A 57,671-nucleotide genomic window follows, 5' to 3' on the forward strand; every position below is an offset into this window, starting at 1 on the left:
ACGCTCCACCACCGACAACGCAACCAGTGCCAATCCCGGCCTCCTGCCCTCGGGGCGCCCGTGGAACGCCGCCAAACAGGATGTCCGAACACGGCCGGTGTAAAGCATCAGCCGAGACACGGCTGTCAAGCATCACCCGAGACAGGGCAGAGTCTGATGTGCTCGAGCAGTTAGATCCTCCACTAAACCTTCAAGGCCGACCGCGCACGCCGATACGCGTGCGCCTCACTGATCTCCGCCGCCAAAATGGCTAGCGCAGGGGCGCGGACCGCCTCCGGGACGGACAACTCCCTCCGTAAGCCACTCGCGCCAGTTCGGGATAGGAAACGGGCCCCCTCAAGCAAGCTGTGGCGGTTTGAGCTGTTCAGCAGGGGCATGGATCAGTTCGAGGTCGGCTGCCTGGGGCAGTTCCGGGAGGGGCTCAAGCCTGAGCGGGCGGAGACTGGTGCGGAATGCCTCGCGGTGGCCAGGACCGATCAGCCAGGTGAACCGCGGGGCGACCGCCCACAAGCGCCACGCCAATTGACGCTGTTCGTCACCGCGACGTTTGGTGGCATAAGTAGGTGGCGCGTCGCCGAAACGTTCAACTGCACCACGAGCCAACGTGGCAAGGGCCGGTGTCGATCTCTTGGCTTCACCCAGAACCACGACTCGCCTGGCGTCGTCAAGGATCGCTAGGTCAAGCTGCAACGAAATGGCAGGCAGCTCGAACAAGACACGCTTCGGCGAGTAGCCCAGGTCGAGGATCGCCTCCACGTAGGCAGCGAGCTGCGGCAAGTATTCAGCGTTGAACCAGCCACCCTCCTTGGACCTCGACAGCAGGCCCCAGCGCCCATCGGCAGTTGGTCGGTCTTGGGTATTGAAGCGCCCGCCAGGGCGTAGGTCGATGAGCCCCTCCTCGACACCGCGAAAGAACAGTTTTACATCGCCCGCATCCACGGTGTTCGGCGTCGTCAACAACTCTGGCGAGGACATGACGTCCGGGTTTGCGGAGAACAGCTCCCGTGACGATTCTTGCAGGAGGCGCTCGAACGTGGGTGTGCCGAACATGACAGGAATGTAGACGCACCCGAGCGGCTAACACAGTGCCGCCCGCCCCTCTCAACAAAGAATCCGCCAAGGCGGCCGAAGAGTTGGCGGCGCCGCGCCAGCAGAGTTCGACCGTGCGCGGGGGCCAGTAGCGGCACGACGACGCCGTCACCCTCCCGCAGCTGACGGGGAGGTCCGAGCCCGGCCACGCGATCCGGTGCGACAGCCGACGACACCATCCACGGTCGGCGCCAGTTCAACTTTCTTCGTTGTGTTCCTCGTCGTCGCGGCGCCGACGGAGGGCACGTTCGGCCATCCCACTGGAGAACTTTTCCGTCACCAGCCTGGCCCGACCCAGTGTCTCGTTACCCACTCGTCTAGCGGCATCGACGCCCTCAGCGCCCGTCTCGAACGCCTTGTCCTTCGCCTCCGTTGCTGCGTCTACCCACCGTCTCGCGTCCAATGACTGGCGATCATCCTCGATGCCCAGCAGCCTGTGGAAGCCGACGACGGTCGTCACCACGTCGTTGCTGGACTGGACGACAAGCTTGGACGCCGCCGGGTGAAGCGGGACCTTGGCATTGGCCTTTACCGCAGCCCCCTCCATGCGGGCCATCAGACGCTCGGTGCGTTGCGCGATTAGTTGCCGCCGGTTGTGTCGGGCAGCTCGAAGCCCCAGGCGGTGCCGATCCAGTTCGTCCGGCGACGCGTCCAGCACGCGATCCAGCTCGAGCACGGCGATGGCGTCCTGCAGTTGGAAGCAACGGGCCAAAACTGCAAGCCACTCGTGAACCTTGGACTCTGCCTCCTTGGACGTCTTGGCGAGATCGCTGACTGCTGTCCCGCGCTCTACTTTCTCCGCGAGAGCGTCGAGTTGAAGCAGCGCGTATGCCTGGGTCCGCGCAATCGTCACGGACGTGGCCTGCACCTTCGACCACGTGACTTCCGACACCAATCCCACCAGCTGCCGGATGGTCATGGCTTCCTCGATCACAAAGTCCACGCCGATCATGTCCCCCACCACGGCGTCCTTCTGGGTGCGGAGCACGTCGTCGACCTTCTCGTCGATCGTGGCGAGATACTACGTGATCTCGTCCATTGTCTGCTGCATCGCTGTCTGCGCCATGATGCCCGCGACCCCAGCCAGCACTGCTGGGTTGGTCAGCATCGACCCCGGACCCGGCTTCGTCACGAACTCGAGGATTCCTTTGACCTTGCCGTTCTCCTAGTCACTGCACGGCTCACACCGGCGGTCGAACCCTTCATCGGTGTGGAGGTTCTCAGAGCTTTCGCGGACTGGTCGGTCAGCTTCACCCGGCGACCCGAGCTGGCCGCAATCTCGGAGCCGGCCTGGGCGACCCCAGCGCCTGTGCTGAGTGCAGATCCGAGCCGCGGCATTCCGAGGTCCTTGGACGGAATACCCTCCGAGGCGAGGAAGCGCTCAACAGCCCTCGCATCTCCGATGACCGCGACGCCATCGCCGTCACTGATCAGCTGAATCTCGGTTTCCATCGTCGGCTCCTGAATTGTGGGCAGGGAAGGGATTTCGAAGCTTGAGGGCCGTGGTCGGTGCACTTGAGGACCACGCTGGCTCGGTGCACCGAACGTCATGCGGGATGGCTGACCAGTCGGGCGTCGCGCCCTCTCCGCGGGACCACGTGAGGCGCCTGCTCAACGTACCGGCACAGCGCGTTCACGGCACGCAGTTGCTCGGGCGTGTGAACCGGCGCATCCAGCAACGCGGGGCTTCCGATGATGATGCTCATCGCCTTGGCTCGCGACACGGCGACGTTGAGGCGGTGCAGGTCGTAGAGAAACTCCACTCCCCGCGGCGCATCAGCAGCGGACGAGCTCGTCAGCGAGTAGATGACGACCGCGCCCTCCTTGCCCTGGAACTTGTCGACAGTGCCGACCCGTATTCCGTCCGGCAGGACTGCACGCAACGTCGCCACCTGGGCGTTGAAGGGCGCAACCACGAGGATGTCGTCGACCGCGAGCCGCGCCTCGGCACCATCAGCCTTCGTCCACCGTCGCCGCAGCATGTCGTCCACGATCGCGGCGACGGCGTCCGCCTCCTCAGGGCTGGACGATTCCCGTCCGATGTGGGGGACCGGCACCCAACGCAACCCATGACCACCGAGATCACCTCCTCCGTCAATCACCTGCCGCTCGAGCCCGGGCAGAGCGTCGAGCCGACCCTCATAGGCCAGCTCTGACACGAAGTCCGTGATGGAGGAATGCATTCGCCGAGTCGTCCCGAGGAAGACGCCACAGTCGGCCGGCAAGGTGTCATGGCCGTCGAGGAGATGCTCGAGAGCGGATACTCCAGCCCCGAACGGGTGCACCGCCTTGGTCGGCTGGGCCAGCTGCTGTGGATCGCCCAACAGCACCATTGACGTCGCGGCAGGGGCAACGGCGACGGCATTGGCCAAGGAGAACTGCCCGGCCTCGTCCACCACGAGCACGTCCACCGCGCCAATCATGTCGGGCCTGGACCAAAGCCATGCCGACCCACCCACGAGGCCGACCGCCCCCGAGGTCAGAGCGTCCAGCACAGCGCCGTTGTCAGTGACCAGCTGTACCAGCCCCGCGCCAGCCACGCCCTCGTCGGACGAGACCTTCTGCATCGCAGGTCGCGCCACGGCGTCGAGCACGTTGCGGATCACCGAGTGCGACAAGGCTGCGACGCCGACCTTCTTGCCGTCATCTAGCAGTGCCCCGATCAGCTTGGCCGCGGCATACGTCTTGCCCGTACCGGGAGGCCCCTGCACAGCCAACACCTCGCCATCCAACGACGCGCCGACGCGACATACAACGTCCGCTGGCGACTCCCCTGGCGCAGCAGCGAGCGCTGAAGAGGAAGGCACCTGTCGACGGACCAGTCGCACGGCGAGTGAGTCACCACCATCAAGCGCGACGCGCCCGGCGCCTGCCAAGGAGTCGCGCAGCACCTGGTCATTCAACGGGCCTGGCGGCCCAAGCCCTCGCACCATCGCCGGCTCCTTCGCCGCGGCCATGGAGAGGTCGATCCAGCCTTCCAAGGGGTCGGCATCCTGGACCTTTCCGACGGCCCCGTGCGTGTCGACGTCCTGGGCATAGGCGCCCGGCAGCACCTTGCAGTCCTGCGCCGGGAACGGGTAGCGCCACACGCGCGAGGTGACCTTTCCCGTCTTGCTGAGGAGGTCCCCGACGTGCTGCGGCATCCCGACATCGCCGATCGCGGTGGCATCCTCGACAAGCTCCGGCGTGTCGAGCTCGGCGTACCGGAAGTACTCCCACCACGCCGGACGCGCTTCGCGCCGGTGCCACCCGACCAGCCCCGCGAGCAGTTCTTGCCCCGCATCGACCAATTGTGAGGACAGCTCGGTCTCGGCACGCTCGGCGTCGCTGACTTCCTTGAGCTCCGGCGTACCCGGTCGAGCAAGGTCATGGCCCTTACCGGCCAATTCGGTGCGCAAACTCTCGAGCCAGGCGTGCAGGTCGTGGGTCGAACGCACGTCCTCACGGTTGTACGCCTCGATCCGATCGAGGATCGCCTGGTCTGGCTCGACCAGCCAGCGCTCGTACTCGATGACAGAGTCCATCGCACTCCCGACGGCCTCCGAAGTGCCCGCGCTGCGCGTGTGTCCCCAGTAGAAGTCCTCGAGCTTCTTGATCGAGTAGGAAGCCTTGCTCACCTGCACGCCTTGGCGCACCACGGCATACAGGTCGACGAGCCGCTCGGCGCGCAGCAACTGGTCGAGCTCAGCCTCGCGCGTCCCATAGTGACCCGTGAGTCGTTCCAACGCGGTCCGCTCGTAAGGGGCGTAGTGAAATACGTGCATCTCGGAGTCGGCATGCCAGCGTCGCATTAGCTCGTCGACGAGGTCTTCGACGAGCTGTTTCTCCGCGGCTGCGTCGTGGGCCCACCAGGACGTGAACGTCCCAGTCCGGTCCCACAGTCCAGCGAGGTACTCGCGCCCGTCCCGATCGTCGGCCCAAGGGTCGCCCTCGAAGTCGAGGTAGACGTCGCCGAGGCTGGGTTCAGGAAGGCGTTGCAGCCCGCGCCCGGACTCGGGGACAAGCAGTTCGTATGCCGCTTGGCCAGTGACGCGTTCCTGCACCTGCAGGCGGGCCTGCCGATGCAGGCGGTCCGCACTCTGGCTGCCCACCGCAGCCACCACGGACTCTCGACCGGTGGCGGCGAGGGCTGCCATGGTGTCGATCCCGTTGGCACGCAGAACCTCACGCTGATCACCCCGGATGCCAGCGACTTGGACAAGGTCGTCTGCGTCGACCCACGCCCCCTCGCAGCGCACCTGCCACCGGCACTGGCCGCATTGGGCGTTTCGCGTTCCCTCCGTTCGGTCCCCACGTTCGATGGCGTCGAGAAGGTCAGCGCGGCGCCGCCGCGCGTACGGTGCCACATCGATGAGACGCCACGGATGCTGCGCCTTGTCACCCGTGACGACGATCAGGTATGACGGGGCCACGCCTTGAAGCTGCGCGAGCCTTTCTGCATACGTCGCCATCTGCAGCAGTGCGGGCACCTTGAGCCGGCGGGCGAGCTTGGTGTCAGCGATGTCATAGGAGTGCGCGCCCAAGTCGCTGGGCCGGTCGCATTTGAGGAGGAAGTCGGCGTAACCGATCCACGCGCCGTCGTAGAGCGTGGCCTGGTAGACCACGTCGGCACCATCTCGCATCGCCTGCAGCGTCGCAGCCTCGGCCTCGGCCTTGGCGCCGTGGTCGGCCTCGATCTCGACGACCCGCAATCCTTGGGCCTTGAGGGAAGCGAGGTAATCCTCCTCGTGGGCTATGCCCTTGGCGAAGATCAGGTTCAGCGCGTCGTCAGGCTCCGTGGCGCCCACTTCGGCGGCGGGTAGGTCGAGGGCGACGAGGTCAAGCGTCGTGATGTGGGGGCAGGCAACATGCTTGGTCAGGTCTGTTGCACTCAGAACGAGCTGGTCCCCCACGCGCTGCATGTCGCGATGATGTCATGAGGCGCCGACATGCATTTGACATGAGGAACGATTCCGCCCCAAGCCTGTGAACAGAATCATGCCTTTCGCCGAAATACATTGAGCCTTTGTAGATCGGTGCGGATCCAGAAGGCGTGGTCGTCGAATTGTCTCAACCGTAGATGCGCTGGAATAGCCAGCACCCCTCTGTGGTCCAGACTGTGCCGACTGGACACGGCACTGGCCAAACGGCCTGAGGCCCGGCCCCCTTGAGCCAGCCGCGCCGACGTAGGTGACGCCATCGGGGCGAGTCGTGAACTTCCGCCTGCTTAGGTTGATAGGTTCCTGAACCGACCTAACAGTGACAGAGGGAGCCTGATGTCCATCGATCACAAAACGCGGACGCTTGCCACGTTGATCGCCGACTCGAACAGTGGTCAGGTGCTCTTGCCGAACTTCCAGCGGTCGTATGTGTGGAAGCCGGACGACGCCAAGTCACTAGCCGCATCGATCCTTCTCGGCGTGCCCTGCGGTTCTCTGCTGCTCGTCAGCGGCAAGAACACCGACTTTGCCACCCGCAGAGTTGGACTAACTCACTCGGAGAATGCAGACCAGAATTACCAGTGCGACTTCCTCCTCGATGGGCAACAGCGCGCAAGCACGATCCGGGGCCTCTTCTCCGACACCTTCAAGGATGACTGGAAGACGGCCTGGGTCGACATGTTCGGCGCCCTCAAGAACCGCTGGTCGGTCCGAATCATCCCAGAGGATGACGACCCGGACCTCTTCGGCTACACGACGCTTCGCTTTACCGGACTGCAGCCAGAACCGGACCTCATCGCCGACGCGCTGGTGCAGCACAACATCTACAAGACCAAGGGTTTCGACTGCTGGTTCCACCCCGCCTTCCAGCCGAAGCTCGGCAAGAAGGAGCGGTACCTCAGCATGGGCGTGGCAGCTGCAACCGACGGGTTGCTTCCGCTCTGGGAGGTGACCGAGTCCGGTAAGAGCCTGGACGGCCCGATCAAGGTAGCCCTGCAACGCATCGCTGATGACCGCCGTGAGGAACTGTTTGCGTCTTTCAAGGACGACACCATCGACAAGGAGGCGTTCGCCGACCTCGTGCGAGCTGGCGAGACATGGGAGAGCCTCGCGGAAGATAAGGTGCGCGATCGCCTCACTGACCGCCGTGCAGAGTGGATCCAAGCCGTGCTTACGGTCATCACGGACGCCAACGACTACCGTCTCGGCACCATCGAGCTCACCCAGGATGAGCTACCCAAGGCCATCGCCATCTTCGAGGCGATTAACCGGGGTGGATCGCCTCTGACCCCGTTCGACCTGGTGACCGCACGCTACGCACGTGGACAGGCAGCCAATTCACTGCCTGAGATGATCCAGGGTCGCATCGAAAGGTATGACGAAGCAGTCCCCGAGGCCCTGTCCGGAACTGCAGATCGAAAGTGGATCGCCTCGGGTCGTGTGGCTCTGATCGACGATGCACTCACGACCGCGTTCAAGGCACAGTTCCTGCAAGTACTCGTGATGCTCCGTAGGATGTCGGCCACCCCCGATGTGGAGTTCTCGGTTGACGACATCAAGGCCCAGAAGGTCCTTGCACTCAGCGCAGCGGACATCGACGCCGGCTGGGAAGGGGCAACCAATGCCGTCCTGGCCGCGTGGCGCTTTCTGCAGATTCGTTGCGGGGTGAAGGACGAGGGCAGCCTCCGCAACAAGCTTCTGATCCTCCCAATCGCCATGGCTTTGCGTGAAACACACGTCTCGAAGGCTGTCTACGACAAGGTGGAGTACTGGTACTGGACGTCCGTGCTGAGCGATACCTACACAGCCCGCCAAAACGAGTACTCCGTTGCCGACACGAACCTGCTTCTTGGGTGGATCAACGACAACAGCAAGCACCCGTTCGCGTCCCGCCAAGATCGGGTGCTGAACGACGAGGGCTACTCAAACAAGGACACGCTCCTGCGCAAGGGTGAGGAAGAACGGGTCGGCACAGATGTTGGGCTTTACCTCGTTCAACTCACGATGTCACTTGGCGGCCAGGACATCCAGTTCCAACGGAAGCTCAGTGCAGACACTGACGAGCTGCAGGATCACCACCTCATACCCCTCGGCACCGCGACGACAGTCGGCCAGTCGACCAAGGCCATCCGCAAGGGCAAGGACAATGTTGCCGAGCTGCTCAACAGCCCCCTGAACCGCGTTTACCAGTCGTCCGCGACGAATCAGGCGATCGGCGCGAAGGCAATTGCGCAATACATGAAGGACCTCCCTGATTCCGTTAAGTCTTCGCTCTACCTTCAGGTCGACAACGATAAATTCCTTCAGGAACACGGCCAAGCCTTCGAGGCACATGTACGTGCCCTACTGGACGCAAGATTCGAGGGGCTCAAGTCTGCAATCATCAATCGCCTGACAGCCCTGAAGGGCTAGCTGACAATCGTCACGGAACCCGAAGGCGACTACAACTGCGGTGGCGCCTTCGGGTTACCCTCAATGGCCGAGAGGTAAGGGCAAAGGGATTCCTTCTCCACTCGCGCAAGGTCATGCCAAGGCCGTCGACCGGGAGAAAATTCTGGAGAGCTCGAAGCACGTTCTATCGCGAATCGAGCGACAGGAGCAACCTTGATGGGGGCTCCTCGAAGCTCGATTGACCTCCTGATCTGGGACTTTTACAACCAGTCCAAGTGTGCGATCAAGCAATCCCGTCAATTGACCCTGCCCTGGGATCGCAGGGAGGGAATCAATTTAACTGAACACCCTCCGCAGCATTTCTGACCGGCCGAGGTTGTCCAAATTTGATGGTCGCTTCCTTTGCCACGCCATCGAGTGTTTCTGGCAGATAACGGCGGCGCCGACACATTCCCAAACTAGGCAGGCAACATTGCAGGGAAATGCGCATGACAATGACAAGGGCACGCGGGCGTCACATGAGCCATTCAGCGAGCGTCGCCCTTAATCGAAGGCCCGTCTCCCACCTAGCACAACCTGCAGGCCATCATCGTGACTATCCGCAAGTCGGGCCACGGCAGCAAGAGCTGTCATGAGTTCGGCTTCTTGAAGGTGATCTGCCAATAGATCGTACTCGAGGCAAAGCGTTGCTTCGTCCTCATAGAATGCCCATTTTCCGAAGGAAGTCTCGCAGTTCAGTCGATTCACCGCCCGCAGAATACTCGCCGCTTCTCCTCGATCAAGACGCGTGAGAACGTTTGATCGGATTTGGATCAGCGTCTGGGTCCCCCAATCCGCCAGACCAATGCGCACGAGCGCACTATTGAACCTCAAGAAGACATCACCTCCTTCCTCAGTCCATCCCAGACCATTTCCTTCAAGAATGCCCTCGATCTGCCGCTGAACACGCCGCTTCATGCCGACCCCTTCACCCATCGTTTCGGCTCATCACTTCAGACCAACGCGCCACACGACGGTCGTAACGATGCGGTAGAAACTCAAGGAGCCAACGCATCAATGTCTGCCAAGCATATTCTGCCTCAAGTCGACTCAATTGCTCGCGGCTCGCGACATATTCACGAACTTCGCCGAAACGGCGCGGCAGACGAAGGAACTCATCGACGTCGCGAACGACTGTCTCATTGACGAGTCGGTGGCCGACGATTTGGTAGAACTGAAATCTTTCCAGACCAGCCGGAATGTCTAGTGCCAGCAGGTCGCGTCTGGCTGCATCAGCTGAGGCGCTCGCAAGCCGGTCGGTGCCGGTGCTGTATGCGAGGTAAAGGTCGGTCGGCTGTCGGAGCGAAGGAAACCAGAGGTCGACTGGCAGATCGGAGTCATCGCCCAGGGCCTCACCCGGCAACTCCGCGATTCTCCGGGGGAGGCTCGCCGCTGCTGTCTCCGCAAGCAGGGCCAACTCATGTGTCGCGACAATAGACTCTCGGCGAAGTTGCTCCTCAAGGCCGGCCACATCCGAGCGCGATCCACCAACGAGAAGCTCAACGTTTGGTCGGGTGGCCCATCCGAGAGCCGTGGCAGTCAAGTTGGCAGACCCGAGCAGCACTCTTCCCGATGACACATAAAACTTTGCGTGAAGCCGGTCGTGGAGGTAGACCCTGCCCCCCCTCTCCGCGACAGCTTCGAGCACTCCCGTATCGGAGACACCAGCTGCGATCTCTTCGGGCCGCCACCGGGTAATGAGTTCTATGTCGACGCCTTGCGGTGTTATCTCAAGGAGGCGCCGTAGCACGGCCGTCTTGGCGAAAGGGGCACACAGCAGCAGGCCCTCGGTGGCAGCGGCGCACAGAGCAAGAAGGCGTTCGCCGGGGGACATGTCATTCACTGTCCCGCAGCACCTCCACTGCCCTGCGCCCCCACAGCAATCTCACATCTTCCATCGCGCGGCGCGCCTGGCGTCCGGATACACCGTCCTCGTACAGGGCCCATCCCTGTAGGAGAACTTCAACAAGCGTCTTGTAGGAGAATTCCTGAGAGTCTTCCTCGAACGGCATCGGCAGACGTGCGAAGAGCTCGTGCGTCGAGTTGATAACCAACTGAACGGTATTTCCCGCAGACCTCACCGAAAAAAATGCGTCGCTGTCCAACGGCAGGCGACTCACATGTATGACAAGCCCGCTCGCCAGCGTAACCGCACGAAGTTCAGTGGAGCTCTCCCCTGAAAGGGAGGCGGCCCTAGCGTCCGCGGAGGCGGGCACGATGGTTACGCGGGGTGGCTGCTTCTTCGGTGCCACTCCCCATCTATGGCCAGGCTGCCACACAAAGCGGTCGGGGGAGCCCCATAGGACGCCATCTACAACTCGATTGTCCAACCCGGTGAGCTTCGCCAGCTCCAAGACAGTCAAGGGACCTTGCGCCGAAACGATTGCTTCGACGATCGTTTCAACCTCGCTCACGCTACGAACGCGCTTCCAGGAAGTTTTCGGCCATCCGCCCCCAGTCGTGGCGGACATTCTGTGTTGCTCTGCGGCTGTCCGGGGACGCCTGCTCATCCTCGTAGCGCGCCCAGGCGAACAACATCATCTCCAGGCCAGACTGCGCCGTGAGAAGCTTCGACTTGAGGGCGTCTGCGTCATCCGGCAGTGACTCTGGATCCTGGGCACCCAACAAGAGGGCATACGCCGGGTGGTCCGTGTTAAGCGTGACAAGCAGGACACCGCCTCGCGGCTGAACGGAGAAGAAGGCGCCACCTTCTAGAGAAGCAACATCCATCCGGTACTTAAGACCCTTGTCGATCGTCTCCGCCGCCAGAGCCTTAGCCCCTTCTGGCGAATGCCCTGCGGCCTCGAGTTGCTGAGCGAGATCTGCGCTTCGCTCTTCGGGAGACTTTGATTCGTCCGCGTCGCTTTGACCTGTGTAGCCCTGCTCTTGACGTTTCCTCACAGCCTCCGTCGCCTGCTGTTCGATGGTGACATCCTTGTGGCGCTTTCGTCGTCGCCCTTCAGCCTGAACACCAATTACCTTGCGCATCTCGCGAATGTTGGTCTGCACTCGGTGAACCACCTCGAGGAGCGGTTCGATCGGGTCCTCGTCCTCCGCCATGGCCTGGCGCGCAGCCGTGATCGACCCGCCGTACTGCTTTACGATGGCTGATGTATCCAGCTTTGCGGCCTCAGCAAAGTTGCGCGCAAACTGCTTGTTGTTTGAAACCCCAAAGAGTTCATCCAGGCCAGGCTCGAATCGGACCTCAACGCCCCACCAACGCTCTCGCGGGTCATACGTTGTGGTCCATGCGGGATCAAGTTCCAGCTCCCTTCCAGCCCGAACGACTGAAACACCCGCGTTCTTGGCGGCATGTCGGCCGTGGGGTCGAGAGCCGGCGTTATCACTGTTCCTCGCCTCCTCAGTCGCGATCGACAAACGAGTCACCACCTCGTGGTCTTCCCCCTTGAATCGAATCTTCGTTCGTATCTCGTAGGCGTCTTGCGACGGGAATGGTTGAAACATGGGGCGATTTGCGAACGGTTCAGGGCATGACGTGTTGCTCATTAGATACAGGGGATCGTTCGGACGAGCTTCTCGATCCTCTACGGCCGTCCCGGGGTCATCCTGCAGGAAGCTCTTGAGGCGGATCCGCACCTTCTCCGCATCGATCCAATCACGGTACATTCGCCCGATAAGTTCCGCTGAGTTATCGATAAGGGCTCTAGACGTTCGCCAGAGTGACCTGTCGATCTTGCTCCACACAACGAGCGTGCCCGACGGCCCAAAGCTCTCTGAACCCGCGGAGTCGATCCATCGCTGCGGGATCAGCTTCTCTGTAGGTGCCCCCAAGATCTTGAGCGTGCCACGCTCGATCTCGTGCAGATCGATATAGCTGTGCAGCGCAGAGGACGGACCTTCCTGCCAACTCCAGACGTCGACCCTCTGGCATTGAGATATCGACGCGCTCGGCAGGCCCATGCCAAAGCGACCCATGCCCTTGTGATCATCTGCGTCGAGGCGGGTTCCATTGCCGAACTGAAGTGCGATGCGCAGGGTCTCGGCGTCCATCCCCGACCCATTATCGAGGACGGCTACTTCGCTGAGGCGGCGTCGAACTCGTTGTTCAACCGCCATCTCTTGATCAGAACACAAGAGCTCCACCATACTTGCGCCCGCCTGAATGGAGTTGTCCATTAGTTCAGCGAGGGCATAGGCCGCGTTCTTGTATCCATTGTCACGCATGGCCTTCACGGCAAGGGATGTGGGCACGATATCGTACTCGACGTCAGTGTAGGTCACCATATGTCCTCCCAGTTGTTAAAGGCTTCTCCCATAGACGAGAAGCCCGGCAATGCTGTGTCTACGACGGTAGTGATCTGCGCAATGGCATTGCCCCCGGAACGGGGCCCACGGGTGGCCCTGCCGACCATCTGGCTATACAGCACCAGACTCTTCGTAGGCCGAGCGATGAGAGCAGCACTTGTCCTCGGGGCGTCAAAACCCGTCGTCAGAACGCCGTAGTTGACTAGAACACGCGGGCCGGCCGCCCCTCCCCGGAACTCACTAATCAGGCGAGCCCTTTCGTCCGAGGGAGTCATACCCGTCACGGCGTGTGCCCAGGCGCCACGAGCACGTAGCGCGGTCGCCAGTACCAGCGCATGCCCCACCGTCGCGGCAAACAGGAGCACGCGGTCATGTTGTCGCAGGAGCTGTTCCGTCCGGTGGAGAATCAGCAGGTTGCGCTGCTCATCCTCCGCGAGGTGCTGCACGATTCGAGCCGGAATTTCCAAGGCGCTCACGAGCTCCCGACGGTCCCTCTCCGACAGGTCGACGCCAGAGCGGTGGTATAGCGACTCGAACTCGGTCTTGGCGAGGTACCCGTCTGAAACCAAGTAGTCCACGGGGTTCTCAAAGCCCTCGACCTCCAGCCGCACTCTCCGCCGAAAGAAGAACTCAGCCAACCGCTCGTCCTCCGTGACGTCGTTCCACGTACGTCCAGGCGTAGCGCTCAGCCCGAGCAGGGAGGCGGGACGCCCAGCATGAGCGAGCACATCCAAAACCATTTGGTATGTCGGGGCTATCGCTTGGTGCGCTTCGTCCATGATCACCAAACCGACCCGGCCGGCAAGTAGGCCGAGCTGCGAGAACGAAGTTGTGGTCGCGCTGTAGACCTTCGCGAGCCCTGCAACGACCAGTCCATCCCGGGCGCCTTGTGGGTCCAAGACGTGGTCCCCCCACCAGCGATGCACGGACAATTCGCGATTGCCGAGTACCGACCAGGCTTTGGTGAATTCATCAACAGCCTGTTCGCATAGCTCCTCTGAGTGCGCCAACCACACGACGAGCATGGGCTCGCTTCTGTTCAGCTGTTCGCAGATGACATTCATGGCAGTACGGGTTTTCCCCGAACCGGTCGGCATGTGGAGGAGAACTCGGTTTGGCTCTTCGTCGAGCGCCCTCGCGACTCGCCGAGCGGCCAACCGTTGATGTGGAAAGAGCGAATGCGCAGGTTCGACGCGGCTAAGCGTCGGGAGGGTGTGGTCCTCGGCCGGAGAGTCCTCTGCGACAGAGAAGAAGTCCAGCAGTTCACCGGCCCGAGCCGAACCCCGACGAATCTTCATGGACTGCAAGGCGTCAAACGAATCGTCAGACGGTGTAAGGCCCAGTCGCAAACATAGGCTGGAGGCCTCGTGCTCCCGAAGAAGCATCAGGAGCTCGGATCTGGTCTCCACGTTGAAGAGGATGTCGGCAGGGCTATGGAGCCCGAGCACAATCTCCCGCAACCGCTCTGGCTTGGTGAGGGCAGTATCAAGCTTTGCGAGCAACCGGACCGTTCGCCGACCAACCATTTGCTGGAGCGTCTGTTCGGCCGCGCGCGAAAGCAACTCCTCGAACGTCACTTCGGCCCGCCCCTTCATCGTCCGCGATCAGCGCATGAACGGTTGCGCCCCAGCCCTGCACGTCGGCACGCTTGCCCAATTGAAGGTCCAAGGGACCCTGCGTTGGTCTGTCTCCGTCAAAGGGCGCAGACGACACAAGCGTCTTGGTCGTCATCCTCGTCCAGCGCGCTCGACAGTACCTCGATCAAAGGGAGATTGCGGCGATTTCGCCGAGATCGTTCCATGGCTGCGTCATGCTTCTCCATGATCTCGTCTCGGCGCCCGATGAGTTCATCGAGGGTCTCGCCTGGTGACCACGTGTAGTCGCGGCCCTTCATCGCGACATCCTGGTAACTGGCATCACCCGAAGCACCGGCATCACGGAGCACCTTGTTTTCGATCGCCTTCGCGCGCTCGAACAAGTCGGGGTGCCTGTCAGCGAGACCGACCCACTCGGCCTTGCGCTGGAAGAAGCAGAAATAGCAGCCCGACCGAGTTCGCCACTCGTAGTAGGCCGGAAGGCCCACACCAGCGTCGTCGAGGATCTTGAGCACACCCTCATGATCAATCCCTTCCTCTATGAAAGGGAACACCGCATGGATGTTGGGCTTGGTTGAGACGTAACCCTTGCGATTCTGCTCGTCCGACCGGATAGCAACGTAGCTGACTGCAGGGTCGTCACCGAGCCACTCCTCGAGTGGCTTGATTTTCACCTGGCGAGTGCACCACCGCATCTGGGGAGAGGGAAGCGTTCCTCGATAGACCTCAAACCAGTGATCGAAGCCCCTGTCAGCATTGAGCCTTGCAATCGGCTTGCCTAGGACAACTTCGAGCTTGTTCAAGTACTCGTAGGTCTCAGGCAGCTCGGCGCCGGTGTCGCAGAAGAAGTACTCCATCTCCGGGACTCGGTCGCGAAGGTGGATTGCCAGGGCCGATGAATCTTTGCCCCCTGAGATCCCACATACATGGCGAACGTCCTGTGTCATGCCGTCTCCTCGCGCGTGCGATTTGTTTCGGTGAGGGCTCCAGTGGTCTTTGCGACCACGCTCCGCCATTCCTGATCTGCAAGAGCGGCCATCAACCAGTCCGCTGCCATCTCCCGGCCGCCGGCCGCTTCTGAGAGAGTGTCGAGTGCATCGGCCACCACTGAATGAGTACTCGCCTTCGTTATTTCGTTCCAAACGACAAGCTTGACCGCCTCATGACCGTGAGACCAGTTCACATGGAAGCGAACGGCGTCGAACTCCCCCTCATGGCTTCGCATGTCGGCATTGAGCGCCTCAATCCGCCGGAACGTGCCCCCGGAGTCCGCTAGAACACTCCTGAACCGTCGGCGGTCCTCGTCGGTCCATGCCTGAGGCGGTACGCCTGTGACTTGCATGCCCACATATTCAAGCCACGGTTCCTCATCCGGAATTCCAGCCCGTAGAGCTGCTACTAGGGCTTTGACCTTGGGGTCGATGACTTTGGCCGCAATCTCGGCCGCCCTGCTTTTCACGGAGGAACGGTAATCCTCCGTGGATGCTCGGAGTTCAGAGATAAGCCTCGTCCGAATCTCGTCGATGAGCTTGGGGTAGGCATCTGCCAACTCGTCCATGGCGCCGGCTACGGATAGAGCAAGGGCTTTGGGGTCAATTGACGCATCCCCCGCAGACGCAGGAACGGGAGGCTGACCCACTGCGGCCGGGAGGCGCTCGAAGACAAGGACGTCGGGTTCGGTCGCCTCAATCAGTGCGGCCCGTAGCGCCTTGGCTTGCGGAGAGACCGTGGTCGTCTTCTTGGCGTACGCAGACAGCATGTTGATGCGAGCGACAAGCGAACCGACGACGCTGACGACCGTTGGAGACGAAGCAATGCGACTCCCGCCGGACGACTGAGCGAGGGCTTCGACGACTCGGCGCCGAGGACCGGCGTTGCTGGCGAAACTTTTCACTGCGAAGTTGCCTGGGTTTCGGAGTAAACGTTCCGCAACATCTCCCGAGAATGAGGGCCGGAACGTACCGTGCTCATACAGCGCGAATTCGTCCTTATGTTGACGCATAGCTGCGACGAACACCAAAGGGGCAACGCCAGCTCGCAGGCCGAATGGAGGCAGCGAAAGCTCCGCGTACAGGTCGGCGACATTCAATCGGGAGCGAGTCGCCATGCGAATGCGACCGACGATGGCGGCCCACACTGGGCGCACAGATGAGTCGGAGGTCGGAGCGGTGTACTGGGCGAACGCCCCTGTCTTCTGGTGCAGTTCGAGGGTCTCGAGGACCGACAGGTAGAGCGTCCGATTTGGACCGAAACCTTCGATGCCAAGGCCGGGGACATGCTCATGCGAGCCCATCACTTCGAGCACCTCTCGGCGCGCCTTGGCAGCTTGAGACGATAGCTCGTGACGATTCATGAGGTCGTTTTGAACGATCACGGCGTCAGGGTAGTAAGAATCGGCAACATCAGAGAGAACAGCTGAGGGGCTTCGTCGATTGGTCTTACGCCAGACGTGACCGGACTTCTGCACGTTCTCGCGCTTTACCCAGTGCCAGCGCGACCGCAGGGACGAGCCACCAAAGGACTTCTCAAACTCGGAATTCAGGGCAGCTGCCGCGGCCACCCGGCGTTCACCTAATTCCTTTCGCGCAACCCAGTCTGACCGGATGTCTTCCTCCGCATTTATCACTTCGTCGATCGCGGCCAGCTCACGCGCTGCATCAAGAAGTGGATGCGGGTCCTCCGTTGTCGCAAAGACGATTGGCTTGTCGGCCTGGCTCAAGTGCACGGCGCGCGTGGGCGCCGCGCCCTGGAGAACATAAAGCAGTAGTCCATCACCGCGGTCAGTGGCAGTCAGAGGCGATATCGCCGTGTCGCCCTCATCTGTCCACGCGCGTTCGAAGGCCCTCAGGGTGCCTGTTGCGTGCGAATGACGCGCTGCGACGATGGGACCCAACGGAAGTACGCGCTGCAGGATGATGCGCGGGTGTTCGTCTCGAAGACGCCTTCTGGCGATCGTAATGGCCGACTTGAGGTCGAAGTCGCTCCCCTGCCAGACACGAAACTCATCCGCAAACTCCCGGTAGGTGACAAGCCCCGCCTGTTCAAGCTCCCGGAGCCGTTCCTCGACTTCGATCGGTGAGGAGGTCCCGCTCTGGCCGTCGGCAGCGGCGTAGGCCACCATCGCCTGGCTTGCGCGAAGGCTGCCTCCCGCCGAGACCAAGTTGAGGAGACCAACGCTCTTGAGCACCCTTCGAGCAGCTTCGCTCAAGCTGTGGGCATCGCGAATTCGAGTGTCGATCTCCATCCATCGCGAGGCGTCTGCGGAGACGTTGACCATGTTCGATGCCGACTCGAGGAAGTAGTCGTAGACGCGGTCCAGATGGACTGCAGGGACCGTGTCAGATGGCAGGTCCGTCTGGCGCAGGAACGAATGCACGCTTCGCGGCTCGGCTCCGGCAAGAAACGAAAACATTGTTCGTTCGTTCTGCCCATACCGTTGGCAGAGTTCAGGCAGGACTGCCAACGCCAGAGGATGCAACGGCCAGCACTCTGCGAGTAGATCGGGACGATTGGCAAGCTCGGTGAGGCCCAATGAGCTCAAGTTCCCGGACTGCATGCCCGCCCACTCGACCAAGCGCGGCCGAAACGTCTCTTCGACCTTTTCGAAGGAGGCGGCGACCAGCGAGACAGTCTGACCCGGAGTATCGACAAAAGGAATGTCCTCGAAGCGGCCCTGAATCTTGACCCATTCGCGCCTTTGCACGGCACTCGCACCGTCGGCGTAGTCTCCGAAAGCCATGTGTTGGAGGGTGACGAGTGCTAGTCGAGCGCCGGACCCCTTCCGAGTCCACTCGGCAAGCTCTTGGAGGAGAAAGAGGTCACCCTCTCCTGGCCTCTCGGCGAAGGCCTCAAGATTCTTGCCGAATTCGTCCACCAAGAGGAGGATCGGCCCAACTTCGCTGAGCTGCATTACGAGATCGCGAACCGCGCGAATATCTAGCCGACCGCCACCATGCGTGAGCGTCCGATCGAGTTCCCGAAGGGTGACGACGCATCGCTTAAGAGCTGCGCGACCCGAGGCTGACGGTTCGAAGCGCTGCGCGCCAAGCAAGAGAGCGCGCACAACGGTGTTGGCAATGGGTTCGCGCTGCGCTGTGACCACGGCGCGAATGAATCCACTTTCGGATGCACCTGCCTTCTGCATCGCCATACGCAGGACAGCCATGGTGTCCGGGGCGGCCGCTGTGAGCATCGCCTCCGCCGAGGCGCGCGCAGGATCGGACCTGGGGGCGAACAGTGAATCGATCACCAGGGCCAGCGACGACTTTCCAGAGCCATATGGGCCGGTCACCGAAAGAGCCACTTCGGTCGACTCGCTCAGCATGGCTCTGCCCAGACGGTCTAGGGACTCAATCGCCCGACCGACCGGAAGGTATCCGTCGATTGCTGCGGACCCAGTGTCGCGCTCGACGTTAATGGAGCGAGCGAAGCGATCCTTTGGCTTCTTGAGCTCGATGAGCCGAGTCATGCGACCTTCCTTCCTGTCCTAGTCAACTCGTCCGTCCGAAGGCGCCGCCCAAAGAGTCGGTAATGATCGTCAAGGACACCGCGGAACGCCTCCTCTGGCGCACCAACAATCGTGAGTTGGGGCATGCCCGCGGCGGAGGTTAGCTTGAGGTGATCCGTACGCAGGACAGCGTCCTCTAGCAAGTCCAGGGCCGCCTTGTCGGACAGTTTGAAGGCCCGACCGGGAGAACCGACCTCTGCAAGAGCCCGGCTCAAATTGACCGTCCTTGCCTCGTCATCCGTCCTGATAGCGAAGTCCAAAACACATGCTGCAAACGTCAAACTAGGCAGAGTGGCCTTGGGGCCAAGGAGGAATCGGTAATCCCCTGGGCTCACGCTGCTGGGCTGAATCAGGCCCAGGTCCCTAAAGGGGCAGTCAATGCGGTCATCGAAGGTCGCACGCACACCCTCTCCTGAGGAGTACATGCGCAGAAGGGCGCTTACGTCCTTCTTGACCGATGAAGGGTGCGGATCAGCCCAGTCGCTGATGCGGTCGAGGACGAACTGTTGAAGTTCCTCCTCGGAGAACTCGACGCCTGGGAACTCATTGAAAGCCAGCCACCAAACCGGCGAAATGGACCGAGGGGCCAGGAGCCACCATTGGAGCAGCCAGAGGGTCCCGGGCAACTCGCAGTAGGGATCAATGCCGCCATCACTGAAGATGTCCTTGCCGATGCTGGACGGACGTGAACGCGGCCGTCGGCTCCCGTCTACGGCCTCGTGCTCGAGCAGCTTGAAGGCATGTCCCCAATGTCTGATCGACCGAACCATGTTCTTACCAACGCCTAGGTCGACCACCGCTTCCTCGCGGTTAAACACATCGTCTGGAGCGCCCGCAGCATCTACTGCCTTCTTGAGCCAGCCATAGCGAGGATGAAAGGTCTCGTGACGCGCGAAGGCTGGACTGCAGGCTTCATCAAGTCTCAACGAATCGCTCCTTCGGGCGCTCGGGAAAGGTCGTCCGCGGAGTTGAGGCGACGCACTCTACTTACGGCATCGGCGATTGCCACAACGGCGAGGTCGATTTCTTCGGTCGTCGTGTTTCGGCCGACGCTGAAGCGGAGGCACTCGTAAGCCTCGTCCTGAGTCAGGCCCATCGCCAGCAACACATGTGAGGGTTCCGGGACTCGCGACGAGCAGGCGGAGCCAGAGGAGACAAAGATCGAAGGTGCGTTTGCCATGATCGCGTCGGCGTCCGCCCCAGCGAACCGCAGATTTGCCGTGTTGGGAAGCCGAGCAACACCGGCACCGATGTACTCCATGCGATCGATTCGCGACTCGAGCCCAGTTACAAGGCGCTCCACAAGGTGTGTGGAGTGAACGGCATCCTCATTCAGAGCATGCATGGCCAACTCCGCAGCCTTGCCCATGCCAACGACACCGGGAACGTTCAACGTGCCGCTCCGCAGACCAGCCTCGTGTCCGCCTCCATGGAGCTGAGCGTTAAGACTTACGCCTCGGCGAACATAGAGCGCGCCAACGCCCTTGGGGCCGTAGAACTTATGCGCCGACAGCGACAGCAGGTCCACGTCGAGCGCCAGGACATCGATTGGGACCTTTCCAACCGCCTGCGTGGCATCGGTGTGGATCAAGGCACCACTCATATGCGCGATCTCAGCGATCCTGGCAAGCGGCTGGATGACGCCAGTTTCATTGTTGGCCAGCATTACGGAAACGAGGGCCACCCTCTCCGACATCATCCCGGCCAGAGCGTCAACGTCGACGGCGCCATCGCGGTCGACGGAGAGCACCTGCACTCGATATCCCTGGGGGATGAGCGACTCAGCGACGTCTAGGACCGCTTTATGTTCGGTGGCCGCGACAACGACAGTGTCTCGGGCACCCTTGGCCAGCTGGGCGCCTCCCTTGAGCGCCAAGTTGTTCGCCTCTGTCGAGCCCGAGGTGATGACGATTTCGCGCGGTGCCGCATTGATCACGGCGGCCACATCAGCTCTCGACCGTTCGACAGCCCGCCGCGCTGTCTCGCCGGCGCCGTGGGATGACGCCGCATTCCAAAATCGCTCGGTGAACCACGGGAGCATGGCCTCAACCACGCTCGGATCCACGGGCGTCGAGGCGTTGTAGTCGAGATAGATGGCTGTCACCTAGTCACCTCCATCTCGAACATACGTTCGAGCACTGACATCGCATCCCCATCGCATCGCAAATCGTCAACTACATGGCCTAGCCTCCCCCGGTCGAGGACCAGAGGAGGCTAGGCGCGCCGCCCTACTCTGACCTAGCTGCAGCCGCTGGTGCTTCCGCAGCCTTCGCAGACGTAGCAGGAGCCGGCGGGGCGCATCTTGGTGCCGCAGGTCATGCACATCGGGGCGTCGGCGGAGATGCCCTGGAACTTCTCCAGGAGCTCGGCGGACGAGTGGACGTCGACCGAGACCTCGCGGGCGCTGGCTGCACCGGCGCCGGACTTCACTGAGTCGGCGTCGAGTGCCTTGCCCTCGACCGTGGGGGTCGAGGACGCAGCAGCGGCCGGCTTGGTGACGGGGGCGGACTGGCTGAAGTTCTCCAGCTCGTCCTCGAGCTCCTCGTCCGACTCGTCGGCCTCGGTGTCCTGGTAGGACCCGGTCTCGAGCTGGCGAGCGCGCTCGGAAGCGGTGTGGATGCCCATGAACGAACGGGTGTCGAAGTCCATGTGGTCCAGCGCCAGGCGGCGGAACACGTAGTCCATGATCGACTGCGCCATCCGCACGTCGGGGTCATCCGTCAGGCCAGCAGGCTCGAACCGCAGGTTGGTGAACTTCTCGACGAAGGTCTCCAGCGGCACGCCGTACTGCAGGCCGATGCTGACCGCGATCGAGAACGCGTCCATCACGCCGGCCAGGGTCGAGCCCTGCTTGCCGAACTTGAGGAAGATCTCGCCCAGGTCGCCCGACTCGTAGGTGCCGGCGGTGAGGTAACCCTCGGCGCCACCCACGGCGAACGACGTGGTCTGCGAGGTCCGGCGCTTCGGCAGACGCTTGCGCACCGGGCGGTACTCGACGACCCGCTCGATCTTGGCCTCGGCCGCAGCCGTCACCTTGTCAGCGGCAGCGTCCTTGGCGGTCGACCCACCATCGGACAGCGGCTGGCCGACCTTGCAGTTGTCGCGGTAAACCGCGATCGCCTTGAGGCCGAGCTTCCAGCCCTGCATGTGGACGTCCTCGATCTCCTCGACCGTGGCGTTCTCGGGCAGGTTGACCGTCTTGGAGATCGCGCCGGAGAGGAACGGCTGGACGGCCGCCATCATCCGCACGTGGCCCATGGCCTCGATCGACCGGGCGCCCATGGCGGTGTCGAAGATCTCGTAGTGCTCGGTCTTGAGGCCGGGAGCGTCGATGACGTGACCCTTGTCGGCGATGTACTCGACGATCGCCTCGATGGTCTCGCCGGTGTAGCCCAGCTTCTTGAGCGCGCGCGGGATGGTCAGGTTGACGATCTGCATCGACCCGCCACCGACGAGCTTCTTGAACTTCACCAGCGAGAAGTCGGGCTCGATGCCGGTCGTGTCGCAGTCCATCATGAAGCCGATGGTGCCGGTCGGGGCGAGCACCGACGCCTGGGCGTTGCGGTAGCCGTTCTTCTCGCCGACCTTGACCACGTCGTCCCACGCCTTGGAGGCGGCGCGGTGGATCGCGGTGTCCATCGTGTCGAGCGGACGGATCGCGTCGTTGGCGCTCTGGTGCTTGCGCATCACGCGCTTGTGGGCGTCTGCGTTGCGGGCGTACCCGGCATACGCACCGACGACGCCCGCCATCTCGGCGGAGCGCTTGTAGGCGGCACCGGTGAGCAGCGAGGTGATGGCCGCAGCCAGCGAACGCCCACCCTCGGAGTCGTAGCCGTGACCGGTCGCCATGAGCAGCGCGCCGAGGTTGGCGTAGCCGATGCCCAGCTGGCGGTAGTCACGCGTCGTGTCGCCGATCGCCTCGGTCGGGAAGTCCGCGAAGCAGATCGAGATGTCCATCGCCGTGATGACGAGCTCGGCGACCTGCTGGAACTTCTTGGCGTCGAACGTGTCGTCGTCCTTGAGGAACTTGAGCAGGTTGAGCGAGGCCAGGTTGCACGAGGAGTTGTCGAGCGACATGTATTCGGAGCACGGGTTGGACGCGGTGATCCGGCCGGTCTCGGGGTTGGTGTGCCAGTCGTTGATGACGTCGTCGTACTGGATGCCCGGGTCGGCGCACTCCCACGCGGCCTCGGCCATCTTGCGGAACAGGTCACGCGCGTCGACCGTCTCGATGACCTCACCGGTGTTGCGGGCGCGCAGCCCGAACTCGGTGCCGTCCTCCACAGCCTTCATGAACTCGTCGCTGACGCGGACCGAGTTGTTGGCGTTCTGGTACTGGACACTCACGATGTCCTTGCCGCCGAGGTCCATGTCGAAGCCGGCGTCACGCAGCGCGCGGATCTTGTCCTCCTCGCGCGCCTTGGTCTGGACGAACTCCATGATGTCGGGGTGGTCGACGTCGAGCACGACCATCTTGGCCGCACGACGGGTCGCGCCACCGGACTTGATCGTCCCCGCGGACGCGTCGGCGCCACGCATGAAGGAGACCGGGCCGGAGGCCGTGCCACCCGAGCTGAGCAGCTCCTTGGACGAACGGATCCGCGACAGGTTGAGGCCGGCGCCGGAGCCGCCCTTGAAGATGAAGCCCTCTTCCTTGTACCAGTTGAGGATCGAGTCCATCGAGTCGTCAACGGCGAGGATGAAGCAGGCGGAGACCTGCTGCGGGCTGTGCGTGCCGACGTTGAACCACACCGGCGAGTTGAAGCTGAAGACCTGGTGCAGCAGCGCATAGGTCAGCTCGTGCTCGAAGATCTCGGCGTCCTCCGCGGAGGAGAAGTAGCCGTGGTCCTTGCCCGCCTTGACGTAGGTCAGCACGACGCGGTCGATGAGCTGCTTGAGCCCCGTCTCACGCTTCTCGGTGCCGAGCGCCCCGCGGAAGTACTTGGTGGTGACGATCGTGGACGCGTTGACCGACCAGAAGTCGGGGAACTCGACCCCGCGCTGCTCGAAGATCGTCTCGCCGGTCTTCCAGTTCTGCTGGACGACGTCGCGCTTCTCCCACGTCACCTCGTCGTACGGGTGCACACCAGGGGTGGTGTAGATCCGCTCAACCTTCACGCCCTTGCCAGCGCTCTTGCGAGCACCTGCCCGTGCGCCTGCGGTTTCAGTCATTCTCGTGGCCTCCCTAGCCCCTGGGTGTTGCTTCAATTGATTGTCTCGTGCGGCACTGACAGTGCCGCGATGCCTCGTGGTGGAAATGCTCAGTGGTGTACGTGCTCAGTGGTGCGTTGCCCTTGGTGGTGCGTCGCCTGTGGCCGTGCTTCTCGTCTGGTTTCTCGTCGTGCGTGGCCGTGCGGGAAGGTGCGTATGCCGCGGGGCCTAGCCCGGCGGCATACCCGCCTGGGTCTGTGGTCGCGACCGCGGCTCCGGCTCGGTGCCGGTGGCGTCGCGCTCGGCGCGCAGCAGGGTGATCGCACCCTCGAAGTCCTCGAGGCTGTCGAAGGCCTGGTAGACGCTGGCGAACCGCAGGTAGGCGACCTCGTCGAGCTCGCGCAACGGTCCGAGGATCGCCAAGCCCACCTCGTGGGCCTCGACCTCGGCCTGCCCCTGCTGGCGGATGCACTCCTCGACCCGCTGGGCCAGGATCGCGAGGTCGTCCTCGGTGACCGGACGGCCCTGACAGGCCTTGCGGACGCCGACGAGGACCTTGCTGCGGCTGAACGGCTCGTTGGCGCCGGAACGCTTGGTGACCGTCAGGCTCGCCGTCTCGATGGTGGTGAAGCGACGACCGCACTCGGGGCACTGGCGACGCCGGCGGATCGAGCTGCCGTCATCGGTCGTGCGCGAGTCCATCACGCGGGAGTCGGTGTGCCTGCAGAACGGGCAGTGCATGTCGGTCTCCTCCCGGTGCTGATGGGCCAATTTGGTGCGGATCCGGCCCCGCCCTGTGGACGGAACTGGGGACTTGCTGGGGACAACGTGTGGACAACCCGCCCTAGCCTGTGCACTACATGTGGACGAACTACAGCGGTGTAACCACTAGATGTAGGGATAGTGTGCCTCCCTGTGACCTAGGACGCAAGCCGTTCCCGGAAACTTGTGTCGAAGTGTGCATCGCCGCAGGTCAGAGGCTTGCGGCGGCGCGGCGCGACACGCCGAAACTGGTGCTGGTGTGACTGGTGTGACGTCAGAGGCACCCAGATGTGGGGTGTGCCCCGAATCGACTCCCCTACATGTGGTGGACGGGCGGTTTCGCGGCGCACCAACCTCGCCAGGCGGCGTCGAGAGGGTGGCAGATCGACGCTTTGGCCTGTCCTGGGAGCGGTTTGCCACGCTCTCGGCGGCACGGGGTGTCGGTCCGTGGTGCTTTGCTGGGACGCGTGAGGGAATCGGAGACATGGGAGACGCATCCGGTGACGCCGGACCGGTTCGAGGACTTCGCCGACGTCATCAACAAGAACCGTCGCTCCAACCACTGCTGGTGCCTGTCCCACCGCCTCCAGGCCAAGGAGATCGAGGAGCTCGGCGGCACGGGCACGCGCGCCCGCGAGCGCGCCATGCGCAGCCTGTGCGAGCGCGAGCACCCGCCGGGAGTCGTGACCTATCTCGATGGCGAGCCGGTCGGCTGGTGCAACATCGGCCCGCGCTCGGAGATCACCCGGCTGGCGAAGTCCGCGCTGATGCGTCCCGTCGACGACCTGCCCGTCTGGAGCATCGTCTGCATCGTGGTGCGTTCGGGCTTCCGCAGGCGTGGCGTCACCGAGCACCTCATCGAGGGTGCCGTGGCGTATGCCGCGGCAAACGGCGCGCCGGCCGTCGAGGCCCACCCGGTCGATCCCGGCGACCAGCGGATGGATCTCACCATGGCCTTCGTCGGGACGCGCGGCATGTTCGAGAAGGCCGGGTTTGCGGTCGTCGGCACCACCGACGCGGTCGCCAGCAAGCTGCCGCGCCTGGTCATGCGCCGCACCCTCAGCTGAGCGGCGCTCCCTCCTGCAAAAGGCGAGTTGGCGCCGCGTCCTCGACCGGGCCACGCGCCATCCACGGCACCTTCGTGCAAACGGACGATGTCGTCCGCAAAGGCACGGAGGATCGTCAGAGCATGGCCACGATTCCTCAGGACGACTGGCGCCGGCGACCCGGCATCTTCTTCGCCGTCAACGTGATCTCGATGTCGGCGCTGCTCGTCGCCGTGCTGATCTACTCCAAGGACCCCGAGCCGAGCCGGCTGTACTGGTCGTTCTCGTTCCAGTCGGTGGTGCCGTTGTGGGTGCCGTGGGCAGGGGCGCTGGGCGGGGCGACGATCAGCCTGGTCGGGATCGTCAAGCACGCCCACAACTGGGACCCCGACTACTACCTGTGGCACCTCGCGCGTCCGCTGCTCGGCGGAGTGTGCGGCACCATCGGCGTGCTGATCGTGGTGCTGCTCATCAAGAGCGTGACCGCCTCCCCCGCGACGCCCGCCAGCGGTGGGGCGGCCGCCGCGGTGCCGGTGGCCTACGACGGGCCGGGCATCGCCATCTTGGCCGTCATCGCGTTCGTCATCGGCTTCCGCGAGGAGACCTTCCGCCACCTCATCGAACGCGTCGCCGACGTCATCCTCGGTCCGGGCGCGGCCACCACCAAGGACATCGTCGCCTTCGTGCCGCGCAGCCTCGACCTGACCACGACGGGCACCAACCCGGTGGGCAGCACTGTCCACCTTTTCAACGGCAGCAAGGACGCGCTCGGCATCGCGGCTGGCTCGCTCGTGGTGGAGCCGTCGACGGCCGGGTTCGTCGCCGCGCTCGAGACCGAGGGCGCCATCGCCCCCGGCGACGCGGTCTCCGTGACCGTGACGTGGACGCCGGCCGGGCCCGGCACGGCGACCGCCAAGCTCACCGCACAGCTCGGCGGGTATGCCGCGGACGTCCAGCTGCGGGGCGTCAGCACCTGAGCGGGTGGCTCAGGCCGCGTCAGGCTGCTTGACGCCAGTCACCAGCAGCCGGGTCACTCCCCCTGGCGAGCGATCGCGCGCAGCCTGAGCGCCAGCGCGACCAGGCACGGGAACGTCACGGTGACGATGACGACGCGCTGGGCCAACCCGGCATACCCCTGAAGTGGCGCGTCCTCGGGGATCGCGAAGGCGCCGAGCGTCACGAACCCGACCAGGGCCAACAGCCCCGCGACCAGGGTCCAGCGCGGCAGCAGGTCGCCCCATCGCGGATCGGCGCGCAGGCTGCGCGACAGGGCGAGCAGCGCCAGCCCTGAGCTGAGGAAGAAGGTCACGCCTCCCACGAAGTGGAGCCCCGGGTCGTAGGCGACGCCCTGGGCGTCCTCCTCGATCGGAAAGGCCGCGGCGACGAACAGTCCGGCGCTGCACAGCCCGAGGAAGGCCGGGCCCAGCCAGCTCAGCCGGCTCCGACTCCGGCTCCGGGCGACTCCACGACGCATGCCCAGCGCGAACGCCGCCATGAGGACGCCGAACACGACGAAGCTCGCCTGCTGCACCCAGCCGTGCGGTCCGGCCTCGAGATTGCTGACCGGCTCGCTGACCCAGTCGTAGGTGTCGCGGCGGGCCCACTGCTGGACGAGGAACGCCGTGGTGAAGAGGACGGGCCCGGTGATGCCGGCGAGGGCAGGCCAGCGCAGGCCTGCGGTGCCGGCGTGGGTGGCCCCGCCGGTGGTGGTGGCGGCAGGGGTGGTCTGCTGCGCGGAGATCGAGGTGGTCATGGCTGCCTCCTGGTCGGATGAGTGCTCATGCCCTCGACGCTACGAAGCGCCCGGCCCGCTCCGCGTCGGTCGATCCGCCCACTCAGCTGTCACCTGGAATGGGTCGATCGACCCATCAGGCCCTTGTTCACGGAGTAGTCGATGAAGGTGGCGTACTCGCTCTGCCGGACGCCCTTGTGGGTCAGCTCGATGTCCTGCTCGAACCCGTCGAACAGGCGCTTGCCCCCGCCGAGGATGACCGGGGCCACAATGATCGACAGGTCGTCGACGAGCCCGGCGGCCAGCGCCTGCCGGATCAGGTCGGCGCCGCCCATCAGATGCACGTCCTTGTCGCCGGCGGCGGCCTGCGCCCGCTCGACGGCCTCGGCCAGGCCGTCGACGAAGGTGAACGCATCGCCCTCGGGCTGGTCCTCCGGTCGGTGCGTGACGATGAAGAACGGCACATCCCAGGGGTTCTGGTCACCCCAGTGCCCTGCGGCCTCGTAGGTCGCGCGTCCACCGACCACCGCGCCGAAGTTGGCCATGGCCTCGTCCATCCACGCCTGGTCGACCTCTCCCATCTGGCCGGTCGGCTCCTCGTCATAGGTCCACGGCCCGCCGAACACCCAGTAGTGCAGCCGCTCGCCGCCCTCGCCGAGCCCCTTGGCCGGTCCGTCGTCCGGCCCGGTGACGTAACCGTCGACCGACATCGTGATCCCCGAGATGACCTTGCCCATGCCTGCCGCCTTCCGTGGTCCGTGCCCACTGGTGCGCGTCGGCCCGGCGTTCGTATCGTCCTGGTGTTCCTGTCAGCAGTACCGACCAGCCACGGTGCGCGAACTCATCGGTCCCTCAGGCTGGGCCGCCCTCGGACTGCGCCTTGAGCCCCGCCGACTCCATCGCGAGGTAGCGCTCGGTGAGCCCGCGATAGAGCCTGCCGACCAGCGAGCCCAGGATCCCGCTCTGCTCCACCGAGAGCCGGACCCGGCTGCCACCACCGGGCAGCGCCTCGACCGAGTGCCTCGCCGTGGTGAGCGCTCCCGGTCCGGCCGACACCCACGTGAACATCCGCCCCGGGTCGAACTCGGTCACCACCCAGTCCACCGTCGGGACCTTGGGCTGGCTGATCTTGGCCGTCGAGCCCGTCCGCAACGGGCCGTCCTCGAGGCGGCGCACCCACCGCACCGACTCGGTCCAGTCCGACCAGTGCTCGACGTCCGTGAGCACCTGCCAGACCCGCTCCGGCGAGGCGGCGATGTCAACCGTCGTGCTCTGCTCCACCCCTCCATGGTCGCGCACCTCTCGGCGGTATTCGAGAGGCTGTCGGCGATATTCGAGAGGATGGCGCCATGGATCACGCCAGCGTCCTCGCCCAGCGGCTGGCCACCCAGCGGCTCAGCTCGGCGCCGCTCCCCCGTGCCGCCGACGCCGTGCGGCTGCTCACCTGCGTGCAGAGCCAGGAGCGCGACCACGCCTTCTACTCCCTCGCGATGCGCTCCCGCAAGGACCGGTATGCCGCGGTGCAGCGAGAGTTCGACGCCGGCGCCTTCGTGCGCACCCACATCCTGCGGCCGACCTGGCACTTCGTCGCGCCCGAGGACCTGCGCTGGATCCTCGCCCTCACCTCGCCGCGAGTGCTGTCGAGCATGGGAGCGCGGCACCGCCAGCTCGGCCTCGACGACACCAAGCGTCTCGGCGACGGGTTCGAGCTGCTCGCAAAACTGTTGCAGGACAAGCACTTCCTGACTCGACCCGAGCTCGGCGAGGCGTTCGTCGGGCGCGGCTCCCCCATCAAGCCCGGCGAGCAGCTCGGCCACCTGCTCATCGTCGCCGAGATGCGCGGGCTGGTCTGCTCGGGGCCGATGAAGGGCGTGCACCACTCCTATGCCCTGGTCGACGAGGTCATCGCGCCGACACCAGAACGCGGCCGCGACGAGGCCGTGGTCGAGCTGGTGCGGCGGTTCTTCAGCGGCCACGGGCCTGCTTCGGTCAAGGACTTCACCCGGTGGGCGACCATGACGGTCAGCGACACCAAGGCAGCGCTCGCGCAGCTCGGTGACGCACTGCGGGAGGTGGAGATCGCCGGCATCCCGCACTGGTTCGACCCCTCGCAGGTGCGCCGGGTCTCCCGTGCCGCGCCCGCGGCATACCTCTTCCCGACCTATGACGAGGCCGTGCTGACCTATCCGCAGGTGAACTTCTCGGCGCTGCCCGACCACCCCTATGCCGAGCACACCGACCCGTTCTGGGCGAGCGTGGTGCTCGACGGCACGAACGTGGGGCTCTGGAAGCGGACGGTGCGACCCGACGCCGTCCAGGTCGAGGTGCGCCTCGCTCCGGCCGTCTCGACGCGAGGGCGCACGCAGGTTCGGGTCGCGGCCCAGCGGCTGGCGGGGTTCCTCGGACGCGACCTGTCGTTGGTCGAGAACGAGGGCACCCCGCACCTGTGGGGCGGCGAGCTCGGCCACCCCGCACGCAGGCCGAGGCGGGCCGACCGCTGAGCGGTCGGGCTTCAGCCGACGGCGGGGATGAGCAGCGTCTGGCCGGCGTGGACGTTGCTGTCGGTCAGGTCGTTGGCGATCTGGAGCTGGGCGACCGCCTCGGCCATCGACAGCTGGGGCAGCTGCTCGACCGCGATCTGCGACAGCGTCTGACCGGACTGCACCGTGGTGGAGTGGTCGATCACGGTGGCGGAGGCGCCGCCCGAGAACACGGCGATCGCCAGCGCCACGGCGGCGATGACAACGGTGAGCGTGATCGCCAGACGGGCGGCGCGGGTCAGGCGCAACGGGGCGGCCGGAGCCACCACGACCTCTGCGCCGGTGGGCACCGAGACCAGGCGGGGGCGAGCCGGGCGAACGGGAACCCGCACCGGTGCGGGGGCGACGTCCCAAGCGACTGCTGCACTCATCAGGTCCTCCATCGTGGCGTGCGCTGTTGTGGCTGTGGTGTGTCGTGCTGCGTTCCTCGAACGGATGTGCGAAGAACTGCTTGACTGATTTCTAGCACGCATGTTCGAATCAATCAAGACACGCGTCGAACACATGTTTGGCACAGGCGTTCGAAGGCCATACGCTGTGTTCATGCCGCAAGCACATCAGAGGGCACTGACAACGCCTCGGCGAGCACCCGGCATATGGCACCTGACCTGCACGTTTACCTGAAAACTGCTCAAGTGAGGAAGCGGCATGAGCGACGACAACGTCAAGGAACTGCCCGACCGCGATCGCGGTGACGGGCTCACCGTCCGGCAGCGACGGGTGCTCGAGGTGATCCGCAACTCGGTCGACCGGCGCGGATACCCGCCGAGCCTGCGCGAGATCGGCGAGGCGGTGGGGCTCACCTCCCCCAGCTCGGTCGCCCACCAGCTGTCCACCCTCGAGCGCAAGGGCTTCCTGCGCCGCGACCCCAACCGGCCGCGCGCCATCGAGGTCGTCTCGCCCGACTCCCCCGCCGACATGCGGGGCTACCGCGGCGGCGCCTCGACCGAGGACGAGACGGCGACCTACGACGAGACGGGGTCGGGCGACCAGCGTCCTGCCGCGGCCTACGTGCCCGTGCTCGGCCGCATCGCGGCCGGCGTGCCGATCCTGGCCGAGGAGACCGTCGAGGACGTCTTCCCGCTCCCCCGCCAGATCGTCGGCGAGGGGCAGCTGTTCCTGCTCCAGGTCGTGGGCGACTCGATGATCGAGGCCGCCATCTGCGACGGCGACTGGGTCGTTGTGCGCCAACAGCCCACGGCCGACAACGGCGACATCGTCGCGGCGATGCTCGACAACGAGGCCACCGTCAAGACGTTCAAGCGCAAGGACGGCAAGGTGTGGCTGATGCCGCACAACCCGGCTTTCGACCCCATCGACGGAGACCACGCCACCATCCTCGGCAAGGTCACGGCGGTGCTTCGCCGGGTCTGAGCTCGACCCTCAGCCCCGGCGACGTGTGCCGCGGAGTGCCTCGTGCGCTCTGCGGCACACGTGCGTCCGGGCCCAATGGGGGGCGACCGAGGCGGCGCATCCGGGTCACCGGAGCTCAGCGCGGCTCGCGCCTCCTCCGTTCGGCTGATGGCCCCTCACCCGAACGGGCCCAACCAGGCCCGGTTCGCCGGTTGGCGTCCGCCGGTCCGTAACGGGCGACCCTCCACACCGTTCTCTTCACATGGAGGCCCATCCCGACCCCGATCTCACCGACCAGGTGCTCGGGTCCGAGATCGAACTGCTCGCGGACCTGATCGACGCCGCCAGCCACGCCTGCTCGCAGCTCAACCTGGACCAGATCGACGCGGCTCTCGGGGTCTGTCGGGCGCAGAGCCAGTTCCCCACCCAGTCGCCCAGTCAGTCACCCAGCGCGTCGAGGTAGTGCGTGATCTTGGTGGCGAAGCGTTCGCCACCGTCACCGTCGGCCCACAGCTCCCAGAGCTCGTTGTCGTCGGACTGCAGGGCCCGGTGCAACGCCCGGGTGGCGAGCTCCTCGAGCTGTTCGTCCACCTCGATGGGTTCCTCGTCGACCCACCAGGGCACATTGCGTTCTCCCACCACGGATTCGAAGTCGTCACACGCAGCCACGAGCACCGCGGCTGCCACCGCCTGCGACATGGTGGGCGCTTCGATGTACCCCGACGCGCGGACCACTTCGTCGAGGGCGGACTCGACCCTCTTGCGGCGTACGTCGGCCTCGGACTCCTCGAGCTCGTCGAGCAGGTCGAGCGCGTCGTCGTTCTCGAACGGCCCGGCTCCGGTGGCGCCCATCTCCCAACCTCCACGACGTGCGAAAGATGCTCCTTCGAGGGTGCCAAGAGACGGGGCGACGCGCCAGCCCTACTTTTGCGGAGTCATCCGTTGGTACCAGGCCGTGTCGACATAACGACCGAACTTGTGCCCGACCTCGCGCAGCACGCCCACCCGCTCGAAGCCGCACGCCACGTGCAGCGCCACGCTCGCGTCATTGGGCAGGGCGATCACCGCCACCTGGGTGTGCACCTCAGGTGCGGCGTCCAGCCGCGCCAGCAGCGCGGCATACAGGGACCGTCCGAGGCCGCGCCCGCGGGCGCCCTCCGCGAGGTAGACGGACACCTCCTTGGTGCCGTCATAGGCCGGCCGCGGGCGGAAGGCGCCGGAGAACGCGTACCCGAGCAGCTGCTCGTCCGCGCAGGCGACGAGGACAACGTTGCCGACACCGGTGGCTGCGAGCTTCTCGCCGAGGTATGCCGCGCCGCGGGGTTCGGTGTCGAAGGTCGCCACCGAGGTCCGGACCTGGTCGTCGTAGATGGCCGCCATGGCGGGAAGGTCCGCCTGCGTCGCGTCTCGCACGACGATTGCGCGGCCGCCGTCCGGGGCAATGCTGCTCATATCGGCGATGCTAGGGGGATGAGCGACGAGCACGGTCACAGCCACGGCACACACGACTCGGCTGACGCGGCGAAGCTGCCCGACCCCGACCGCGGTGGGCACACGGACCGCCAGGCTCTCTGGGACGAGCGGTATTCCGCCCAGGAGCACGTCTGGAGCGCGACCCCCAACGCCGAGGTGGAACGGATCGTGGGCGGCTGGCCACCCGGTCGCGCCCTCGACCTCGGCGCCGGCGAGGGACGTCACGCCGTGTGGCTGGCCACGAAGGGCTGGCGGGTGACGGCGGTCGACTTCTCGGCGGTGGGCCTGGCCAAGGGCGAGAAGGAGGCGTCCAGCCGCGGGATCCGGGTCGACTGGGTGGTGGCGGACGCCCGGTCCTGGCACCCGGCGCCGCAGGTTCACTACGACCTCGTCCTCGTGTCCTACCTGCACCTGCCCTCCGACGTCGTCTCGCGGACCCGGACCTGGCTGACACCGGGAGGTGCGCTGGTGGTCGTCGGACACGGACTGCGCAACCTCACCGAGGGGGTCGGCGGCCCGTCCGACCCGGCGCTGCTGCACACACCCGAGCAGCTGCGCGCAGCGGCCGGGGACCTGCAGATCGAGCGGTGCGAGGAGTACGTGCGGCCCACCGACCACGGCGAGGCGATCGACGTCGTGCTGATAGCCAGGCGGCCGACCGGCTGAAAACTAGGCCGCCAGCCGGTTGAGCAGTTCCTCGAGGGTCGGGGCGAGCGGCGCGTCGAGCTGAGCGGTGGCCTCGCCATCGCCGCGGGTCGGCCCCCGGGTGATGATCGCGACCGGGATGCCGAGCGCGGCAGCGCGGCGGACGAAGCGGTAGCCGCTCATCACCTTCAGGCTGGAGCCCAGGACCACCAGCGCGCTGGCCTGTTCGGTGAGGCGAAAACACTTCTCCACCAACGGTTTCGGCACTGACTCGCCGAAGAACACGACGTCCGGCTTGAGCGTGTCGTGGCCACAGACGAGACACAGCGGCGTGCGGAAGGCGGCGACGTCGAGATCGTTGAGCACGATGTCGCCGTCGGGTCGGATCTCGTCGCTGGTCACCGTGTAGGTGGGGTTGCTCTCGCGCATGCGGTCGTCGAGGTCCCAGCGGGAGGTGCGGTCGCCACAGGTCAGGCACACGACCCGCGCCAGCGACCCGTGCAGCTCCTCGACGTCGGTCGCGCCCGCGCGCTGGTGCAGGCCGTCGACGTTCTGGGTGATGACCGGGCCGACCAGCCCACGGTCCTGGAGCCTCGCGACGGCCTCGTGACCGGAGTTGGGCCGGGCCCGGTTGAACCGTTGCCACCCGACATAGCTGCGCGCCCAGTAGCGCTGCCTCGCCTCGGAGGACCCCAGGAACTCGGCGTACTGCATGGGCGTCACGCGACGGGTGCCGTCCGGGCCTCGGTAGTCCGGGATGCCCGAGTCGGTGGAGATGCCGGCGCCGGTCAGGACGAGGACGTTGCCGCGCTCCAGCAGGCCAGCGATCACGCTCAGCTGGTCGGTCGAGGGCGCCTGCTCAGTCGCAGCCGGCGGGACGGTCAAGTCCGGCTGGCCGGTCGCGGAGGCGGTCTGCGTCACGCGGCAAGGGTACGTCGGGTCAGGACCTCCCGAGGAGTCGGCGCTTCGCCGAGTCGACCAGGGCCGCCCTCGCCACCTGCGGATCGGCGACCTCGGCGTGCGGCGGAGCGGGCGGGCTGTCGCGGGTCACGAGCTCCGGACAGTGCGCCCGGACCTGGGCGTCGGCCACGAGGTAGCCGTGGCGCTCGAGGATCTGCTGCTCCTCGCGGCTGAAGGCATCGAGGTCGGTGCGGATGGCGTTGACCAGCTCGGTGGTGTCGCGGGGATAGGAGCCCTCGACGACCGTGTCGAGCGCCCACGACGTGCCGCGGAGCGCACCGCGCGCATAGCCGGCCTGCAGCCACCGACTGCGCACGGACTGGCCGCCGCTGGTGGCGATCCCGAGGATCCGCAGCGTGCGGCCGAGGACAGTGCGCTCGGTGCGCGCCCGGAAGACCCCACCGCCATCACTGACCAGGACGGTGGCGTGCCGCTTCCAGACCGGCTCGAGCCCGAGGTTGTCATAGACCCCGCCGTCGGTCAGCCTGATGCGCCGCAGGATCGAGGCGCGATCCTCCTCCGGCTCGAGGCCGCGATGTCCGCCGGTGAGGTGCATCGCGACCCCGTCCAACACCATCGCCGCGAAGAACGGCGGGAAGCCGCAGGAGGCCGCCACGATGTCGGCGATCCGCAGCCCCGCCGGCGGCGCGGCATACCCAAGGCGGTAGTCCCCCACGCGCCCGTGGGGACGATGCGCGCTCGGGCCCTCGAAGACCCAGTCCACGCCGTAGCCGATCTCGGTTGCGCCAGTCACCACCCCCGGACCACGAGTCTCGTTGTCCCGCAACGGTTTCGACCACCAGGGGACGGTCGCAGCGAGTTCGTCGGCCAGCGCCCGGATGGCCGCGTCGGGAGCGAACCACCTCCACGGCGCGGCCTTGGACAGCAGCGCCGGGGTGCGGATGTTGCGGGAGGTGAGCCGCTGGAGCGGCACGGCGACACACTCCTCGAAGCCCTCCACGACACCGCCCGCCGCCGGGAACTCCAGCTCCGGGTCGGCGAGCAGGTTGGCCACGATCGAGCCGCCGGAGACCCCGCTGACGGTGGCGAGCTGCGACAGCACCCCGAGCTCGTTGAGCCGGCGAACGGCACCGAGGTGGAACAGGGCTGCGCGGTAGCCGCCACCGGACAGACACAGCGCCACCCCCGTCCGGTGCGGCGACGGGGACTCCTGCGGGTATGCCGCGTCGCCGGGTCCAGGCGCATCGCCGGGTCCAGGCGCGTCACTCTCGGTGGCAGCGCGCTCCGTCGCGTGGGTCGTGCTCGTCGGCTCGGGCTTCATCGTGGACCCGATGAAAGCAGAGGCCGGGGACACCCGCCCGCCGACGCCCCTCCCGCACTTGTTGCCGCCAGATCGTCACGGGACCCCCAAATCGGTGTCCGGTGACCACGAGAGCGCAACAAGTCGAGGCCTCCTGGACTTGTTGCCGCCAGATCGTCACGGGACCCCCAAATCGGCGTCCGGTGACCACCAGGACGCAACAAGTCGGGGAGGCTGCGGGCGACGGTGGGTGGGAACGCCGGCCGCGACCCATCACGGAGGCGTCAACAACTAACGATCTGGATAACGAACGGTTATGCTTCAGGCATGATCGACGCCGCAGGTCTCCGTGTCATGAAGGCCATCGCCGACGAGGGCAGCTTCACCGGGGCTGCGCTGTCCCTCGGCTACTCCCAGCCCGCGATCTCGCAGATGGTGCGCCGCCTCGAGCAGCGCACCGGCACCGTGCTGGTCGAGCGAGTCGGCCGCAACGTGCGCCTGACCGAGGCCGGCCAGGTGCTCGCGCGCCACGCCGTCGCCGTGCTGTCCGCTCTCGATGCCGCCGAGGAGGAGGTCGCCGCCATCGCGGGCCTGCGCGCCGGACGGGTCCGCCTGATGGCCTTCCCGTCGAGCTCGGCCACCCTCGTCCCGCGCGCGCTCGCGCTCGTGAAGAAGCGGTTCCCGGACGTCCAGGTCACCTTCACCGAGGCCGAACCCCCGGAGTCGCTCGCTGCGCTCAAGGCCGGCGAGTGCGACCTCGCGGTGGCCTTCGCCTACGAGGGCACGGATCTCGGCCGCGGCGAGGAGGACATGGACCTGTTCGTCACCCACAAGCTCCTCGACGACGAGGTCCGCCTCGCCCTCCCCCGCGACCACCCGCTCGCGACCCTGGACATGGTGGACCTGTCTGCCCTGGCGCAGGAGAACTGGATCGCGGGGTGCCCCCGCTGCCGCGGCCACCTCCTGCAGATGTGCGCGACGGCCGGGTTCTCCCCCCATGTCGGGTTCGAGACCGAGGACTACGTGGCCGTGCTCGGGCTGGTCGCCGAAGGCCTGGGCGTGGCCCTCATCCCCGACCTCATCCTGCGCACCGCCCACCACCACGACGTCGTCACCCTGCCGATCAACCCGGCCTCGCGACGGTCAATCAGCGTTGTCACCACGGCCGACCTGCAACGGGTCCCGGCCGTCCAGGCCACGATCGAGGCCCTCGTCGAGGCCGCAAAGGCGAAGCCCCGCGTCCTCGCCAGCACCTGACCGGCCCAGCGACCCGCCGGGGCGCTCATCGTCTCCGCCAGGTGACGGCAACGTCGTCGCCGCGAGCCACCACGGCGATGTCGCCGCGCTGATCGGTGCGATAGACGGCATGCCCGTTGCGACGCAAAGCTTCCAAGGCCTTCGGTGACGGGTGGCCGTAGTCGTTGTCCGCGCCCACGCTGATCACCGCGATGGGCGAACGCACCGACTCCAAGAGGATCTCGTCGAGATTTCCGGAGCCGTGGTGGGCCACCTTCACGACGTCGAAGCGCAACGCCTGCGCCGACATCGACGAGCTGCGCCGCAGCTCAAGGAGCACCGCGTGGGCCGCCTCGCGCTCCACGTCGCCGAGCAGCAACAGGTCGACGGGGCCGGACCGCACCGCCAGGACCACGCTGGCGTTGTTGGGCACCGAACCCGACGCGATCCGGCGCGCCGGCCACCACACGTCTGCGGTGACACCCGGCCAGGCGAGGTGGTCACCGGCATACAGGTCACGGATGGGTATGCCGCGTGCCCCGGCCCACGCCTGCACCTCCGTCCACTGGTAGGACGGTTCGCGGACCGGGCTCGCGAGGATCTCGCGCACCTCGCGGCCTGCCAACGCACCGGGGAGCCCGTCGACGTGGTCGGCGTGAAAATGGCTCAGGACAACCGAATCCAGCACCGAGACGTGGAGGCGGCGCAGGCAGGAGTTGATTGCGACGGGGTCCGGCCCCGCATCCACCAGCACCGCGTGACCGGGGGTCGTGGCGAGGACCAGCCCGTCCCCCTGCCCGATATCGCAGGCCACGAAGCGCCAGTCCGGCGGCGGCCAGGTGACCGCGGACGTCGGAGCCGCCGCCGCGAGCACGAGCAGGCACGCACTTGCGGCGAGAATCGGGTGCAGCCGCGCGCGGTGGGTCCACCACCTGCCGTTGACGAGCACGATGACGGTCACGACAGTGAGCAGGATCGCCCCCGGGGCACCATCCGGCCAGGGCAGCGTGCCGCCCGGGAGGGTGGCGCACGTGCGGGCGACCCAGGCGATCGCCAGAACCGGCAGGGCACCGACCCAGCACAGGAGCCTCCCCCCGAAAGGCCAGATCGGGGCCACGGTCGCGGCGGCGACTCCGGTCACGGTCGCGGGTGCGACCAGTGGTGCCGCCAGCAGGTTGGCCAGCACCCCCACGACGGAAACCGAACCCTGGAGCAGTACGACCACCGGTGCGCACATCGCTTGTGCCGCAACAGGAATGGCTATCGCGGGCCCCCACCCACGGATGCGGCCCGGGAGTCGGCGCCCGATCGCCTCTCCCCAGCTGCGGGTGAACAGCAGCAGTCCCAGGGTCGCGAGCGTGGACAGGGCGAAACCGTAGGACCGGCTGAGCCAGGGGTCGACGACCAGCAGGACGACCACCGCCGCCGACAGGACGGGTATGCCGGCTGCGCGCCTCGAGCGGCTCAGCCCGATCAACCCGATGGTCCCCATCGTTGCGGCCCTGATGACACTGGGCTCGGGGCGGGCGAGCACCACGAAGCCCGCCAGCACGAGAACCGCCACGAGCGGCCGCCAGCGACGGCGCACGCCAGCCAGCGAGGCGCCCCCGAGCGCGAACGCCAGGACGATGGCGACGTTGCTGCCCGACACGGCCGAGAGATGGGTCATACCGGTCGCGAGCATGGCGTCGGTGAGGTCCTGAGGAGTCCGGCTGGTGTCTCCGATGACCAGTGCAGGCAGCAGACCGCGTGCATCAGCCGGCAAGGGCGAGGCCGCCTCGCGCAGGCCCGACCGGAGGTGTTCGGCCGCCTTGGCGACCGGTCCCGGTGCAGACAGCGAACGAGGTGGGCCGCGAGGTCGCAGGACCGCCACCACATCGTCACCGGGCTCGGCCCCGAGCAGGGTGCCCTGGACCTGCACCCGCTCGTGCCAGCGCACGGCCTCCCAACGCTCATCGGCCACGACGAGCACGGGCGTCGACACCCGCGCAGCCCTCCCCCGTCCGGTGACCTCATCGACGCGGAGCGTGAACCGCACGCTCGCGCCGTCCAGTTGGCGGCCACCCACGACGACGGGATCCCTGGTCACGACACCGGACACGGTGACCATGGCGCGCTCGGCGGCAAGGGCCTGGACCGGTCCCGCCTCACGCGAGGACACGTGGGCGGCTGTGGCAATGATCACCAAGGCCACCGCACCCAGGACCAGAGCGCCCAGCGCGGCCGCTGGAGGTGCGGGCGTCCGGGCACGACGCCAAGGCGGCCCCCAGACCAGGGCAGCGGCGACCCCCGCACTGCCCACGGCGGCGACGACCAGGAACAGGGGCCGGACGCCGAGCGTGGCGGCGCTGACTGCCCACGCCGTCAGCGCGGGAACCAGCATGCGCAGGTCCAGCAACCGCGGCTGGTCGGCTCTCCGCCGGACCTGTCCGGGGGGCCTGCTCACACCGTCACCTTGGGTTGTAGGGCGGCGAAGATCTTCTCCCCGATCCCACTGACCTCCCCGAGCTCGTCGACCGAGGCAAAGCGTCCGTGTTCGCTGCGCCAGTCGATGATCCGCTGGGCGAGGACGGGCCCGACGCCGGGCAAGTCCTCGAGCTCAGTCGCGGACGCGGAGTTGAGGTTGACCCGCACGGCTGCTCCCGGGACACCGCCCGTGGCCGCGCTGCCCACGCCACCAGCCGAGCTCGCCGCGCCCACCCCCGAGCCCGGGCCTGCTGTCCCGGCCGGGGCAGCGACGACCTCGCCCGGCTTGGGTACGCGCAGCTGCTCGCCGTCGACCAACGGGCGCGCCAGGTTGATGGCGGCGAGGTCCGCCCCCTTGCGGGCACCCGCCTTGGCCACGACGTCGGACACCCGCGACCCCGCAGGCATGGTGAACACGCCAGGCCGCTCGACCTGGCCGACGACGTGCACCGTCACCGTCCCGGCCGGCGGACCACCGCCACCTGAGCCCGTGCTCGACGAGGCGAACACGCTGCCTGTCGGACTCCTGTTCCCGAGCGCCGAACCCGACTGCGACGGCGCCACCACCTGTGGCGTGCTCGCCGCCCTGGCCCAGGCCACTCGGGCTCCGAAGCCCACCGCCGCCACGAGCACCACGAGCAGGAGACCTGCCGCCGCGGCGCGTGGGCCGCTGAGGCGGGCGCCTCGCAGCGACGAAGGGATGGTCAGGAACCGCGGACCGGGTGGGACGGGACGCCGGTGCCGACCACCCCGCACGCCGGTCGGCGGTCGCGCCGGGCCACTGGCCGGCTGGGCCGCCGCACCTGTCTCGATCCACCTCCGCTCGGGCAACCACGGGACCACCTCGGACCGTGGCGACCCAGGCGAGGCGGGCGAGGCGGGCGACCCGGGCGAGGCGGACGACCCGAGCGACCCGAGCGACCGCCCAGGCAAGGAACGATCAGTAGTGCGGGCTGCGGCCTCCAGCAAGGCCCGCGCGCGGGCTGAGGTTTCCGGCGGTCGGCGACGAGACGGCATACGGGCACGCTAGGAAGCCGACCGCGCGCGCGACACGTCGTCGCAGCGGCCCTGTGGACAGTGTCCCGAGCCGGCTCAGCCTGTGGACGACGCATCCCGTCGCGCCGAGATCCACAGCTCGATGTTGCGCCGGTGCCGGTAGATGACGAGCAGGGCGAGGACCACGCACCAGGCGCCGGTCTCACGCGTGCCCACCGGCACCCACCGAAACCAGGTCAGCACTCCCAGCACCAGCAGCAGCAGGCACGCCGACACCGAGGCCCCCGCCACCCAGCGCATCCGCCAGACGAGCAGGCCGAAGACGACGAGCATGCCCACCCCGAACCACGGCTGCACCGCGAGGATCGCCCCCAGCGAGGTGGCCACCCCCTTGCCGCCCTGTCCCCTGAGGAACGGCGACCAGATGTGGCCCAGCACGACGGCGAGGCCGACCCACAGCCCGGTGACCGGCCCGAGGAAGTGTTGTGCGACCAGGACCGGCAGCAGACCCTTGAGGACGTCGAGGACGCCGACGACCACTCCCCACCTGGCACCCAGGACGCGTCCGGCGTTGGTCGCCCCCGGGTTGCCCGACCCCGCGTGGCGCAGGTCCTTGCCGAGGATCCTCGCCAGGATCGTCGCGGGGTTCACGGCTCCGACGACAAAGGCAGCCACCGAGGCCGCCACGACCTCCACCAGCTCCCCCGTCGACACGTCCGCCACTGCCCTCACGGGCTCGGCCGGGGCGACACGGCGACGGCGATGGTGCCGGGGCCGACGTGGGCGCCGACGACGGCGCCCAGCTCGACGACCTGCACCGCACCCTGGCCGGTCTCTCCCCCGTCGCCCGCGTCCGCGACGTGGGCGACCCGTTGACGCAGGCGTCCGGCGAGGTCCTCCGCCCGGCTCTGGGAGTCGAGGTGGTGCACCGCGATGTCGACGAGCGACCCGGCCTTCTCTGCGGATGCCGCGGCCGACACGGCAAGCTCCTCGAGCCGGGCGAGGGCGCGCGACGACGTGCGGACCTTCTCCAGCGGTCGGATGCTGCCGTCGACGAGCCCGAGGATCGGCTTGATCGCCAGGGCTGACCCCAGGAACGCCGAAGCCGAACCGATCCGGCCGCCCCGTCGCAGGTGCTCGAGCGTGTCGACGTAGAACACCACGGTCGACGCTTCGGCTCGCGAACGCGCCTGTGCTGCAACGTCTTCCAACGACCCGCCCTGCTCGGCCAACTCTGCCGCGGACAGCACCGCATACCCCATGGCCATGCCGAGCGACCGCGAGTCGACCACGGTCACCGGCACCGGCGACTGCTGCGCGGCGAGGTGGGCCGACTCGATCGTCGAGGACATGTCGGCCGAGATGTGCACCGAGACGATCCCGTCGGCTCCGCCGGCGGCAGCCTTCTCGTAGGCGTCGAGGAACGCCTGAGGGGATGGCCGCGACGTGGACACGGGCTTGAAGGCGCGCAGCGCGGCCGCCACTTCCGCGGTCGTGATGTCCACGCCTTCGCTGAACTCCGTGCCGCCGACGATCACGTGCAGCGGCACCACCTGGATCGAGTGCGCGTCGAGCTCCGACCCCGGCAGGTATGCCGTGGAGTCAGTGACGATCGCGATGCTCACGAGCGCAGGCTATCGGTGCGACAGAGCGAGGGTGCCCCATGGCTCGCGATGGCTGACCCGACAAGGGTGCGCTTCACCCGAGAACGGTTCTCGGGTGAAGCGCAACAAAGTCCCTAAACCCGATAAAGGGGCGGCGGGGGTCAGGCGGGGACGACGTTGACGAGCTTGGGGGCTCGCACGATCACCGTGCGGATGCCGCCCTCGGTTGCGGCGAGGACCTTCGGCAGCGCCAGCACCTGCTCGCGCAGGGCGTCCTCGCTGATGTCGGCCGGCACCTCGAGGCGGTCGCGGACCTTGCCCTTGATCTGCACCACGCAGGTGACGGTGTCCTCGACGAGCAGGGCCGGGTCGGCCACCGGGAAGGGCTCGAAGGTGATCGACTCGTCGTGACCGAGCCGTTGCCACAGCTCCTCTGCGATGTGCGGGGCGAGCGGCGCCACCATGACGACCAGCTTCTCGGCCGCCTCGCGTGGCACTGCGTCGAGCTTGGTCAGCGCGTTGTTCAGCTCGATGAGCCGAGCGATGGCCGTGTTGAACCCCAGCGTCGGGAAGTCCTTGGACACCGCGTCGATGGTCCTGTGCAGGACTCTGGCCGTCGCGTCGTCCAGGGGCACGTCGGCCACCCGCACAGCGCCGGTCTCCTCGTCGATCACGTTGCGCCACAAGCGCTGCAGGAACCGTTGCGCGCCGACGACGGCTCGCGTCTCCCACGGCTTGCTCAGCTCGAGCGGACCCATCGACATCTCGTAGACGCGCAGCGTGTCGGCGCCGTACTGCTCGAACATCTCGTCCGGGCTGACGACGTTCTTGAGCGACTTGCCGATCTTGCCGAACTCACGCGTGACGGGTTGGCCCCGCCACGTGTAGGACGTCTCGCCACTGGCGTGGTCGGGCACCTCGACGACCTCGGAGGCCTCGACGGGCTGGCCTCTGTCGTCACGGTAGGCAGGCGCCTGGATGTAGCCCTGCGAGAAGTACTTGCGGAACGGCTCGTCACTGCTCACGTGACCCAGGTCGTGCAGCACCTTGTGCCAGAAGCGCGCATAGAGCAGGTGCAGGACGGCGTGCTCGACGCCACCGATGTAGAGGTCGACCCCACCCGGGTCGACGACCCCCTCGGGCGAACCCACGACGGGCGTCTCCCTCGGGCCCATCCAGTAGGACTCGTTCTCGGGGTCGACGAAGGCCTCGTCGTTCGCGGGATCGAGGTATCGCAAGTAGTACCAACAGGATCCTGCCCAGTTGGGCATGGTGTTGGTCTCGCGGCGGAACTTGCGCAGGCCGCGGCCGTCGCCCAGGTCGAGCTCAACGTTGACCCAGTCCTCGACCCTGCCGAGAGGTGGCTCGGGCTGGCTGCTCGCATCCTCGGGCTCGAACGTCTTGGGTGAGTAGTCCGGGACGTCCGGCAGCTCCACCGGAAGCATCGAGTCGGGCACGGCGTGGCTGACGCCGTCCTCGTCGAAGACGATCGGGAACGGCTCACCCCAGTAGCGCTGTCGGCTGAACAGCCAGTCGCGCAGCTTGTAGTTGACCGTGGGCTGGCCGAACCCCTTGTGCGCCAACCACTCGATGATCGTCGCCTTGGCCTCGGCGACGCCCATGCCGTCCAGCGACACCTCGTCGTTGGCCGAGTTGATCGCCGGCCCCTCACCGGTGAACGGCTCGTCCTCCGGGTGGCCCTCCGACGGCTGCACGGTGCGCACCCGCGGCAGCCCGAACTGCCCGGCGAAGTCCCAGTCGCGCTGGTCCTGCCCCGGCACCGCCATGATCGCGCCGGTGCCGTAGCCCATCAGGACGTAGTCCGCGATGAACACCGGGATCCGTTGCCCGTTCACGGGATTCGTTGCGAACGCGCCGGTGAAGACGCCGGTCTTGTCCTTGCCCTCGGTCTGCCGCTCCACGTCACTCTTGCGTGACGCCGCCAGCCGGTATGCCGCGACGGCGGCGGACGGCGACGCCTCGCCTCCGGTCCACACCGGGTTGGTGTCCGGCGCCCAGTCGCCCTGCGGCACCACGGAGTCGACCAGGGGGTGCTCGGGAGCCAACACCATGAAGGTGGCACCGAACAACGTGTCCGGCCGGGTGGTGAAGACCTCGATGGACGCGTCCTGTCCGACGACCGGGAAGGTGACCCGCGCACCCTGGCTGCGACCGATCCAGTTGCGCTGCATGGCCTTGACCTTGTCCGGCCAGTCGACGCGGTCGAGGTCGTCAGCCAGCCGGTCGGCATACGCGGTGATGCGCATCATCCACTGCCGCAGGTTCGTCTTGAAGACGGGGTAGTTGCCGCGCTCGGAGCGCCCGTCGTTGGTGACCTCCTCGTTGGACAGCACCGTTCCCAGGCCGGGAGCCCAGTTGACCGGCGCCTCGGAGGTGTAGGCCAGGCGGAACATGTCGAGGATCGAGGCGCGCTCGGCCTCGTCCATCTCGGCCCACGAGTGGCCCTCGCCGTTCATCGCCCAACGGCTGCCACCCTCCTTCTCGAACTCGGCGATGAGCTCGGAGATCGGCCGGGCGCAACCCTTCCCGCCGTCGGGGCGCACGGCCTCAGGGTCATACCAGGAGTTGTAGATCTGGGTGAAGATCCACTGGGTCCACTTGTAGTAGCCGGGGTCGATCGTGGCGATGGTCCGCCGGTCGTCGTGACCGAGCCCCAGCCGGCGCAGCTGGCGCTTCATCACGACCATGTTCTCCTCGGTCGTCTTGCGCGGGTGCTGACCGGTCTGCACGGCGAACTGCTCGGCGGGCAGGCCGAACGCGTCGTAGCCCAGGCAGTGCAGGACGTTCTTGCCGGTCATGCGGTGGTAGCGCGCGAAGACGTCGGTCGCGATGTAGCCCAGCGGGTGCCCGACGTGCAGGCCCGCGCCGCTGGGGTAGGGGAACATGTCGAGGACGAGCAGCTTCTCGCGACCCGCGACCTTGTCGGGCTCGGCCCAGGGACCCGCGGGGTTGGGCGCGTGGAAGGTGCCCTCCTCCTGCCAGCGGTCCTGCCAGGCCAGCTCGATCGTCTGGGCCAGGTCGGCGGTGTAGCGGTACGGCGTCTCGCTCATCTCATCCTCACGTCTGCTTGTCGCTGAGCCCTGGCACAACTGGGCCATTACACAGAAAGACCCCTCACGCAGGAGGGGTTGGCCGCGGTGACGTGGACCGGGTGGTCCGGATCGTCAACGCGGCTCAGGAAGCAGCGACCGTGCCATGGGGAAAGGCTACCGCAGCGCGCTCTGAGCGAGCCAAGTCCCCGCCGTGTCGGCGCCCGGCGCCCTCCATCGCCTTTCGGCTACGTCGATCTGACGATGACAGGACGAGGTGGGGGTCGTACGTTTGGGCCATGCGGACAACGGACCGCGTCGTGGAGCTGGTGCGGCGGACAACCCCACACCTGGGGCTCGTCGGCGGGCTCCTGTTCTTCGCCTACTGGTTCGTCCGGGCCCGTGAGGTGGCACTGCCGCCCGGGGTCGGTGTCCTCCTGGACATCTCGACGGTCCTGCTGCTCGGCACCGCAGTGCTCGGTTACCAGCTGGAACAGGGCCTGGAGCCGGGCGCGTGGATCGGCTGGGCGGGCGTGGCCGCTGTCCTCGAGGGCCTGGTCTCCTCACAGGCAACGGTGTGCCTGGGCCTGTTCCTGCTGGGGGTCTCGATCGCCCGCTGCGGCGTCCACCCGCGGGTGCCGGGGATCATCATGGCTGCCAGCGGCATGACCCTCTTCCTGACCTACTTCCTGTCCTCGGGTTTCGGTCGCGGCTACGCCGAGGCCGGGCTGCTCGCCAAGGGCGTGATGGGGCTGGCCCTGGTCGGCATCGCCGCGTCGCTCGCAGACCTCCTCGTGCTCGAGCGCGGAACCGAGGCACACGCCCGCGCCTGAGGACCGGCGACAGGGTCAGTCCGGCGGTTCCTCGACGTCGTCCCCTTCATCGGCGCTCTGCAGGAGCACGTCACTGTCCAGGAGAACGGGCTCTTCGTATCCGGGCGGATTCGGCGGGTCCGGCGTCACGGGTGGGAAGATCGTCCCGTCGGCTTGCACGTGTGAACTGTTGGTCATGGGTGACCACCTCCGTCATCGTCTGGGATGCCCAGTGCATCTGGGTTCAAACCTGTCCACTGGCCATCGTTCCGGTTCATGCCGCGAGCGCCGCGTCCCCGAGACCCAGCCTCAGCCGGCCCAGGATCGAGGTCAACAGCCGCGACACCTGCATCTGGCTGACCCCTAGCACCCTGCCGATGTCTGACTGCGTCAGGTCCTCGGCGAAACGCAGCCGGACGATCAGCTTCTCGCGATCGGTCAGCTCCGCGACCGCCCTCCGCACCGACGTGCGCCGGAGCATCAGTTCGATGTCGGCGCTCTCGTCTGCCGCGACCTCGACGCGCGGGCCGCCGACGTCATCGGGGAGGTCGAGGGAGACGGCCCGGTAGGCGGAGCCACACTGACTGGCCAGGCTCGCCTCATGGCGGTCGAGGCCGAGCGCGTCGGCCATCTCGTCGGTCGTGGGCACACGGCGCAGACGCTGGGTGAGCTGGTCCTCCTCGGCGCCCAGTAGGGCCCGCACCTCCTGCAACCGGCGTGGAGGACGCACCGCCCAACCACAGTCGCGGAAGTGGCGCTTCACCTCTCCGGAGACGGTGGGCAGGGCGTAGGCGATGAAGCCGCTGCCACGACCGGTCCGGTAGCCCCGGACGGCCTTGACCAGCGCCAGTCGTCCCACCTGGACGAGGTCGTCGTGGTCGATCCCGCGTCCCCCGTAGCGGCGGGCCACCTGGTCCGGGACGTCGAGCGTCAGGAGGACCGCCTCCTCGCGCAAGGAGTCGACCTCGGCGCGACTGCTGGAACTGAGCGCCCGGACGAGCAGGGCTTCGGCACGGGCGTGCGGTCCTCGCCCGAGCTCGCCGCCGACGTCGTCGCAGGGGTCGGGAGGTGTCGACAGTGGGTCTGCGCGCATGGTGGTCCCGTCTCAGAAGGAGATCGGTGGCACCGCTGTTGGACCACGTGTTGTCGTGTCCACACAACCACCCCCACCCGCGGAGCGCAACAGGGGGGTTTGCGTAGGTCAGGCCCGGGGTAGGGACAGGATGCCCGGACGCGATCGATCCTGCGCCGGACTTCCCATCTTCAGGAGCACCCGTGTCCAACGATGCCATCGTCATCCTTCGCGCCGACCACAAAGAGGTCCGCGCCCTGTTCCGCGAGTTCGAGAAGCCGAGCACCACGAAGCCCCGCAAGGGCACGATCGTGAAGAAGGTCATCGAGCTGCTCACGGTCCACACCTACATCGAGAACGAGGTCATGTACCCCGAGGTGCGTCGACTGCTGCCCGACCTCGAGGACGACATCCTGGAGTCCTACGAGGAGCACCATGTCGCCGACGTCCTCGTGATGGAGCTCGCTGCCCTCAAGCCCGGTGATGAGCGGTTCGAGGCCAAGACGACCGTGCTCATCGAGAACGTCCGTCACCACATGGAGGAGGAGGAGCAGGACTGGTTTCCCAAGGTGCGCGAGGGCCTCAGCCGTACGCAGCTTCGCGAGCTCGGTGACCAGCTGCTGGTGGCCAAGAAGCGGGCCCCCCACTCCCCGACCCAGCCGAGCGCCCTCAAGAAGGCCGTCGACGCGGTCGTGTCCTGAGCCTGAGCGTCGCGCAACCCTTGGGCGAAGACCGTGACCTGCAGGCGCTCCTCGAGGACCTGGCCAACACCCACGACCAGGTGAGCACCACACTCGCACCGCAGACCGGGACCGGGTTCGTCCCGCGGGCCGACCAGATCCTGACCGTCATCGCCCCGGAGGGCGGACAGGTGAGCGACCTGTTCTGGTTCAGCGCCGGGCGGCGTGTGCAAGCCCATCGAGTACCTGGTGAAGGACGACGTCGCGGTCCGATCGGCCGGAGGGTGATACTGGCGGCATGCAGCCACCCATTCCGCGCGAGGCCACCGAGGCGTTTGCCTCCCTTGCCAAGCTCGTCTACGCGGGAACCGAGTCAAATGAGGTCCTCGACGCCATCTGCCGGGTCGCCGTCGAGATCATCCCCGGAGCCGACCACGCGTGCATCTCGACGCTCGACGGGAACCAGAAGCTCCAGACCCAGGCCTCCAGCGACGACGTCGCGAGCACCATGGACCGGCTCGAGTCCGAGGCCGGCGAGGGCCCCTGCCTCGACAGCATCCTCGAGGACTCTGTCCAGCACGACGCGGACATCACCACCGCGACCAAGTGGCCGCGGCTCGCCGAGCTGACCCTCGCCCGCACACCCGTCCGGGGAATGGTGGGCTACCAGCTGCTGGAGGGCCTCGGGGCCCGAGCTGCCCTCAACGTCTTCTCGGACACCCCCGGTGCCTTGACCGACGAAGCGGCCGACGTGGGCGTCGTGCTTGCCGCTTTCACGTCCGTCGCCCTGGCGGCCACCGAGCACCGGGCCACTGCTGAGAGTCTCCGGCGTGGGCTCGACAGCAACCGCGAGATCGGGAAAGCCGTCGGGCTGCTCATGGCCGCGCACTCGGTGAGCGACCAAGAGGCCTTCCATCTCCTGCGGAGTGCCTCGAACCGCACCAACACCAAGCTCGCCTCCCTCGCAGAGGAGATCAACGCGACCCACCGCAAGGGCCTGGCCTGACCGCCGAAGGCGTCACCAGGCATGCGCGTGTCCGTTTTATCCGTTTCTTGCGAACCATCTGCGGGTAGGGAGTGCTCGACGCGTCGTCCGCTTCCAACAGCGCGGGGCGGGCGACGCGTCCCGGGGCAGTGTGCCCGGCCACCTCGGTCCTGGAGCGCTCCTACGTCCTGAGCAGCCGGTCCCAAGCGGTCCGGCTGAGCGCCCGGCGGAGCCCACCGGTCAGACGCGCGTTCGCGCCCATGGCCGCACGAGCCGCGTTCCAGCCGCAGGCGCCGTGGACTCCGCCGCCGGGGTGGGCGGAGGCGCCGGCGAGATAGAGCCCCGGCACCGGCGTCTCGGGGCGGCCCAGACCGGGGGTGGGACGGAACACGAGCTGCTGGTGCAGTCCTGCGGTCCCTGCGTTGATGGCTCCGCCGAACAGGTTGCGGTTCTGAGCCTCCAGGTCCCCCGGGCCCTGCACGTGCCGCGCCACCTGGCTGTCGCGGAACCCAGGTGCCACTCGCTCGACCGCAGCCTCGATCCGCTCCACGTGGTCGGCCAACCGCTCCCCTGACCAGTCCTCGCCCTGCGGGACGTGGCTGTAGGCCCAGGCCGACTCCGTGCCTTCAGGGGAGCGCGTGGCATCGGAGGTGGTCATCTGCCCGAAGAGGATGAACGGCCGCTGCGGTGTGCGCCCCACCGTCAGGTCGGCGGCGAAGTCGACGAAGCCGTCGTTGTCGACGCCGAGGTGCACGGTGCCAGCACCCCTCGCGGCACCGGCCGTCCAGGGCACCGGCCGGTCGAGCGCCCAGTTCACCTTCACGGTGGCGTGGTCCCACTGGAACCTCCCCAAGTCACGCTGAAGTCGGGCGGGGAGGGGGTGATCGGCCAGCAGGTCACGGTAGAGAGAGGTGGCTGGCACGTCGGCGAGGACCGCGCGGCCGGCCCGCAGGAGGGTGCCGTCAGCGAGCCGGACACCTGTTGCGCGGCCACCAGCGGTGGTCACTGCCGTGACCGCGGTGCCGGTGATGACGCGCACTCCCCCGCTTTCCGCGCGACGACGAAGGGCGGCCGCCAGCTCGCCCGCCCCACCTTGCGGCACGGGGAACCCGACGTCCTGGCCGAGCATGCACAGCAGCCAGCCGAACATCCCACTCCCGGCGGCGTCCGGAGCCAGGTCGCTGTGCAGGGCGTTGCCGGTCAGCAGCAGTCCGGCGCCCTGACCGGAGAACCGCTCCTGACCGAGCCGACGGCTGGGGGTGATCGCAAGGCGGGCGAAGTCGAGCGTGTCCGCGGCACCGAGTCGGCGCAGCATCCGGGTGGCCGAGACGACCGGAGGAAAGGGCGTGAACAACGCGTCCAGCAACGGGTCGCGAATCCGGTCCCAGCCGCGCACCAGCTCCAGCCAGGCCTCCCCGTCACCGGCGGCCTCCGCCTCGAGGCCGGCCGCGGTGTCCTCGGCGCGTGAGCAGAGAAGGGCTGCGGTGCCGTCGTCGAGCGCATGGGCCAGCACGTGCGGTGCACGGCGCCAGACCAGACCGTGCTCTTCGAGGTGCAGGTCGCGGATGATCGGGCTCGCTGCCGCCAGCGGGTAGAACGCGCTGAACAGGTCGGTGACGTAACCGGGCGCCGTCACCTCGGCGCTGCGGACCGCTCCACCCACCTCGTCGTTGGCCTCGACCAGGACGACGTCCCACCCCGCGTCGGCCAGGGCGATGGCGGCCACCAGGCCGTTGGGCCCCGCCCCGATGACGACCGCATCCGCTGTGCTCACGGGCCTGCTTCCCTCTCGCTGCAGAAACGCTGGTGCGCCCACTGTGTCATCGCAGGACGCCGAGCACGATGAGGACCTGGCCGAGGTGGTAGGTCACCATCACCGTCACTGGCCCGAACCGGCGAGCCCGGACGAACCGGTCCAGCGCCAGGACCGCGTCGCTCACCATGAAGACCGTGGCCCCCAGGGCCACGAGCAGGTGCCCCGTCGCCCAGGCCGTGACGACCATGACGCCGATGACACCCATGTATGCCGCGACGGCGCCTGCCAGCACCAGCCCCCCTTCGGCGCGCGCCGCCGGGACCACCCGGCGACCCACCACCGCGACCAGGGCGACGACGAGCGCCAGCCCGACGAACCCGAGGCCGGCACGCGGAATACCCAGGTGGGCGAAGGCGACCACGAACGCCAGGTGGGCGGCCAGGAAGCTGGCGAGTCCCACGATGAATCGCGGGTCGCTGTCGGAGAGGAGGGCGACGTCTCCGGCCAGGCTGAGTCCCAGTGCCACCAGCAGCCACCGACCGGCGGTGGTTTCGGGGGCACCCAGCGACCACGCCGCCACGATGAGCAAAGCCAGGACGAGCGGCTTGAGGACCCACTCGCGTCGGCGGCCACGCACCGCGACGGACCACCAGTCGAGCGGTGCAGCGACCGCGAGGGCAGCGAGGCTGGTCGACGCGAGGGCGGGCACGGGCCCAGCGTGGCAGACCCTCAGTGGTGGTACTGGTGCATCACGGCGTGACCTCGGCCACGGGCGATGAGCCAGCGGTTCACCGGCACAGTCACGACGAAGGCAATGGCCAGGGAGGCAAGCAGGGTGCCCCAGAACAACGCGCTGGCGAGGCCGGCCTCCATCGCCCCGGGAATGGCGATCACGAACGCGTTGTCGACCAGCTCCATGACCGAGATGGAGATGGTGTCTGACGCGAACGCGACGCCGATGGCCGCCGCGAACGGCAGGCCGGCCCGCAGCACCGGCCGCAACGCCAGCGAGTAGCCGAAGACGAACGCCAGCGCGACCGACAGGACGACGGTGGCGACGTTGCTCCAGCCCAGCGCTGAGCCGATCACCATCCCGAGGATCTCGCCGATGGCACAGCCGGTGAGGCAGTGGAGGGTGGCGCTCACCGCCTGCCGCCACAGGGAGTCCGTCATCACCTGACTGTGCTCGTGCTCGCTCATGACGTGGCCAACCATACCCCCTATGGGTATATTCCACTCGTCGTCGGCCGGTGCAGCTGGCTACCTGTGAGGCAGTGCGGCGACCCGGGTCAGCAGCCGTTGGGTCTCGTCCCCGGTCAGCCCGACGTGCAGGTCGCTCAGCAGGGTCCGCAGCTCGCCCTCGGCGAGGTCGTGGTGCTCCGTCGGCTGGCCGGGCCGGCGAACCGTCACGGCCTCGTGGGTGACCGTCACGTGCCGGTCGGGCAGGTGGCGGGTGAGGATGAGCCCGTGCCGGAAGTGCGACGTCGGGTAGGTGCTGGTGAAGTGGTGCCCCGCCCGCAGGTCGACCTGCTGGACCGGCAGCTCGTCGGTGGTGTGCATGAGCTCCCATGCCCCGTCCCGCCGACGCTGCAGCTCCCACGTCGGGCCGCCGGCCTTTGTCTCGCGCCGCTGGAGGCGGTAGGCCCAGCCCCCGTGATCCTCCTGCGCGCCGTCCTCGAGGCGGATCGGGTGCACCAGGCTCAGGCCGAACCCGGGGTCGGCGAGCCAGGGCGATCCCTCGACCTGGACCGCGAGCACGCAGTGAGTCCGAGCGGACGCGGTCACCTCGCCGACCCGTGCGAGCCGCCGCTGCACGTCGTAGCCCAGAGCGGCGAGGACGGCGCCGAAGAGGGTGGCGTGCTCGAAGCAGTAGCCGCCTCGACCACGTCCGACGAACTTGGCCTGGACGTCGGGCAGCTCCACACCGGGGTGCTGCTCCAGCAGGACGTCGATGTTGTCGAAGGTGAAGGTGCGTACGTGCGCTTCGTGCAGGGCCTGCAGCGCGGCCAGGTCGGGCGTCTCGACCCGGACCCCGACCCTGGTGAGGTAGCCGTCGAGGTCCACCGCCCCGGCGCTCACCGTGGCTCCGGTCCGTGAAGACCGAGGGCGACGTCGAAGACATGGGCCATCGCGGCATACCCGGCGTCGTTGGGGTGGAACTTGTCCGCCGCCAGCCTGCCGCGCCAGCTGCGCGGGCCGTGGGCACGCATGTCGGCCACGACGAGGCGACCGTCGTGTTCGCGCCGACGCAGCACCGCCTCGACCCGGCGCGCCTCACGGTGCGGGTTGGGCAGGTTGGCCACCACGGCGCCCTCCGGGAGGCCGTCGAGCAGCTCGGTGAAGCGCTCGGTCAGTCCGGTCCGCAGGCGCGGGGAGACGACGTCGTTGGACCCGATCACCACGGTCACCAGATCGGGGGTCAGCCCGGCGTCCATCAGGTCGCGCAGGGCCGGCAGCTGCTGGTCGATGGCGTCCTGCACGCGGGCGCCGGTCACGGACAGGTTGACGACGCGGTGCGGACGACCCGCGGCGGCGAGGTGGTCGGCGAGCTGCCCGACCCAGCCCCGGTCGGGACTGGAGGCGCCGATCCCCTGGGTCATCGAGTCGCCCAGGGCAACCCACAATGACGGCGACGCCAACCCTTCCTGCGCCAGGGCCACCGCATTGGCGGCGCGCCACGCAGCGGCATAGGGCTCGGTCTGGCTGCGCACGCGGGCAACACCGGGCAGCACGGTCGACAACATCCTCATGACTGCACCCGGCGGACGCTCACTGGTGTTGTCGTACTCGAACGCGATCGCCACGTCCGCATGCTACGTCGAGGCGGCCCCCGGTCGTGGCCACCGTGGTCGAGGCACCCCTGAGCCCCGCACCCGCGACCACGACCGACCCCCTACGGCCCGGCGGTCCCCCTTGGGTGAGTCGCCGCTTCGTGAAGGGTTCCACGGGTGCGGGTGGCGCGAGTAGTGTCAAAAGCGGAACTTTGGCGCGTCATTGCGGGGGCGGCTGTGGGGGATCAAGACCTGGTGCGGCTCAGTGTTGAAGCTGCCCACCTGGCGATGCGCGGCCAGCCGTTCGGCGACCTCGTGGCGGACTGCGTCCAGCGCCAGCTGCGCGCCGACGTCGGCGCAGGGCTGACCACGTGGGTCGTCGTGCCGGACGGGGCCGATCGCGTCACGGTGGACGTGGCCGGCCACGACCCCGTGGATGCGAACCACCTCGAACGCGCCAAGGCGGCGATGCCTGAGCACCCGTCGTTCAGCCAGGGTCTGCCCGTGCTGGCGACGCACCGGGTCAGCGACCTGACGGCGATGGGCCCGTTCTGGGATTCCGAGCCGTACCAGGCGATGCACGGCTTCTGCGGTGGGCGCTACCCCGCCGCCCTCACCCTCCTGGCCACCCCCACCACGCTGGTGTTCCTCGGCGTCCACCGCAGCCGTCAGGACTTCAGCGACGACGACATGCGTCGCCTCGACCTGGTCCGTCAGCCCTTGGCGGGCGCGCTGGCCTTCCGCCACCAGCTCGAGAACGCCACCCGTCGACTCCAGACGATGCTGCCGCCCACCGTGACCTTCACCGACCGTGAGGCAGAGGTCCTGGCCCTGGTCGCGCAGGGCTGGACCGACCGGCGGATCGCCCATCGCCTCGGCATCACCGAGCGAGGCGTGCGCAAACGGGTGGCGACGGCACGGGAGCGCGTCGGTGCACAGAGCCGCTCCCAGGCCGCCGCGCTCTGGTCCAGGCTCAACCCCTGAGCGACCACGTCCAGAGGTGGAACCGGAGGGGCTTTCGGCTCCTCACCCACGTCTGGGCGTGCCCGCAGCTGATACAGGTCTCAGTGGGGACAAACGTCGAGTACCGACATCTCTGACACACAAACGTGGCCACATGGAAGACCCTATGACCCGACCAGACCCACTCAAGGCAAAGCAGGCAACACCACCCGTTCAGCCGATCTGCTCCTCCCCCACCCGTCCGACTGCCCCAGTGCCTATCTACCCATCTACCCAGTGCCCATAGCGGGTGCGCGCCCAGTCTGCGCCCGTCAGGGTGACAGGGTGAGCTGGGCGCGGTGGTGCGCGTAGTGCAGGACCGGGTAGGCGTAGACGTCAGCCAGGGTCATGGACGGTGCGAAGTACGGGTCCCAGCTGGTCGGAAACGCCATCCCCCGGCGCAGCCGCTCCTCCGGCTCGTGCTCGAGGCCGGCGACCAGGTGGTCGATGGTCCGGTCGCACAACCTCCCCATGCGGGAGTGGTTGAACACCAGCGCCCCACCGCACGAACCCGCGTAGTTGACCCAGTGGAACGGCCACCGCCCAGCATCCAGCAGCCGGGCGAACCCGCGTCCGACCCACGGCGGCAGCACCGACATCACGCGAACCAACGGCAGCAGCCGGCGCACGACGAGGAACCCGAACACCATGTGGAACAGCAGCTGCTCGTTGGTCCACCGGGTCCCGTTGGTCCGCGCTCGCAGCCGGGCCGGCGTCGCGGTCGCGGTCGCGGTCGAGGTCGCGGTCGCGAGCAGCTGGTGCAGGTCGACTCGGCACGCGGTGAGGTCGGCGACGATGGCGCCCCGGTCCACGACGTCAGCGCCCTGCCCTGCGGTCATCGTTCGCGTCGAACCATCAGGGCAGGTGCCGGTCCAGGCGACGCAGCAGCGACCCGACCACCGGCCAGTCCTGCGCACCCGCCCGCATCACCCGACCGCGGACCACGGCGACTGCGCGGCGCACCATCACGCCCGGGGTTCGGTGACCGCTGTCAGCGGCGGAGCGCGCGCGCCGGTTCAGCCAGCGCGCGCAGCCTGCGCAGACCCCGACCTCGGGGTGCGTCCCGAGCCGGGTCAGGTCCTGCTCGTCGAACGCGTTGCCGCAGCACCAGCAGGACGGGCGCTCCACCTGTTCCCGCTCAACTGCCGCCTGTGCTGCCATGACCCCATCGTCACCCCGACACCACCCTGATGACCAGAGGTTCGCCCGTGCGGCTCTGTGGCTCCGCGGGTGCTACTTGGGTGGGGCGCTACCGGGGTCGGGCGCTGCGCTGTGTCAGGGCGGCGGGCGAGCTGGGGCACCCAGCGACGTACAACACCGTCACGTCCACGGACACACCCTCATCATCCGTCAGCTGACGTGGATGCTGGGCCGCTGCGCCGGGTCTGGTTCGACCTTGCGGATGATCTCGCGGACGACGGGGGGTGTGTCGCCCCGGCCCAGGAGCAGGTACCGCACCAGGTGCGCGACGGGTGACCCTTCGGCCCACTCGAAGTGGCAGTGCGGGTGCAGCCCCGTCGCGTCCCGCAGCGCGAGCAGGACCGCGGCGATGGCGTTCGGTGCGGCCGGGCTGGCCAGACGCAGGATGCGGTATCCACCCACGTCGACGCCGCGCACGCGAAGGACGTCGCTGAAGTCGGACGGGTCGTCGATGTCGACCTCGAGGAACAGCACGTCCGAGCGCCCGGGGACCGGGTTCATGGACCGCTGTTCGGCTTCCTTGGCCACGTACTCGGCCTCGTCGCCGGCCTGGCGCTTGTTGGCGATGAGGTTCAGCAGACCGTCGTGGGCCACGGATTCCTCGATGAACCGGCGAGCTGGCTCGTCGAACTCGATGTGTTCGACGCGCAGCTCCGTGGTCCGGCTGATGCGGGAGATGAGGGAGACCACGATGATGCCGAGGATGAACAGGGCCGAGATGGCGATGCCGTCGGGCTTCTCGCGGATGTTCTCCACCAGGGCGTACAACAGGATGAGCGTCAGGACGGCGAACCCGGCCGCAGCGACCTTCTGTCGGTGCCGGTAGGCGGAGATGGTGACGGCCACCGCGCCCGAGACCATCATGGCCAGGATTCCGGTGGCGTAGGCGCCGGCCTGGGCGTTGACGTCGGCCCCGAACGCGATGGTGATGACGATGCAGATCACGGTGTAGACGAGCACGACCGGGCGCACAGCCCGGCCCCACTCGGGCGCCATGCCGTACGCGGGCAGGTAGCGAGGCACGATGTTGATCAGGCCCGCCATCGCGGAGGCGCCCGCGAACCACAAGATCAGGATGGTGCTGATGTCGTAGACCGTGCCGAACCCGTCACCGAACAGCTCGTGCGCCAGGTAGGCCAGCGCGCGGCCGTTGGCCTCACCACCAGCCTTGAACTCCTCCTTGGGGATGAGCATCGTGGTCACGAAGCTCGTGGACAGCAGGTAGACGGACATGATGAGGGCCGCCCCGGCCAGCAGCTTGCGGGTGTTGCTGATCCGGGCGGCCAGCTTCTCCTTGGCGCTCTCGCCGTCCGCTGCCACCAACGGCATCATCGAGACGCCGGTCTCGAAGCCGGACAAGCCGAGAACCAGCAGCGGGAACGCGATGACAGCCGGACCGATGGCCCCACTCAGGCCGCCGCTGTCCGACAGGGCCGACGTCCACCCGGACAGGGCGCCGTCGGTGCTGAAGACCTCGACCAGGCCCTTGACGACGACGACGGCGTTCAGGGCCAGGAACACTGTTACGAGCGGGATGGCGACGCTGACCGCTTCGCTGAAGCCGAGCAGGAACACCCCGCCCAGGACCAGGAGCAGGAAAATGGTGATGGCCACCGCGTGCCCGTGCAGGGCGTCGGGGAAGAACGGGGACTCCAGCACGTGCACGGACGCGTCCGCGGCGGACAGGGTGATGGTGATGATCCACGACGTGGCCACGAACCCGAGCAGGACCAGCACGAAGACCTTGCCGCGCCAGAACGGCAGCAGGTCCTCCAGCATGGCGACCGACCCCTGGCCGTGGGGGCTCTCCCGGGCGATGCGGGAGTACATCGGCAGCATGCCCAGCAGGGTCAACAGCACGATGAGCAGCGTCGCCAACGGCGACAGCGCCCCGGCGGCCAACGCCGCGATGCCGGGCAGGTAGGCCAGGGTGGAGAAGTAGTCGACCCCGGTCAGGGTCATCACCTTCCACCACGCGTGCGGCTTCGCGTGCTCCTCGCCGGACTCCGGCCCCACCGGTTGCACGCGGTGCTCGAGCAGCCACTTGGCTCCGGGCCGGGTTGACTCCGTCCGGGTGGCGGGGCTCGGCACCCGGGCAGGCATGACCAAGCGGTCAGAAGCGTCCATGTCGTCTCTCTGCAGCGCGAAAGGTGGGTCGCCGCCACCCTACGGGCGCCCCGGCCGTCTTCCCGAATCCCCCCATACACATTCAGAAAACGAAGAAGACCAGACGACAAGCACGTCTGGTCTTCTTCGTTTTGTGGAGCTGAGGGGATTCGAACCCCTGACCCCTTCCATGCCATGGAAGTGCG

50 protein-coding genes and 1 tRNA gene (1 of these 51 running past the window's edge) are annotated in these 57,671 nt (G+C 67.0%); 12 read left to right on the forward strand and 39 right to left on the reverse strand.

Features of this window, described 5'->3' with window-relative positions:
- Positions 1-336: 336 nt before the first annotated feature.
- The 4 genes from AC1DYG_RS16820 to AC1DYG_RS16835 all read right to left on the reverse strand — a co-directional run bounded on the left by AC1DYG_RS16820 (position 337) and on the right by AC1DYG_RS16835 (position 5,990).
- Positions 337-1,050: a hypothetical protein gene (locus tag AC1DYG_RS16820; RefSeq protein WP_477641020.1), complete on the reverse strand. Its 714-nt coding sequence runs from the start codon at positions 1,048-1,050 to the stop codon at positions 337-339.
- A gap of 235 nt (positions 1,051-1,285) precedes the next feature.
- Positions 1,286-2,077: a hypothetical protein gene (locus tag AC1DYG_RS16825; protein ID WP_477641021.1), complete on the reverse strand. Its 792-nt coding sequence runs from the start codon at positions 2,075-2,077 to the stop codon at positions 1,286-1,288.
- Positions 2,078-2,217: 140 nt separating this feature from the next.
- Positions 2,218-2,541 carry a hypothetical protein gene (locus AC1DYG_RS16830; RefSeq protein ID WP_477641022.1) on the reverse strand — a complete coding sequence of 108 codons (324 nt, stop codon included), beginning with the start codon at positions 2,539-2,541 and terminating at the stop codon, positions 2,218-2,220.
- Positions 2,542-2,636: 95 nt separating this feature from the next.
- Positions 2,637-5,990, reverse strand: coding sequence for a TM0106 family RecB-like putative nuclease (locus AC1DYG_RS16835; RefSeq protein ID WP_477641023.1), 3,354 nt, complete (start codon positions 5,988-5,990; stop codon positions 2,637-2,639).
- A 354-nt stretch (positions 5,991-6,344) separates the two neighbouring features.
- On the opposite strand from AC1DYG_RS16835, the gene AC1DYG_RS16840 reads away from it, so the two are divergent.
- A complete protein-coding gene (locus AC1DYG_RS16840; protein ID WP_477641024.1) occupies positions 6,345-8,420 on the forward strand; it encodes a DUF262 domain-containing protein in 2,076 nt (691 codons plus the stop codon).
- A gap of 522 nt (positions 8,421-8,942) precedes the next feature.
- On the opposite strand, the gene AC1DYG_RS16845 is transcribed toward AC1DYG_RS16840, so the two are convergent.
- The 11 genes from AC1DYG_RS16845 to nrdR all read right to left on the reverse strand — a co-directional run bounded on the left by AC1DYG_RS16845 (position 8,943) and on the right by nrdR (position 24,698).
- Positions 8,943-9,374 carry a T3SS (YopN, CesT) and YbjN peptide-binding chaperone 1 gene (locus AC1DYG_RS16845; protein ID WP_477641025.1) on the reverse strand — a complete coding sequence of 144 codons (432 nt, stop codon included), beginning with the start codon at positions 9,372-9,374 and terminating at the stop codon, positions 8,943-8,945.
- Positions 9,367-10,272, reverse strand: coding sequence for a phospholipase D family protein (locus AC1DYG_RS16850; RefSeq protein WP_477641026.1), 906 nt, complete (start codon positions 10,270-10,272; stop codon positions 9,367-9,369). Before AC1DYG_RS16850 ends, AC1DYG_RS16845 begins: the two co-directional genes overlap by 8 nt.
- Position 10,273: 1 nt before the next feature.
- Positions 10,274-10,852, reverse strand: a complete 579-nt coding sequence (locus AC1DYG_RS16855; RefSeq protein WP_477641027.1) for a hypothetical protein — start codon at positions 10,850-10,852, stop codon at positions 10,274-10,276.
- Position 10,853: 1 nt separating this feature from the next.
- Positions 10,854-12,680, reverse strand: coding sequence for an ATP-binding protein (locus AC1DYG_RS16860; RefSeq protein WP_477641028.1), 1,827 nt, complete (start codon positions 12,678-12,680; stop codon positions 10,854-10,856).
- Positions 12,677-14,281: a DEAD/DEAH box helicase gene (locus AC1DYG_RS16865; protein ID WP_477641029.1), complete on the reverse strand. Its 1,605-nt coding sequence runs from the start codon at positions 14,279-14,281 to the stop codon at positions 12,677-12,679. The genes AC1DYG_RS16860 and AC1DYG_RS16865 overlap by 4 nt, the downstream gene beginning before the upstream one ends.
- 116 nt (positions 14,282-14,397) lie before the next feature.
- Positions 14,398-15,315: a phosphoadenosine phosphosulfate reductase domain-containing protein gene (locus tag AC1DYG_RS16870; protein WP_477641030.1), complete on the reverse strand. Its 918-nt coding sequence runs from the start codon at positions 15,313-15,315 to the stop codon at positions 14,398-14,400.
- Positions 15,243-18,767 carry a hypothetical protein gene (locus tag AC1DYG_RS16875; RefSeq protein ID WP_477641031.1) on the reverse strand — a complete coding sequence of 1,175 codons (3,525 nt, stop codon included), beginning with the start codon at positions 18,765-18,767 and terminating at the stop codon, positions 15,243-15,245. Before AC1DYG_RS16875 ends, AC1DYG_RS16870 begins: the two co-directional genes overlap by 73 nt.
- Positions 18,764-19,732: a DUF4007 family protein gene (locus tag AC1DYG_RS16880; protein ID WP_477641032.1), complete on the reverse strand. Its 969-nt coding sequence runs from the start codon at positions 19,730-19,732 to the stop codon at positions 18,764-18,766. Before AC1DYG_RS16880 ends, AC1DYG_RS16875 begins: the two co-directional genes overlap by 4 nt.
- The gene (locus AC1DYG_RS16885) at positions 19,729-20,910 is read right to left on the reverse strand and encodes a cysteine desulfurase family protein (protein ID WP_477641033.1); all 1,182 of its coding nucleotides are present in this window, start codon (positions 20,908-20,910) and stop codon (positions 19,729-19,731) included. The genes AC1DYG_RS16880 and AC1DYG_RS16885 overlap by 4 nt, the downstream gene beginning before the upstream one ends.
- Positions 20,911-21,044: 134 nt before the next feature.
- The gene (locus AC1DYG_RS16890) at positions 21,045-23,978 is read right to left on the reverse strand and encodes a vitamin B12-dependent ribonucleotide reductase (protein ID WP_477641034.1); all 2,934 of its coding nucleotides are present in this window, start codon (positions 23,976-23,978) and stop codon (positions 21,045-21,047) included.
- A 207-nt stretch (positions 23,979-24,185) separates the two neighbouring features.
- Complete coding sequence (gene nrdR, locus AC1DYG_RS16895; protein WP_477615318.1) at positions 24,186-24,698, reverse strand: transcriptional regulator NrdR; 513 nt, start codon at positions 24,696-24,698, stop codon at positions 24,186-24,188.
- A 521-nt stretch (positions 24,699-25,219) separates the two neighbouring features.
- Here nrdR and AC1DYG_RS16900 point away from each other — a divergent pair.
- On the forward strand, positions 25,220-25,786 hold the full coding sequence (locus tag AC1DYG_RS16900; RefSeq protein WP_477641035.1) for a GNAT family N-acetyltransferase: 567 nt from the start codon (positions 25,220-25,222) through the stop codon (positions 25,784-25,786).
- Between the two features lie 122 nt (positions 25,787-25,908).
- Complete coding sequence (locus AC1DYG_RS16905) at positions 25,909-26,742, forward strand: hypothetical protein (protein WP_477641036.1); 834 nt, start codon at positions 25,909-25,911, stop codon at positions 26,740-26,742.
- 53 nt (positions 26,743-26,795) lie between these two features.
- Here the strand turns inward: AC1DYG_RS16905 and AC1DYG_RS16910 are convergent, their stop codons facing one another.
- The 3 genes from AC1DYG_RS16910 to AC1DYG_RS16920 all read right to left on the reverse strand — a co-directional run bounded on the left by AC1DYG_RS16910 (position 26,796) and on the right by AC1DYG_RS16920 (position 28,778).
- Positions 26,796-27,518, reverse strand: coding sequence for a DUF998 domain-containing protein (locus AC1DYG_RS16910; protein ID WP_477641037.1), 723 nt, complete (start codon positions 27,516-27,518; stop codon positions 26,796-26,798).
- Positions 27,519-27,607: 89 nt separating this feature from the next.
- A complete protein-coding gene (locus AC1DYG_RS16915; RefSeq protein ID WP_477641038.1) occupies positions 27,608-28,234 on the reverse strand; it encodes a dihydrofolate reductase family protein in 627 nt (208 codons plus the stop codon).
- Between the two features lie 115 nt (positions 28,235-28,349).
- Positions 28,350-28,778, reverse strand: a complete 429-nt coding sequence (locus AC1DYG_RS16920) for an SRPBCC family protein (RefSeq protein WP_477641039.1) — start codon at positions 28,776-28,778, stop codon at positions 28,350-28,352.
- 68 nt (positions 28,779-28,846) lie between these two features.
- Here AC1DYG_RS16920 and AC1DYG_RS16925 point away from each other — a divergent pair, with 68 nt between their 5' ends.
- The gene (locus AC1DYG_RS16925) at positions 28,847-29,998 is read left to right on the forward strand and encodes a winged helix DNA-binding domain-containing protein (RefSeq protein ID WP_477641040.1); all 1,152 of its coding nucleotides are present in this window, start codon (positions 28,847-28,849) and stop codon (positions 29,996-29,998) included.
- A gap of 11 nt (positions 29,999-30,009) precedes the next feature.
- On the opposite strand, the gene AC1DYG_RS16930 is transcribed toward AC1DYG_RS16925, so the two are convergent.
- Positions 30,010-30,408: a LysM peptidoglycan-binding domain-containing protein gene (locus AC1DYG_RS16930; RefSeq protein ID WP_477641041.1), complete on the reverse strand. Its 399-nt coding sequence runs from the start codon at positions 30,406-30,408 to the stop codon at positions 30,010-30,012.
- Positions 30,409-30,685: 277 nt separating this feature from the next.
- Between AC1DYG_RS16930 and lexA the strand changes: the two genes are divergently transcribed.
- Entirely contained in the window at positions 30,686-31,411 is a 726-nt protein-coding gene (gene lexA / locus AC1DYG_RS16935; RefSeq protein ID WP_477641042.1) for a transcriptional repressor LexA, read from the forward strand.
- A 241-nt stretch (positions 31,412-31,652) separates the two neighbouring features.
- Positions 31,653-31,853, forward strand: a complete 201-nt coding sequence (locus AC1DYG_RS16940) for a hypothetical protein (protein ID WP_477641043.1) — start codon at positions 31,653-31,655, stop codon at positions 31,851-31,853.
- Here AC1DYG_RS16940 and AC1DYG_RS16945 read toward each other — a convergent pair.
- Together AC1DYG_RS16945 and AC1DYG_RS16950 are read right to left on the reverse strand one after the other, a co-directional pair.
- On the reverse strand, positions 31,829-32,242 hold the full coding sequence (locus AC1DYG_RS16945; protein ID WP_477641044.1) for a DUF4259 domain-containing protein: 414 nt from the start codon (positions 32,240-32,242) through the stop codon (positions 31,829-31,831). The genes AC1DYG_RS16940 and AC1DYG_RS16945 overlap by 25 nt on opposite strands.
- Positions 32,243-32,311: 69 nt before the next feature.
- The gene (locus AC1DYG_RS16950) at positions 32,312-32,842 is read right to left on the reverse strand and encodes an N-acetyltransferase family protein (RefSeq protein ID WP_477641045.1); all 531 of its coding nucleotides are present in this window, start codon (positions 32,840-32,842) and stop codon (positions 32,312-32,314) included.
- An 18-nt stretch (positions 32,843-32,860) separates the two neighbouring features.
- On the opposite strand from AC1DYG_RS16950, the gene AC1DYG_RS16955 reads away from it, so the two are divergent.
- A complete protein-coding gene (locus AC1DYG_RS16955) occupies positions 32,861-33,529 on the forward strand; it encodes a class I SAM-dependent methyltransferase (RefSeq protein ID WP_477641046.1) in 669 nt (222 codons plus the stop codon).
- 3 nt (positions 33,530-33,532) lie between these two features.
- Here the strand turns inward: AC1DYG_RS16955 and AC1DYG_RS16960 are convergent, their stop codons facing one another.
- A complete protein-coding gene (locus AC1DYG_RS16960) occupies positions 33,533-34,429 on the reverse strand; it encodes an NAD-dependent protein deacetylase (RefSeq protein ID WP_477641047.1) in 897 nt (298 codons plus the stop codon).
- Positions 34,430-34,448: 19 nt separating this feature from the next.
- Positions 34,449-35,750: a patatin-like phospholipase family protein gene (locus AC1DYG_RS16965; protein ID WP_477641048.1), complete on the reverse strand. Its 1,302-nt coding sequence runs from the start codon at positions 35,748-35,750 to the stop codon at positions 34,449-34,451.
- A gap of 306 nt (positions 35,751-36,056) precedes the next feature.
- Here AC1DYG_RS16965 and AC1DYG_RS16970 point away from each other — a divergent pair, with 306 nt between their 5' ends.
- Positions 36,057-36,986, forward strand: a complete 930-nt coding sequence (locus AC1DYG_RS16970) for a LysR family transcriptional regulator (protein WP_477641049.1) — start codon at positions 36,057-36,059, stop codon at positions 36,984-36,986.
- A 25-nt stretch (positions 36,987-37,011) separates the two neighbouring features.
- On the opposite strand, the gene AC1DYG_RS16975 is transcribed toward AC1DYG_RS16970, so the two are convergent.
- The 5 genes from AC1DYG_RS16975 to leuS form a co-directional block, all read right to left on the reverse strand.
- Positions 37,012-39,411, reverse strand: coding sequence for a ComEC/Rec2 family competence protein (locus AC1DYG_RS16975; protein WP_477641050.1), 2,400 nt, complete (start codon positions 39,409-39,411; stop codon positions 37,012-37,014).
- A complete protein-coding gene (locus AC1DYG_RS16980) occupies positions 39,408-40,274 on the reverse strand; it encodes a ComEA family DNA-binding protein (protein ID WP_477641051.1) in 867 nt (288 codons plus the stop codon). Before AC1DYG_RS16980 ends, AC1DYG_RS16975 begins: the two co-directional genes overlap by 4 nt.
- Positions 40,275-40,523: 249 nt before the next feature.
- Entirely contained in the window at positions 40,524-41,141 is a 618-nt protein-coding gene (locus AC1DYG_RS16985) for a glycerol-3-phosphate acyltransferase (protein ID WP_477641052.1), read from the reverse strand.
- A gap of 14 nt (positions 41,142-41,155) precedes the next feature.
- Positions 41,156-42,052: a DegV family protein gene (locus AC1DYG_RS16990; RefSeq protein ID WP_477641053.1), complete on the reverse strand. Its 897-nt coding sequence runs from the start codon at positions 42,050-42,052 to the stop codon at positions 41,156-41,158.
- Positions 42,053-42,192: 140 nt separating this feature from the next.
- Positions 42,193-45,102: a leucine--tRNA ligase gene (gene leuS, locus AC1DYG_RS16995; RefSeq protein WP_477641054.1), complete on the reverse strand. Its 2,910-nt coding sequence runs from the start codon at positions 45,100-45,102 to the stop codon at positions 42,193-42,195.
- Positions 45,103-45,380: 278 nt separating this feature from the next.
- Here leuS and AC1DYG_RS17000 point away from each other — a divergent pair, with 278 nt between their 5' ends.
- The gene (locus AC1DYG_RS17000) at positions 45,381-45,914 is read left to right on the forward strand and encodes a hypothetical protein (RefSeq protein ID WP_477641055.1); all 534 of its coding nucleotides are present in this window, start codon (positions 45,381-45,383) and stop codon (positions 45,912-45,914) included.
- Between the two features lie 15 nt (positions 45,915-45,929).
- Here the strand turns inward: AC1DYG_RS17000 and AC1DYG_RS17005 are convergent, their stop codons facing one another.
- Together AC1DYG_RS17005 and AC1DYG_RS17010 are read right to left on the reverse strand one after the other, a co-directional pair.
- Positions 45,930-46,091, reverse strand: coding sequence for a hypothetical protein (locus tag AC1DYG_RS17005; protein WP_477641056.1), 162 nt, complete (start codon positions 46,089-46,091; stop codon positions 45,930-45,932).
- A gap of 76 nt (positions 46,092-46,167) precedes the next feature.
- On the reverse strand, positions 46,168-46,986 hold the full coding sequence (locus tag AC1DYG_RS17010) for a sigma-70 family RNA polymerase sigma factor (RefSeq protein WP_477641057.1): 819 nt from the start codon (positions 46,984-46,986) through the stop codon (positions 46,168-46,170).
- A 182-nt stretch (positions 46,987-47,168) separates the two neighbouring features.
- Here AC1DYG_RS17010 and AC1DYG_RS17015 point away from each other — a divergent pair, with 182 nt between their 5' ends.
- Together AC1DYG_RS17015 and AC1DYG_RS17020 are read left to right on the forward strand one after the other, a co-directional pair.
- Positions 47,169-47,666, forward strand: coding sequence for a hemerythrin domain-containing protein (locus tag AC1DYG_RS17015; RefSeq protein WP_477641058.1), 498 nt, complete (start codon positions 47,169-47,171; stop codon positions 47,664-47,666).
- 277 nt (positions 47,667-47,943) lie between these two features.
- Positions 47,944-48,651, forward strand: a complete 708-nt coding sequence (locus AC1DYG_RS17020; protein ID WP_477641059.1) for a GAF and ANTAR domain-containing protein — start codon at positions 47,944-47,946, stop codon at positions 48,649-48,651.
- Between the two features lie 160 nt (positions 48,652-48,811).
- On the opposite strand, the gene AC1DYG_RS17025 is transcribed toward AC1DYG_RS17020, so the two are convergent.
- The 5 genes from AC1DYG_RS17025 to AC1DYG_RS17045 form a co-directional block, all read right to left on the reverse strand.
- Entirely contained in the window at positions 48,812-50,404 is a 1,593-nt protein-coding gene (locus AC1DYG_RS17025) for a phytoene desaturase family protein (protein WP_477641060.1), read from the reverse strand.
- Positions 50,405-50,450: 46 nt separating this feature from the next.
- Positions 50,451-51,095, reverse strand: coding sequence for a lysoplasmalogenase (locus AC1DYG_RS17030; RefSeq protein ID WP_477641061.1), 645 nt, complete (start codon positions 51,093-51,095; stop codon positions 50,451-50,453).
- A gap of 20 nt (positions 51,096-51,115) precedes the next feature.
- The gene (locus tag AC1DYG_RS17035) at positions 51,116-51,559 is read right to left on the reverse strand and encodes a DUF4396 domain-containing protein (RefSeq protein ID WP_477641062.1); all 444 of its coding nucleotides are present in this window, start codon (positions 51,557-51,559) and stop codon (positions 51,116-51,118) included.
- 87 nt (positions 51,560-51,646) lie between these two features.
- On the reverse strand, positions 51,647-52,465 hold the full coding sequence (locus tag AC1DYG_RS17040; protein WP_477641063.1) for an arylamine N-acetyltransferase family protein: 819 nt from the start codon (positions 52,463-52,465) through the stop codon (positions 51,647-51,649).
- Positions 52,462-53,190 carry an SGNH/GDSL hydrolase family protein gene (locus AC1DYG_RS17045; protein WP_477641064.1) on the reverse strand — a complete coding sequence of 243 codons (729 nt, stop codon included), beginning with the start codon at positions 53,188-53,190 and terminating at the stop codon, positions 52,462-52,464. The genes AC1DYG_RS17040 and AC1DYG_RS17045 overlap by 4 nt, the downstream gene beginning before the upstream one ends.
- Before the next feature lie 222 nt (positions 53,191-53,412).
- Between AC1DYG_RS17045 and AC1DYG_RS17050 the strand changes: the two genes are divergently transcribed.
- The gene (locus tag AC1DYG_RS17050; protein ID WP_477641065.1) at positions 53,413-54,141 is read left to right on the forward strand and encodes a helix-turn-helix transcriptional regulator; all 729 of its coding nucleotides are present in this window, start codon (positions 53,413-53,415) and stop codon (positions 54,139-54,141) included.
- 290 nt (positions 54,142-54,431) lie between these two features.
- Here AC1DYG_RS17050 and AC1DYG_RS17055 read toward each other — a convergent pair whose 3' ends face one another.
- The 4 genes from AC1DYG_RS17055 to AC1DYG_RS17070 form a co-directional block, all read right to left on the reverse strand.
- Positions 54,432-54,998, reverse strand: a complete 567-nt coding sequence (locus tag AC1DYG_RS17055; RefSeq protein WP_477641066.1) for a DinB family protein — start codon at positions 54,996-54,998, stop codon at positions 54,432-54,434.
- 16 nt (positions 54,999-55,014) lie between these two features.
- Positions 55,015-55,320 carry a hypothetical protein gene (locus tag AC1DYG_RS17060; protein ID WP_477641067.1) on the reverse strand — a complete coding sequence of 102 codons (306 nt, stop codon included), beginning with the start codon at positions 55,318-55,320 and terminating at the stop codon, positions 55,015-55,017.
- 189 nt (positions 55,321-55,509) lie between these two features.
- Positions 55,510-57,486 (reverse strand): APC family permease, encoded by a 1,977-nt coding sequence (locus AC1DYG_RS17065; protein ID WP_477641068.1) that lies wholly within the window; start codon positions 57,484-57,486, stop codon positions 55,510-55,512.
- 134 nt (positions 57,487-57,620) lie between these two features.
- A tRNA-Ala gene (locus AC1DYG_RS17070) sits at positions 57,621-57,671 on the reverse strand (it continues 22 nt past the right edge of the window).

It is taken from the genome of Pedococcus sp. P1_H8 (assembly GCF_056405175.1).

What these genes read in the sequence shown, in the direction of transcription:
- AC1DYG_RS16820 (WP_477641020.1), bottom strand. Translation starts at nt 1,050, where the DNA reads ATGTTCGGCACACCCACGTTCGAGCGCCTCCTGCAAGAATCGTCACGG.
- AC1DYG_RS16830 (WP_477641022.1), bottom strand. Translation starts at nt 2,541, where the DNA reads ATGGAAACCGAGATTCAGCTGATCAGTGACGGCGATGGCGTCGCGGTC.
- AC1DYG_RS16835 (WP_477641023.1), bottom strand. Translation starts at nt 5,990, where the DNA reads ATGCAGCGCGTGGGGGACCAGCTCGTTCTGAGTGCAACAGACCTGACC.
- AC1DYG_RS16840 (WP_477641024.1), top strand. Translation starts at nt 6,345, where the DNA reads ATGTCCATCGATCACAAAACGCGGACGCTTGCCACGTTGATCGCCGAC.
- AC1DYG_RS16845 (WP_477641025.1), bottom strand. Translation starts at nt 9,374, where the DNA reads ATGGGTGAAGGGGTCGGCATGAAGCGGCGTGTTCAGCGGCAGATCGAG.
- AC1DYG_RS16850 (WP_477641026.1), bottom strand. Translation starts at nt 10,272, where the DNA reads ATGTCCCCCGGCGAACGCCTTCTTGCTCTGTGCGCCGCTGCCACCGAG.
- AC1DYG_RS16870 (WP_477641030.1), bottom strand. Translation starts at nt 15,315, where the DNA reads ATGGCGGAGCGTGGTCGCAAAGACCACTGGAGCCCTCACCGAAACAAA.
- AC1DYG_RS16875 (WP_477641031.1), bottom strand. Translation starts at nt 18,767, where the DNA reads ATGACTCGGCTCATCGAGCTCAAGAAGCCAAAGGATCGCTTCGCTCGC.
- AC1DYG_RS16890 (WP_477641034.1), bottom strand. Translation starts at nt 23,978, where the DNA reads ATGACTGAAACCGCAGGCGCACGGGCAGGTGCTCGCAAGAGCGCTGGC.
- nrdR (WP_477615318.1), bottom strand. Translation starts at nt 24,698, where the DNA reads ATGCACTGCCCGTTCTGCAGGCACACCGACTCCCGCGTGATGGACTCG.
- AC1DYG_RS16905 (WP_477641036.1), top strand. Translation starts at nt 25,909, where the DNA reads ATGGCCACGATTCCTCAGGACGACTGGCGCCGGCGACCCGGCATCTTC.
- AC1DYG_RS16910 (WP_477641037.1), bottom strand. Translation starts at nt 27,518, where the DNA reads ATGACCACCTCGATCTCCGCGCAGCAGACCACCCCTGCCGCCACCACC.
- AC1DYG_RS16915 (WP_477641038.1), bottom strand. Translation starts at nt 28,234, where the DNA reads ATGGGCAAGGTCATCTCGGGGATCACGATGTCGGTCGACGGTTACGTC.
- AC1DYG_RS16925 (WP_477641040.1), top strand. Translation starts at nt 28,847, where the DNA reads ATGGATCACGCCAGCGTCCTCGCCCAGCGGCTGGCCACCCAGCGGCTC.
- AC1DYG_RS16930 (WP_477641041.1), bottom strand. Translation starts at nt 30,408, where the DNA reads ATGAGTGCAGCAGTCGCTTGGGACGTCGCCCCCGCACCGGTGCGGGTT.
- lexA (WP_477641042.1), top strand. Translation starts at nt 30,686, where the DNA reads ATGAGCGACGACAACGTCAAGGAACTGCCCGACCGCGATCGCGGTGAC.
- AC1DYG_RS16940 (WP_477641043.1), top strand. Translation starts at nt 31,653, where the DNA reads ATGGAGGCCCATCCCGACCCCGATCTCACCGACCAGGTGCTCGGGTCC.
- AC1DYG_RS16945 (WP_477641044.1), bottom strand. Translation starts at nt 32,242, where the DNA reads ATGGGCGCCACCGGAGCCGGGCCGTTCGAGAACGACGACGCGCTCGAC.
- AC1DYG_RS16950 (WP_477641045.1), bottom strand. Translation starts at nt 32,842, where the DNA reads ATGAGCAGCATTGCCCCGGACGGCGGCCGCGCAATCGTCGTGCGAGAC.
- AC1DYG_RS16955 (WP_477641046.1), top strand. Translation starts at nt 32,861, where the DNA reads ATGAGCGACGAGCACGGTCACAGCCACGGCACACACGACTCGGCTGAC.
- AC1DYG_RS16965 (WP_477641048.1), bottom strand. Translation starts at nt 35,750, where the DNA reads ATGAAGCCCGAGCCGACGAGCACGACCCACGCGACGGAGCGCGCTGCC.
- AC1DYG_RS16970 (WP_477641049.1), top strand. Translation starts at nt 36,057, where the DNA reads ATGATCGACGCCGCAGGTCTCCGTGTCATGAAGGCCATCGCCGACGAG.
- leuS (WP_477641054.1), bottom strand. Translation starts at nt 45,102, where the DNA reads ATGAGCGAGACGCCGTACCGCTACACCGCCGACCTGGCCCAGACGATC.
- AC1DYG_RS17000 (WP_477641055.1), top strand. Translation starts at nt 45,381, where the DNA reads ATGCGGACAACGGACCGCGTCGTGGAGCTGGTGCGGCGGACAACCCCA.
- AC1DYG_RS17005 (WP_477641056.1), bottom strand. Translation starts at nt 46,091, where the DNA reads ATGACCAACAGTTCACACGTGCAAGCCGACGGGACGATCTTCCCACCC.
- AC1DYG_RS17010 (WP_477641057.1), bottom strand. Translation starts at nt 46,986, where the DNA reads ATGCGCGCAGACCCACTGTCGACACCTCCCGACCCCTGCGACGACGTC.
- AC1DYG_RS17020 (WP_477641059.1), top strand. Translation starts at nt 47,944, where the DNA reads ATGCAGCCACCCATTCCGCGCGAGGCCACCGAGGCGTTTGCCTCCCTT.
- AC1DYG_RS17035 (WP_477641062.1), bottom strand. Translation starts at nt 51,559, where the DNA reads ATGACGGACTCCCTGTGGCGGCAGGCGGTGAGCGCCACCCTCCACTGC.
- AC1DYG_RS17055 (WP_477641066.1), bottom strand. Translation starts at nt 54,998, where the DNA reads ATGACCGCAGGGCAGGGCGCTGACGTCGTGGACCGGGGCGCCATCGTC.
- AC1DYG_RS17060 (WP_477641067.1), bottom strand. Translation starts at nt 55,320, where the DNA reads ATGGCAGCACAGGCGGCAGTTGAGCGGGAACAGGTGGAGCGCCCGTCC.
- AC1DYG_RS17065 (WP_477641068.1), bottom strand. Translation starts at nt 57,486, where the DNA reads ATGGACGCTTCTGACCGCTTGGTCATGCCTGCCCGGGTGCCGAGCCCC.